Raw genomic sequence first — 56,016 nt, forward strand, 5'->3', positions numbered from 1 at the left:
CAGGATGGGGTTGCCCTCGTACGGCGTGAACGGGCCGAGCGGGAACCTGACTGGTCCGGTGTTCATCGTGTCCTCTCTGGTTCGCGGAGGGAGCGCGCGCCGGCCGGGCGGCGCTCGTCGGTCGGTCAGCCCTTCACCGCACCGCCGACCGCACTGGCGACGAGGTACCGCTGGAGGAAGACGTAGACCAGCAGCAGGGGAGCGGCCACGATCAGGGTCGCCGCGGACAGCAGGCTCCACTGGCTCACGTAGGTGCCCTTGAAGGCGAACAGTCCCAGCGTCACCGGCGACTTGGCCTGGTCGGGCAGCAGGATGGTCGCCAGGATGATGTCGTTCCAGACGCCGATCGCCTGCAGGATGAAGACCGTCGCCAGCACCGGCTGGATCAGCGGTGGCAGGAACCGGAAGAGGTATCGCAGGTACCCCACCCCATCGAGCGCGGCGGCCTCGTCGAGCTCCCGGGGGATCGACTTGAGGTAACCGGAGATCAGCAGGGGACCCACGCCGATGCCCGAGGCCATGATCAGGACGTAGCCGAGCCGCGTGTCGTACAGGTGCATGCGCAGCGCCAGCTGGAACACCGTGACCAAGGTGTTGGGCAGGAAGAGCATGGAGACGAACAGGACGTTCCAGAGCCTCGTGTGCTTCAGGTACCCGCGGGACACCGGAAAGGCCACCATCAGCGACATCACCGTGCCCAGCGCGGCCGCGGCGAAGGTGTAGAGCACGCTGTTGAGGACGTAGGAGGCGAAGTTTCCCTGACGCCACGCGGTGCTGAAGTTCGACAGGTGCGGCGACTTCGCGATCCCGGTGGGGTTGCTGAAGAACTCGTTGTTGCTCTTGAGCGCGGTGTTGATCAGGAAGACCAGCGGGTAGAGGTAGATCAGCACGACCAGGGCGAGCAGGGCGTAGTTCACGACCTTGCCGGAGACGGACCGACGCCCGCCTCCCGACGGCGGTCTCGGTGGCGGGGCCGGGGCGGCGGGAGTCGGGAGGGTGGTGGCCAGCTCGCTCACAGCGAGGTCTCCTTCCGACGGAGGTAGACGAGGGTCGCGACGGAGACGATCATCACGATGACGAACTGGACGACCGAGATGGCCGCCGCGTAGCCCTGCGACTGCACCGCGCCGCCCTGGGCACCCCCGAATCCCTGGGTGAAGATCGCCAGGGACAGCACCTGGGTGGCCGGGTTGATCGGGCCGGTCAGCACGTAGATCAGCTGGTAGCTCTGCAGTGCACCGATGATGGACAGCAGGGTGTTCGCCGTCACCGCCGGAGCCAGCAACGGGAAGGTGACGTACCGCAGCTTCTGCCACGACGTCGCGCCGTCGATGGACGACACCTCGTACAGCTCGACGGGGATCGCCTGCAGCCCGGCGAGGTAGATCACCACCGCGACCCCCATGCCGGCCCACACCGAGACGGCGATGACCAGCGCCATGGCCAGGTGCGGGTCCCCGAAGAACGCCGAGGACGCGCCGAACGACTTCCAGATGCTCGCCGCGGGTCCGCCGCTGGGGTTGAACATCAGCGAGAAGATCAGGCCGATGACGGTCACACCCAGGATCGTGGGCATGAAGACCACCGCTCGGGCGAAGTTGCGCCCCCGCAGGCGTTGGTTCAGCAGGACGGCGATGAGCAGTGCGAGGGAGTTCTGCAGGAGCGTCACGGAGATGGCGAAGACGAACGTGTTCTTCAGCGCGTGCAGGTTGTAGCCGAGCTGCGCCGAGGAGAAGAACGTGGAGTAGTTCTCGAACCCGACGAAGTGGATCGGGATGAACGGCAGCGAACGGATGTCGGTCAGCGAGATCGCGAAGATGCCCGCCGCGGGGATGAGCGAGAACAGGACGACCAGGCTGATCCCGACGGCGAAGGTCAGCTGGGCCGACCACCGCCGCCCGAAGATGAACGAGCGCGACTGGTTCATGGCCTACTTCAGACCCGCCTGCCAGTCCTTCTCGGAGGCATCAGCGGCGCCTTGGGGGTCGGACTTGCCCATCGGAGCGATGCCGGCCCAGTTGAACGGGTTCTGCGCCGCGGCTCCAGCCTTGGTGTTGGGGATCCAGACGGTGTCCCACGCGGGCTCGAACGTGCTCGTGTACTTGGCGATGTCGGTGTAGAACGGGTTGCTCTTGGCGCCGGTCACGGACGGCGCGAAGCCGGCCTCGTCGTCGAAGAGCTGGTAGTTGTCGGTGAAGAAGCTGAGGTACTCGATCGCGGCCGACTTGTTCTTCGCGTTGCTCGGGATGGCGAGCGTCAGCTCGACCTTCCCACCCAGGTACTTGTTGTCCGCCGCGTTGTCGCTGGCGGGCAGCGGGAAGTAGCCGAAGTCGAGCTTGCTCCCGCCGGCCTGCTGGATGGTGGTGGTGTTCCAGGTGCCGTCGCTCATCATGGCGAGCTTGCCGTTGACGAAGTCCGCGGTCATGGTCGCGTAGTTCACGCCGGCGAAGTTCGGCTCGGCATACGAGTAGAGCTTCTGCACGTTCTGCAGCACCTGGAGCTGCTTGCCGTCGTTGAGCTTCACCGTGCCGCCGTACAGACCCTTGGCGAGGTCGTCCTTCGCCTGCGCCGTCGGGTACAGACTCTGCACCACGCCCAGCATGTTCAGCCCCGCCGAGTCCTTGCCGCCGATGCCGAGCGGGACGATGCCCTTGGCCTTCAGCGTCTCGCAGGCCGCCATCAACTCGGTCCACGTCGTCGGGATCTTGATCCCGTTGTCCGCGAAGATCTTCTTGTTGTAGAACATGCCGGAGTAGTAGCTCAGACCCGTGGGCACGGTGTAGTTCTTGCCCTTGTACTTGATCTGGTCCAGCACGGTCGGGTTGTACTTCTTCATGAACGCCTGGTTCGTGAGGTCCACGTACCCGCCCTGGTCCGCGAGCCGGGCGTCGTCGCCCTCGTTACCGGCGGGAACGTAGCTCGGCAGCTCCTTCGGCCCGGCGAGCCCGACGTCGATGCTGCCGGCGGTGAGCCGGGAGGCGTGCGCCTGGGCGTAGTTCTCGTTGGGCACCGCGGTGAAGTTGATCTTCACGCCCGGGTACTTGGCGATGAACGCCTGGTTGACCGCCTTGAAGCCGGCGTCCGACCCGGTCGCGCTCGAGACCACGACGTTGAGCGTGCCGCTGGCGCTCCCCTTCGGCGTGGGAGCAGCGGACTCCCCGGAACTCCCCGAGCACGCCGTCATGGTGACCAGGGCGGTGAGCCCAGCTCCCATGAGGGCGAGTCGGCCCGCTGAGCGCAACGTCATTGTCGCCATGGTTCCTCCGCGAATCTCCGAAACGTTTTGGATGCCCGGACACTACCAAAACGTTTCGGTTGTGCAACCGGAGAGTGACGCGAGGGAACCGGGGCGGTCAGTGCGGGGTGGTGGTCAGGTCGGCGGCCCGGTCGACGCGCGGACGACGAGGCTGGCCGGCTCGGTGTCCACGTGCGATGCGGGGGCGCCGTCCAGCATCGCCAGGAGGGTGCGTGCCGCCTGCTCGCCCAGGACGTGGGGGGCCGTGGTGACGGTCGTCAGCGAGGGGCGCGCGTACGCGCCGAAGTCGATGCCGTCGTACCCCGCGACGGAGACGTCGCCCGGCACGGAGAACCCCAGCTCCGTGGCCTTGGCGATGAACCCGATGGCCATCAGGTCGTTCGCGCAGAACACGGCGGTGGGTCGAGGTCGCCGCCGGAGCAGCGCGGCTGCGGCGCGGCTGCCGGAGGCGAGCGAGAAGTCGCCCTCGACGCAGGCGCCCGGTCGGATCCGGGCGCCCGACAGGTACTCGCGCCACGCCGTCTCGCGGTCGTGGGCGTGGATGTAGTCCTTGGGTCCGGAGACGTGGGCGATGCGCCGGTGCCCGAGGTCGACGAGGTGGTGCAGCAGCGCGTCGATGGCGGGTTCGTGCGCCTGCCGGACGGAGGAGATCCCGTCGCCGCCCGGCCGCGCGTTGATGGCGACCGCGGGGATGCCGAGCCTGCGCACGAGGTCGAACCGGGTGTCCGGGATGGACACGTCGGTGAGGAAGACCCCGTCGACGCGATGGTCCGCGGCGAGCTGCCGGTACCGGGCGATGGTGCGCTGCCGGGTCGGTGCCACCTGCAGGACCAGGGCGTACCCGCCGTCCTCGAGGACGGACTCGACCCCGCTGATGAACCCGGCGAAGAACGGGTCCGAGGCGATGACCGAGGGGTTGCGCTGGATGACGAGCCCCACGCTGAAGGCGCGCTTCTGCGACAGGCTGCGACCGCGCAGCGAAGGGGACCAGCCGAGTCGCTTGGCCGTGGCCACGATCCGCTTGCGCGTCGGTTCGGACACCCCCGGGCGGTCGTTGAGGGCGGCGGAAACCGTGGCGATGGACACCCCGGCGTCCCGGGCGACGTCCACGATCGTGACGCGTTGCTTCATGGCTCCCATTCCGCTCTGGCCCACTGTCCAGATGTCAGTCCTGTCGCTATCGTCTGACAGCCTAAACGTTTCGGGCGAAGGGAGACGGGATGGTTCGCCCCCGAGTCGGCATCGTCGGAGCCGGGAGCATCACCTCGCTGCACGTCCCCTTCTGGCAGCGCCTCGGCTGGCAGGTGTCGGTCTACGCCCTGGAAGGGGCGCCGGCCCTGGCCGACCGGTACGGGATCCAGGTGGAGCCGACGTTGGACGGCCTGCTCGCCAGTGCCGACGTCGTCGATGTCTGCAGCTCCTCGGCCAGCCACGCATCGCTCGCGACGCTTGCCGTCCGACGCGGTCTCCCGGTGGTCTGCGAGAAGCCCATGGCGTTGTCGTTCAAGGAGTCCCTGGACCTCGCGGCTGAGGCACGGCGACGTGGGGTGAGGGTCCTGCCGGCCCACGTCGTCAGGTTCTTCGGCCAGTACGAGGCCGTCCATCGGGCGGTGCGGGGTGGGGCCCTGGGCGACCTGGCCGTGCTGCGCTTCGTCCGCGGTGGGGCCAGACCGGACGGCGCGTGGTTCCTCGACGAGGCCCAGTCCGGAGGGATCGTGTTCGACCTGATGGTGCACGACCTGGACCAGGCGAGGTGGCTCGCCGGAGAGGTGCGGAGCGTGCACGCCGTGCAGAACCCGCCGAGCGCGGACGGGCAGGTTCCCCCGGAGGTGGTGGCCCACGCGACGTTGGTCCACGACGGCGGTGCGATCTCCCAGGTCCAGTCCTTCTGGGGGAGCCCGGGGTTCACCTTCGGGCCGTCGTTCGACGTCGCGGGCAGCGCAGGCCGGCTCGTCAGCAGCCCGGACCACGAGGTCACCGTTTTCGAGGATCTCCCCGGGATCGAGGCGGAGCAGTCGTACCTGCCGCCTGAGACGGCGGAGGAGAGCCCCTACTTCAGCCAGCTCGAGGAGTTCTCCCGCGCGCTCCTGCAGGACGATCCGTGTCGGGTCGCGGCCCTGGACGGCGTGATGGCGGTAGGGCTCGCCGAGGCGGCCAGGACGTCGATCCAGACCGGCGAACCGGTGGACTTCCTGCCCTGGCGCGAGCAGATCGCAGATGCGCTGTGACGGACTCGATGCTGCAGGTCGGCGTGCTCTCCGCAGCACACGGACACGCCGCCGGCTACCTCAGACACCTTGCCGCACAGCCGAATGTCGCCGTCTCGTTCAGCGACCCGGGCGCGCCCGACGACGTCGCCGACCGGGGTCAGCAGCTCGCGGCCGCAGCCGGCGCCCGCTGGATCGAGGACCCGGCCGAGCTGCTGGCCGGCGCGGACGCCGTCGTCGTCTGCTCGGAGAACTCCAGGCACCACGACGACGTGCTCGCGGCCCTCGGGCAGGGCTGTCACGTGCTCTGTGAGAAGCCGATGGCGACCACGGCGGCCGATGCCGTCCACCTGTGGCAGGCCGCCAACGGCGCGGGGTTGGTGCTCGGGGTCGCGCACCCGGTCCGGCAGTCCCCGGCCTACCGCCACCTCCAGGCCAGGCTCGAGGGCGGCGCCCTGGGCACGGTGCTGTCTCTGCTCGGCACCAACAACGGCATGCTGCCGCGGGACCGGGCGTGGTTCACCCAGCCGCAGTGGTCCGGGGGCGGAGCCCTCGCCGACCACCTGGTGCACTGCACCGACCTGGTGGACGGGCTGCTGGGCGCTGCGGCGGTGCGGGTGCGGGCGGCGAGCAACCGCATCCTGGAGCAGTACCCGCCGACCGAGGTCGAGACGGGTGGCATCGTCACCATCGAGTACGAGGGCGGCGTCATCGCCACCGTCGACTGCTCCTGGAGCCAGCCCCGCACGGCTCCGACCTGGGGCGGCCTGAGCCTCGACGTCATCGGGACGAGGGGGAGGGTGCGCATCGACCCGTTCAACCTGCGGGTGGCGGGATTCGCGGCCGGCGGTCCGCAGTGGCTGGCCTACGGGTCCGACATGGACGCCGACATGATCGGCAACTTCCTCAGCGCGGTCCGGGGGCGCACCTCCATCCACGCCGGTGCCTTGGCCGGCGTCCGGTCCGTCGAGATCATGGCCGCCGCACTCGAGTCGGCCCGGGAGGGCGGCCGGACCGTCGCGGTCCGTTCGCTGACGAGCACGCTGTCATGACCGCCGACCCCGGCCTGCAGCACCGGGCGTTCCCTGCCCGGTGCACCGACGACGGCCCGGACCACCAGACGATCGCCTGGATGACGGCTCGCTTCAACGGGTTCCTCCAGGACCTGCCATCCGCCGGCCAGGTCGCCAGCACCGCCGCAGCCTGGCAGCAGGAGGGCCGTGTCCTGCACGCGATCTACGACGTCGGTTCGCGACCGGAGGCCGCGCTGGGCCCCGACGTTCCCGTCGCCACCGCAGCCGTCATCGAGGCCAGTCTCGACGCCGGGGGCGACACTGACATCGCCTGCACCCTCGTCGCCGACGTGACGGTCCGCCCGACGCACCGCGGTCAGGGCCTCATGCGACACATCATGCAGGCGATCACGACGCGGGCGCGCGAGACCGGCGTCCCGCTCGTGGCCCTGCACGCCGCGCACCCGGCCCTGTACGCGCGTTTCGGGTTCTCGCCGGCGGTCCGGTCCCTGTCGGTCGAGGCCGACTGCGCCCGGTTCGCGCTGCGAAGCCAACCCTCCGGGACGGTGCACGCGGCCGACCCGCGACGGGCCCACGACCTGGCCCGGACGGTTGCCGCCGCATCGGGTGACCTGCGCTTCGGTGCGCTGACCGCCAGCTCACTGGTCGAGCACCCACCGCAGGGCAGTGACCACGCGACCCGGTGCCTCGTGCACGTCGACGATCACGGTCACGTCGACGGCGTGCTGACGTACGCGTTCCAGGGATGGACACCGCAGGCCCAGGTGCTCGAGCTCCGGTCGGAGACGTACGCCGCGGTCGAGGCGCACGCGGCGCTCTGGCAGACCCTGGCCTCCACCGGGCTCGCGAGCACGGTGCGTGCCACCGATGTTCGGACGGACGACCCGCTGCCGTGGCTGCTCGTCGACCGGGCCGCCTGGCGGGTCACGGGGATGTCCGACGGCTACTCGCTGCGCATCCTGGACGCGGCCACCGCGATGCGGCTGCGCGGGTACTCAGGGCCGGACGCGGAGATCGCGATCGACGTCGAGGACCCGGGCGGACCCACCGCCGGTCGCTGGCTCCTCCAGGTGTCGGGCGGCCGGGCAGCAGTCGAGACCACGGCTCGCCCGGCCGATCTCACCATGGACGTCCAGGCACTCGCGGCCGCGTTCCTCGGCACCACCGCTGCCACGGTGCTGCACGGCGCGGGCTTGGTCACCGGGTCCCAGGCCGCTGCCCGCGCCCTGGACGACTTGCTCCGAGGGCCGGTCGCGGCGTCGTCGTCCCTGCACTTCTGAGCGCTGCGCATGACCCGACCCGGCCGGGGTGCCCGGGGGACCTACAGCGCCCGCTCGACCCCGAGGACGGCCTGGGCCAGCTCGATGTTGGTCAGCCCCTGGAGGTCCTGACCCAGCCCGGTCTGCGCATCGAGCTCGACGATGAGCGTGTTGCGCTGGTCGTCGGCGCTCATGGTGCGCAGTGCGGCGTCGTCCCGGATCCCCAGCCGTCGCAACAGGACCATCACGGCGCCGACGCCCTCGAGCTCGGCGTCGTCGTACGCCTGGTAGTTCGTCTGGTTGCTGTGCGCGGTCATCTCGACGATCAACGTGTTCCGCTGCGACTCATGGTCTATCAGGTTCAGCTCGCGCTGGGTGCGGAAGCCTCCGCCCAGCAGGGCGCCGCGGATCCACGAGGTGACCAGCCCGGGCGCGCGACCGCCGATGCCCTTCAGGCTGCCCAGCGCGATGAGCACCAGATCGAGGCTGCCCAGGCCCTGCAGCTCCTGACCGAGCCCGGTCTGCACCCCGATCTCGACGATGGCGGTGTTCCGCTGGTCGTCCGCCGACATGGTGCGCAGTGCGGCGTCGTCCCGGATCCCCGTCTCTCGCAGGAACACCAGGACGGCGCCCATGCCAGCCAGCGTGTCGTTGTCGTAGGCCTGGTAGTCGCTCTGGCTGCTGTGCCCGGTGAGCTCGACGATGAGCGTGTTGCGCATGTCGTCGTGGGTCATCGAGTTGAGCTGGTGCTGGGTGCGGAACCGTCCGGCCAGCAGGACCCCGCGGATCGGGAACGAGCGCCGAGCGCCCCCGCGCACCTGGACGTCGACGAACTCGTGGTGCGCGTCGACGCCCAGCAGGCGCAGCGAGAAGTCGCCGGCTGTGCACGGCCAGTCGACCATGGTGCTGGCGAGCTCCAGCGGGGCGACGCCGTCGTATCGGATGCTCTGGTCGGCGTTGGTCGAGTGCACGACGAGCCCCTCCGGCGGAGCACCGGGCTCGCCGAGCGCCTGGTCGTAGTCCCAACCACCACGACGGAGCTCGACGGCGTAGCGCCGACCGTCGCGCCGGTTGGACGGCAGCGTCAGCACGACCGGCAGCCCGGAGTCCGGCAGGCGATGGTTGAGGGCGTACAGGCGCAGCGTGACCGGGTCGTCCGCATAGCCACCGTCGAGATGGATCACGGACGGGCTGTCTCGGAAGGCTGGTTTCGACAGCAGCTGGGCACCGGTCAGGCGCGGGCCCGTGATCCAGTTGGCCGGCAGCGTCAGGTGCGGCGCCTCGGCGTTCGGCCCGCCGTCCGGCAGCCCCGCGTCAGCCGGGCGCAGGAACTCCGGGTCCACCGCCTCGTACCCGTAGCGGCGGCTGCTCATGGTCGAGTACGGGGAGGCGTAAGGGTGCCCGCCCGTCGCGTTCGCCGCTGCCGCGCTGTCCTCGAGCACCTCGTGCTGGAGCTCGAAGGAGTGACCCAACTCCTGGCAGGCGGCGTCGAACGGCGTACTGCGGTCGACCACGGTCACGAAGACCTTCTTGGTGCCGCCGCTACCGGGGACGTCGACCTGGCCGCCGCCCCACCACCCCGTCGGCTGGGCGAACCACAGCAGCAGCACGTCCGTGGCGTCCCAGTCCGGATGCACCTGGCTGGTGACCTCGGCGGCGACGGCGGACTCGAAGGCCGGGCGTCCGGCCGGAGCGGACGGCGGGGTCTGGGTGGACAGGACGGGCGGGTACAGCGTGTGGTCGAGTGCGTAGAGCCCTCGGGACGACAGGAACCAGAAGTTGCCGAGGCTGTACATCCGCAGCGGCTGCATCCAGTTCGTCATCAGCTCGTCCGACCACACGGTGCTGGCGTCCGTGTTCGACGCTGCCCTGACGCGAACGACCGCGATCATGCCCCTCAGTGTCGCGCTGACCCGCGGGCAGCACAACGGCCGTTGACGTCGTTCGCCGACGGGGAGGATGGTGAAGCGCGCGGTTCGGTGTCGAGCCGCGCAGCAAGCACCAGGGGGCAGTCATGTCAGGTTCACTCAGCCCGTTCCCGCTCGTCAGCGAAGGTGCCCACGACCATCCCGTCCGGACCCTGCAGGACCTGCTCAACGAGCACGGCTACGGCCTGGTCGTCGACGGGCTCTTCGGCCCGCTGACGGACGGCGCGGTCCGCGCGTTCCAGCAGGCCAAGGGCCTGGCCGTCGACGGGATCGTCGGCCCGATCACCTGGTCCGAGGTGGTCGTGACGGTCCGGCAGGGCAGCGAGGGTGACGCCGTGCGCGGCGTGCAGGAGGAGTTCCAGTTCCGCAACGAGTCCGGCGACCCCTCCAAGGGGCTCGCGGTGGACGGGATCTTCGGACCCAGGACGGACGCCGCTGTGCGCGGGTTCCAGGAGGCGCTGCACGCCGACACCCCGTCCGTCGTGGTGGACGGGATCGTCGGTCCGGTGACCTGGCAGGCCCTGATCAGCGGGATGCTCTCCTTCTGAGTGCTCGCTCCGCGGCGCTGTCGGTGGTCACTGCCACGATCGACGGGTGGCGACCATCGACGACGTCCGGGCCGTGCTGGCCGACCTGCCGCGCAGCGATGAGGTGGTGGTGCGCGACCGGGTGAAGTTCCGGGTCGGGCAGATCGTCTACGTCGCGTTCTCCCAGGACGAGACCGAGATCGGGTTCGGCTTCCCGAAGGAGGAGCGCGCCGCCCTGGTGGCGGAGCGTCCGGAGGTGTTCTTCCTCCCCCGCCCGTCGGAGCTGCGCTTCAACTGGGTCGAGGCCCACCTCGACGCGTTGGACCCGGACGAGCTGGCCGAGCTGGGGCTCGACGCGTGGCGGATGTGCGTCCCGAAGAAGGTCTCCCGCGAGCACGACCTCACGGTCGAGGCGGCCACCGGTACGCTCCCGCCATGACCGACGACGTGACCCTCGTGGACCTGGCGGGCGAGGAGCTCGCGACGTACCTCGTGCACCTGGAGAAGTCCTACGCCGACGACATGCACCGGCTCGGTGGGGTGCCGATCGACGAGGCCCGGGAGAAGTCCCGGCGCAGCATGGCCGAGCTGTTCCCGGACGGCCAGCCCGCCGAGGGCAACCAGCTCTGGCGGGCGCAGGACCCCGAGGGCGCCACCGTCGGCATCCTGTGGCTGGCTCGGCGCGACGACGGGGCCGGCGACCCGTACGCCTGGATCTACGACATCGAGGTGGAGGAGTCCCGACGCGGGCAGGGCTGGGGTCGTCAGCTGATGCGGGCCGCCGAGCGGATCAGCCGCGAGTGGGGCCTGCGCTCGTTGCGGCTCAACGTCTTCGGTGACAACGCCACCGCCCGCAACCTGTACCGCAGCCAGGGCTTCCGCGAGCAGGCCGTGCAGATGGCGAAGGATCTCTGAGCGAGTCGGTGTCCGGCGCGACGGTTGTCGAGCAGGCGGTCGAGCAGGCGGCCCGGGAGCCCGTCGCCTGGTTCGCGGACCGGGTCGCCCACGACCTCGTGGACCTGGTCCGTTGCGGTTCGTCGGACGGCGCCCCCGCCGTGCTGGACCACGTCGAGCGCAGCGGCGGCTGGTGGGCCCTCGTCGCGGACTACGAGGGTGCGGTCGTGGCCGCGCGCTTCGCGGACGCGTCCCGGACGGAGCCCGCGGCCGGCGGGCCCTGGCCGGGACTGGACGCCAGTGGCTGGTCGTCGTCCCTGTCCGAGGCCCAGTACGTCGAGGCCTGCCGCGAGGTGCGGTCGCGGATCGCCCGCGGCGAGGTCTACCAGGTCAACGTCTGCCGGGTGCTGGAGCAGGACCTGCCCGAGGACGCTGACGTGGTCGCGCTGGCCCGGTTGCTGCGGGGCCGCCATCCCGCGCCGTACGCCGGCGCCGTCGTCCTGCCGGGGGTCGTCGAGGTCGTGTGCGCCTCACCCGAGCTCTTCCTGAGCCGGCGCGGCGACCTCGTGACTACCGGCCCGATCAAGGGCACGGCGGTGACGTCGGAGCGGCTGCTCCCCAAGGACGTCGACGAGAACGTGATGATCGTCGACCTGGCGCGCAACGACCTGTCGATCGCCTGCTCACCCGGCACCGTCGAGGTCAGTGACCTGCTCGCCGTCGAGCAGCATCCCGGGCTGGTCCACCTGGTCTCACGGGTCCGTGGTCGGCTGCGACCCGACGTCGGTTGGGGCGGGCTGTGGTCGGCCATGACACCGCCGGCCTCGGTCACCGGCGCGCCGAAGTCCAGCGCGCTGCGGGCGATCACCGACCTGGAGCCGGTGGCGCGTGGGCCGTACTGCGGTGCCGTCGGCTGGATCGACGTCGACGCGGGCACGGCGGAGCTGGCCGTGGGCATCCGCACCTTCTGGACGGCCCGCCGAGACGGACGTCGGGTGCTGCGGTTCGGCGCCGGCGCCGGCATCACCTGGGGCTCGGACCCGCACGCCGAGTGGGCGGAGACCGAGCTCAAGGCCTCCCGCCTCCTGGCGGTGGCCGCCGGCTGAGGGGCCGCCTGCCGCAGGCTCTGCGAGGATGTGGCCATGACGGACGACGGCCTGCGGGCCTGGGTCAACGGGGCCCTGGTCGAGCCTGGAGCGCCCGCTGTGGCCGCTCTCGACCACGGCGTGACCGTGGGGGACGGGGTCTTCGAGACCCTCAAGGTGGTCGACGGGGTGCCGTTCGCGCTGACCCGGCACCTGCGCCGGCTCGCCTCCTCCGCGGCGGGGCTGGGGCTCCTGCCGCCGGACCCGCAGGTGATCCGTGACGGCATCGACCAGGTCCTGCTGGACCCGCTCGAGCGCGGTCGGCTGCGCATCACGATGACGGCCGGCCCCGGACCCCTCGGCTCGGGTCGCGGGGATGCGGCCGCCACCTACGTGGTCGTCGCCGCCCCGGCGCCCCGGCACGAGCTGACCGCGCGGGTGAGCGTCGTCCCGTGGACGCGCAACGAGCGCAGCGCGGTGGCCGGGCTCAAGACGACGTCCTACGCGGAGAACGTGGTCGCCCTCGCGTACGCGACGGCGCGCGGCGGCAGCGAGGCGTTGCTCGCCAACACCCGTGGTCAGCTCTGCGAGGGCACTGGATCCAACGTCTTCCTGGTCTCGGGCGAGCGGCTGCTCACGCCACCGCTGTCCTCAGGTTGCCTCGCCGGCATCACTCGCGAGCTGCTCATCGAGTGGGCGATCGCCGATGGTGTCGACGTCGACGAGGCAGACCTCGGCCTCGACGACCTGCGCGGCGCGGACGAGGTCATGATCACCTCGTCGACCCGAGACGTCCAGGCGGTCGCCGCCGTCGACGACCGTCAGCTGGACGCGCCAGGGCCGGTGACCCGGCGGCTCACCGAGCTGTTCGCCCGGTGCGCCGCGCGGGACCTCGACCCGTAGACCCAGGTGCGTGACGCCCCGGGCCAGATGCGGGGCTAGGACGCCAGCAGCTCGGCGATCGCCGTGTCCACGTCCAGGTGGTCACCCTCGTAGCCGAGCGGCACCGCGTCGTACGTGCGGGCCAGGAAGCACTCGAGGCCCTCGGCGTCGGCCGCGAGCAGCGCGGAGCCGTCAGGCGAGCTCAGCTGGAGCATGACCACCGCGCGGTCATCCTCCACCGTCGGCCAGACCCGGACGTCGCCGTCGCCGCAGGGGGCGTGCAGGCCGTCGCTGAGCAGGTCTCTGCCCAGCACCCAAGAGATCGCCTCCTCGCCGGCACGGAAGGTGGCCTCGACGGCATAGGGGTCGCATGCCTCGAACCGCAAGGTGGCGGTGAGGAGCAGTCCCTCGTCACCGGGGACGACGAGACGCAGGTCGACGTCGTCCACGACTGACACGGGGGGCTGGAGCATGGTGGTCCTCCTGGGGTTGGGCGGGGTGTGCCCTCGTCGTGGCTAATGTGCCCCAACTGGAGGCGGGTCAAACCTGGGTGTCCGATATCCGTCATAAGTCGTCCGCTTTGTCCGATCTGCTTCTCTCGCAAGGTCAAGCGCTGGTCAAGTCCGGTCCAACGTCGGCCAAAACGTGCGATGGAGAGGTTCGGCGCGGCCGAGCGGCGCTCGCCACGTACCCTGTTCTGGTGACGACCACGGGGCCGACGGCGGGGGCCGAGCAGGACGAGCAGGAGCCCGTCGAGCGGGACGACGACTGGGCCTGGCGCGCTCGGATCAGGGCGAACCGCACCAGCTACCGGATCTACCGCGCGGTGGTCGGCGTCGTGGGTCTGGCCATCGTGGTGGCTGGCATCATCGCGATCCCCGCACCCGGCCCGGGCTGGGCCATCGTCTTCGTCGGCCTGGCGATCCTGGCCAGCGAGTTCGAGAAGGCCGACCGGCTGCTGCAGTTCGCCCGGCGGCACGTGCAGCGCTGGACGCAGTGGGTGGGGGACCAGGCGTGGTGGGTCCGAGTGCTGCTCGGTCTGGCGACGCTGGTGCTGGTGCTGGCCCTGTTCTGGACGTACTTCACCCTGGTCGGCGTGCCCACCTGGTTCCCGGACCCGGCCGAGGACGTCCTGCACGACGTGCCCGGCCTGTAGCGACCAGCCGATTTCTGACGGCCGTCGCTGATCGGGTAAGGTGATTCTCCGCGCTGCCGGTGGTGGCGCGGCCGTACGAGTACGGGCGATTGGCTCAGTGGTAGAGCGCCTCGTTCACACCGAGGAGGTCACTGGTTCGAACCCAGTATCGCCCACCAGATCGACCACAGCGCTGCCCTCAGTGCGTCTCGTAGATGCCGAGCTGGATGCCGTTGGTGTAGGTGCGGGTCTCGCGCAGGGTGAGCTTCTGCTTGTCCTCGGCGTCGGTCGGGAAGAGCCGCTTGCCGCTGCCGAGGATGACCGGGAACACCATGAGGTTCCACTGGTCGACCAGGCCCGCGCCGTGCAGGGCTCGAGCGAGCGTCGCGCTGCCGTGCACCGCGATGGGACCTCCGTCGCCCTCCTTGAGGTCGCGGACGGCGGCGAGGTCCCGCACCACGGTCGTGTTGTGCCAGGTGGGGTGGTTCAACGTCGTGGACACGACGACCTTCTCCATCGTGTTGAACTTGTCGGCGAAGTCGCCGTCCCGCTCCGGCCAGGCCGCGGCGAACCCCTCGTACGTCGTCCGGCCGAGCAGCAGGGTCTGCGTGCCGAAGGTCTCCTCGACCTTGAACTCGTAGCGGGCGGGGTCCTCCTCGATGTCGAAGGTCCAGCCGGAGTGCCGGTAGCCCTCCTCGCCGCCGGGCGCCTCCACGACGCCGTCCAGGGAGATGAACTCGGTGACGAACAGGGTGCGCATGGGGTCCTCGTCTCGGGTCGTGGGGTGCTGCTTCCGACCTCACCACGAAAGGGGAGCGGCCGATACGACACCCGGGCCCGGGCCGGAGTCGCAGGCTCGCGGCGCTGGGCGCCTACTTCCGGGCGCCGAGCAGGAGGTCGGCGACGACTCCGCCGAGGCTTGGCTGTCCGCGGCGATCGGGCGGCCCGTGACGCTGCAGCCCACGCACGGGAGACCAGCCTCTGCGGCACTCACGGACTCGTGCCGCCGCGAGAATCGAGGCCCGCCTCCCGGGCGACCACGACAGCCCGCGCGCGGTCGCTCAGCCCAAGCTTGGCGAACACGTGCCGCACGTGGGTCTTGACGGTCGCCATGCTGATGAACAGCTCGCCGGCGATCTCGGCATTGGACCATCCGGCACCGATCAGTGCGAGGATCTCCCGCTCGCGCTCGCTGAGGTCCGCGAACCCCGGTGGCTGCCGGGTCGGCACGGGCGGACGGTTCGAGAAGTGGCTCATCAGCCGAGCCGTGACCGTCGGCGAGAGCACGGGTTCGCCCGCCGCAGCGTGCCGCACCGCGTCGAGCAGTCCCTCGGCCGTGACGTCCTTGAGCAGGAAGCCGACGGCACCGGCGCGCAAGGCGTCCACGACGTGCTGGTCCAGGTCGAACGTGGTCAGCACGATGACTCGGGTGGACGCCGCCGCGGACACGATGCGGCGGGTGGCCTCGACTCCGTCCATGACGGGCATGCGGACGTCCATCAGCACCACATCGGGCCCCAGCAGCGCCACCGCTTCCACCGCGGCGGCGCCGTCCGCCGCCTCGCCGACCACCTCGACGCCACCGAGCTCCAGGATCATCCGCAGGCCGTGCCGGACCAGGTCCTGGTCGTCGACGACGAGCACCGACGTCATGGCGTGGCCCGCGCGATGAGCGGGATGCGGACGCGGACCTCGAAGCGGCCGTTGACGCAGGTCGCGTCGTAGCTGCCGCCGAGCAGCTCCGCGCGATGCCGGATCCCGGTCAGGCCGCGACCGGGTACCGGGGGGACACTGGCAGCGACGTCGTTCGTCGAGCGGACCTCGACCATGTCCGGCGTCCAGTCCACGTTCAGGCAGACAATCGCGCCGAGGGCGTGTCTGCCGGCGTTCGTGAGGCACTCTCGGACGATGCGGTGCACCGCGAGCGCGACGGGGGTCTGCTCGGGCGGGGTATCTCCGGTGACGGCCAACGAGTTCGCGATCCCGACGGATCGGGCCCGAGCCGCCAGCGTGAGGAGATCCTCCTCGCCCGCCCGCTGGGCGTCCTGCTGGGGTGACAGGACATCCAGCACGCCGCGGATCTCGCCGAGCGTCCGATGGGCCGTGCTGCGGATGGCCTCGACCGGCTCCACAGCACGCTCGGGCGTCACCCTCAAGGCAGCGGCCGCAGCCTCGGCCTGGATGGCGATCAGCGTGACCTCGTGGCCGACCACGTCGTGCAGCTCCTGGGCGATGCGCGCTCGTTCGGAGCCCACCGCGGCCTCTTCCGCACGCAGTCGCTCCGCCCGCAGCTGCTCTGCGAGGCTGGCCAGCGCCAGGTTCTGAGCCCGCTGGTGCCTGACCAGGCGACCGGCAAGCACCGGCGCGACCACGACGAGAACAGCACCTACCGATGCCACCGCCTGCTCGGGACCCAGCAGGGTCCCGGCCACCGAGGCGAGCGCGGCCCAGACCGTGACGAGCACGACGGCGAGCCGGGGGGCCCCCAGCGATCCCAGCGAGAAGAACTGCAGCAGGACGACCACGAAACCGAGCACCGGGTACCCGTCGAGGGGGATCAGCCAGAACGCGGACGACGCGAGCGCCGACTCGACGGGATACGTGTGTCGCCAGGCGAGCGGGAGCGTCGACCCGACCACGTAGAGCACGGCCGGTACGGGGCCAGCGATCGGGAAGAACGCCTGCTGGACGATGCCGGCCAGCATGAGGATCCCGGTCAGCAGGACGTCCAGGCGGGTGCTGCGAAGTCGGGCGACGAGGCTCACGGCCGCGAGCGTAGGGGCGCGCCCGGCACTCCCGCATCACCCCAGGGGATGAGCGCAGGCCTGCCAGCGGGCTGACCGGGAGCCCGCCCAGCGATCGATGCGCGGACCAGCGGGCCGGCCCTAGCGTCGTGGCACGGCTCGATCGAGCCGAAATCGTTGCTACGAAAGGAACTCCGATGACCAGCACCAGCGTCGACGTCCCGCTGGAGCGCCGGGGCCGTACCGATCCCGGCCCGGCCGGCGACGCCCTGGCCCGAGTTAGCGCCCGCTTCGGGATCGCGTTCACCGTCTGCCAGCTCGGCGTCATGGTGGCCATGTCGGTCTTCGTGCTACCCAAGGGCGGGCAGCCTGGCGAGCCACCTCTGCTCTGGGGCCAGCACGTCCTTGCCGCAGCTGACCTGTACCGGTGGGGCAACTACGTCTTCATGGTCGCGGGCACGCTCATGCTGGGCTTCCTCGGCGTCGTCCAGCTGCGACTGCGGCGGGTGGATGGCACCGGGGTGCTCGCGACCGTGGCCACCGCGGCCGGCGCCTTGCTCGCGCTGGTCTGGCCGTTCGCCGCCGTGCTGCACGACGTCGCGCTGGAGACCGCCGACGCTGGCACCGACCTGCGCATGCTCGCTGGCTGGGACGCCATCGCGCCGTTCTCGCTGGCGTTCTCGGTGCTGCCCCGACTGTTCTTCATCGGTGCGATTGTGCTCGGCCTGCGGCTTGGCGAAACGGCACCTTGGCTGCAGCGGACCGGCCTGGTCCTGCTGCCGCTGAGCCTGCTGGGCAGCGCGACCCTCCTCGCTGGCTCGATGTTCCCGGCGCTGGCGCTCAGCACCCTCGGTTACGAGCTGTGGGTGGGTGCAGTTGCCTGGCACTGGCTGCGCACGAGCCGGGGTTGACGAGGCATAGGCTCGTGGAGTGAGTGAGAACAGTGCAGTCGGCCGGGTGGTGAGCTTGCACTCCTACCCGGTCAAGTCGATGGGCGCCCCGGACCTCGACCAGGTCCAGGTGCTCGCCACGGGGCTCGAGCACGACCGCGGCTGGGCGGTGGTCGGCGAGGACGGCGCGGTCGTCACCGCCCGCCAGGTCGCGGGCCTGCGCGAGATGCGGGCGAGCGCGCCGTCCGCACCGAGCGGGTCGCCTTCGCTGCTGCTCGCCGGAGCCGGACCGCTGGTCGGCGATGGCGCCGCGGCCGCCCTGTCGGCGGCGATCGGCCAGGCGGTCGAGCTGCGGCCGGCACCGACCGCCGGCCCAGGTTTCAACGAGGTGGCCCCGGTGCACCTGGTCAGCCGTCAGGCCGTCGAGCGCGCGGCGGCCGATGAGGGGACCCACCTCGGCGACCCGGCGTGCAGCGTCGAGCAGCCGCGCGCGAACGTCGTGGTCGAGCTCGACGGCGACGACCTGGAGACTGCGTGGGTCGGGCGTGAGGTCAGCATGGGGGACGTCGTCCTGAGGATCAGCAGGCAGCCCAAGCACTGCCTCGGGGTGTACGCGGACGTCGTCCGGCCAGGCCTGCTGCGGGTCGGGGACGACGTCCGCCTCGGCTGAGCCCGTCCGGCCTGCGAACCCGCCGCGAAACCCGCTCGGCCACGCCGGTGCGACGTCGATACGATCAGGCGGACCGGCTCCAGTCCGGCGTACCACCCACCGAGCAAGCCCAGGAGGCCTCCGTGTCCGCCCAGATCACCGTGTCCGTCGCCGGGAGCGAGCGATCGGTCGCGGCGGGGACGACGGCCGGCGAGCTCTTCGCGGACGACACCCGAGGGCCCCAGGCCGTCGTCGTCGCCCGGGTCGGTGGCGAGCTGCGCGACCTGGACCACGAGCTGGCCGACGGGGACGTCGTCGAGCCGGTCACCGTCGACAGCGAGGACGGCCTGGCCGTGCTGCGGCACTCGACCGCGCACGTGCTCGCCCAGGCGGTCCAGCAGATCAACCCGAAGGCGCGGTTGGGCATCGGACCGCCCGTGCGCGACGGCTTCTATTACGACTTCGACGTCGAGGTCCCGTTCACCCCGGACGACGTCAAGGCCCTCGAGAAGGCCATGCAGCGCATCATCAACGAGGGCCAGACCTTCAGCCGGCGCGCCGTCTCGGACGACGAGGCCCGCGCCGAGCTGGCCGACGAGCCCTACAAGCTCGAGCTGATCGGGCTCAAGGGTGGCGCGGCCGAGGACGCGGCCGAGGGTGCGAGCGCTGAGGTCGGCGGCAGCGAGCTGACCATCTACGACAACCTGCGCAAGGACGGGTCGCTGGCCTGGAAGGATCTGTGCCGCGGCCCCCACCTGCCCTCGACCAAGCTGATCGGCAACTCCTTCAAGCTGATGCGCACCGCTGCGGCGTACTGGCGCGGGAGTGAGAAGAACCCGCAGCTGCAGCGGGTCTACGGCACCGCGTGGCCCAGCAAGGACGACCTGAAGGCGTACCTGGACCGCCTCGCCGAGGCCGAGCGCCGCGACCACCGCAAGCTGGGCAGCGAGCTCGACCTGTTCTCGTTCCCGGACGCGATCGGTTCGGGGCTGGTCGTCTTCCACCCCAAGGGTGGCGTGATCAAGCGCGAGATGGAGGACTACGTCCGCGCCCGGCACATCGAGGAGGGCTTCTCGTACGTCGGCACCCCGCACATCACCAAGCAGGGCCTGTTCGAGACCTCCGGGCACCTGCCGTACTTCGCGGACACCATGTTCCCGCCCATGGAGATGGAGGGGAGCAACTACTACCTCAAGGCCATGAACTGCCCGATGCACAACCTGATCTTCGCCTCGCGCGGCCGGTCCTACCGCGAGCTCCCGTTGCGGTTGTTCGAGTTCGGCTCGGTGTACCGCTTCGAGAAGTCCGGGGTCGTGCACGGCCTGACCCGGGTGCGTGGCCTGACCCAGGACGACTCGCACTCCTACGTCACGGCCGAGCAGGCGCCGGCCGAGGTCAAGCACCTGCTCGACTTCGTCCTGTCGTTGCTGCGGGACTTCGGGCTGGACGACTACTACCTCGAGCTGTCCACCCGGGACGAGAGCAAGGACAAGTTCATCGGCTCGGACGAGCAGTGGGCGGTGGCCACCAAGGTGCTCGAGGACGTCGCGGTCGCGTCGGGCCTCGAGCTGGTGCCCGACCCGGGTGGTGCGGCGTACTACGGGCCGAAGATCTCCGTCCAGGCGCGGGACGCGATCGGCCGCACCTGGCAGATGTCGACCATCCAGTACGACTTCAACCAGCCGGCCCGTTTCGAGCTGGAGTACCAGGCGGCGGATGGCTCGCGTCAGCAGCCGGTGATGATCCACTCGGCGAAGTTCGGATCGATCGAGCGCTTCTTCGGGGTCCTGGTGGAGCACTACGCCGGTGCCTTCCCGGCCTGGCTCGCGCCCGTGCAGGTCGTCGGGATCCCGGTGGCCGAGGTGCACGAGCAGTACCTGCACGACGTCGCGGCCACCCTGCGCGCGCAGGGCGTGCGGGTCGAGGTGGACGTCGCGGACGACCGCTTCCCCAAGAAGATCCGCAACGCGCAGAAGGCCAAGGTGCCGTTCATGCTGATCGCGGGCGACGACGACGTCAGCAAGGGCGCGGTCTCGTTCCGCTACCGCGACGGCAGCCAGAACAACGGCGTCGCGGTGGACGACGCGGTGGCCGAGATCCTGGAGGCGATCCGCACCCGGGCCACCACCCCGTGAGCGAGGACGCCGGCGAGGTTGCTGCGGAGTCGGCGAACGCCTTCGTGGGGGAGCCGGACGGTTTCGAGCGCCTCTGGACGCCGCACCGGATGGTCTACCTCGGGGGCGAGAACAAGCCCACCGACGCCACGCCGGCGCAGTGCCCGTTCTGCCGGGCGCCGACGCTGGACGACGAGGCCGGTCTGGTCGTGCACCGCGGCGAGTCCACGTACGTCGTGCTGAACCTGTACCCGTACAGCCCCGGCCACCTCATGGTGTGCCCGTACCGGCACGTCAGCGACTACATCGAGCTGACCGATGACGAGACGGTCGAGATCGCCGAGCTGACGAAGCAGGCGATCCGCACGCTCGCAACGGTTTCGGGGCCACACGGCTTCAACGTGGGGATGAACCAGGGCGCGGTCGCCGGGGCCGGCATCGCCGCGCACCTGCACCAGCACGTCGTCCCGCGGTGGGGCGGCGACTCGAACTTCCTCCCGATCATCGCCCGCACCAAGGCCCTCCCGGTCCTGCTGGGGGACACGAGGCAGCAGCTCGCCGAGGCGTGGGGCGCCACGGCATAACGATCCCGAATGGCTGGTTGTCCACAGATCCGTTGCGGGACAGGCATTCTGTCGGTGGTCGCGCGTAGGTTCGAGGCATGTCATCCAGCCCGGTCGCACCCGCCAGCGAGGCGTCCGCCGCGCTGGTGCAGGTGCTGGCCGGGCTGGGCCGGCTGGCCGCGGTGGAGTCCTGGCAGGTCTCGGACGACGACCTCGCGGGTGCGGTGGCGGCGCTCGACCGGGTGACCCGCCTGGCCCAGGCCCACGGCACGCGACTGCTGGCCGAGGCCGGCTCACGAGGGCTGCCCGGCCAGGCCGGGCACGCCCGGCTGGAGCACTGGCTGTCGGCGCAGCTGCCGACGACGAACCCGCGAGCCGCAGCCGCTCAGGCGCGGCGGGCCGAGCGGCTGTTCACCTCCGCCGTGGCGGCCGAGCTCGGGCCGACACGCGAGGCCCTCTTGGCCGGGGCGCTCTCGGTGGAGCAGGCGGACGTGGTTGCCGGCACGGTCGAGGCGCTCGTCCCGCCCGCCCTGCCGGCGGGCGTGGTCCCGGACGTCGCGGTCTGCGAGGGCCAGGCGTTCCTCATCGAGCAGGCGGCGCACTTCGACCCGTTGCGGCTCCGCCGGTTGGCCACCTACCTGCGGCACCGCCTCGACCCCGACGCCGACGAGCGGCTAGCCCACGACGAGGACGCCCAGACCAGAGCCCGGGCGCTGACCCTCGCCAGCACCTCGTCGGGGATGGTGCACGTCGAGGGACTGCTCACCCAGGTGTGCGGCGCCGCCCTGCGGACGGCCCTCGACGCGTGGACGGCACCGCAACCCGCCGCCGTCGGCGCCCCTGACCCCAGGTCGGCCGCGCAACGACGGCACGACGGCCTCCAGCACCTTGCCGAGCGGGCCATCGCCGCTCCCGAGCTGCTCCCGACGACGCACGGCAGTCCCTATCGAGTCGTTGTGACGGTCCCGCACGAGACGCTGGCCGCGGCTGTCGTCGGCGCCAAGGTCACGGGCTTGGCGCCCGCGACGATGCCCGACGGCACCGCGCTCAGCTCCACCACCCTGGCCACCCTCACCTGCACCGCCGACCTCCTCCCCGTCGTGATCGACGGCGTGGGCAACCCGCTGGACGTCGGCCGCACGCAGCGCTCGTTCACCGCGAGGCAGCGGCACGCCCTCTCAGTGCGCGACCGCGGCTGCACCTGGCCGGGCTGCGGCGCGCCACCCGAGTGGACAGATGCGCACCACCTGCAGCCCTGGTCGGACGGCGGCTCCACCGACCTCGACAACGCCGCCCTGCTCTGCGGCCACCATCACCGCTACGTGCATCGCACCAGCCAGACCGGTCGCCTCGTCGACGGCGAAGGGCACTGGGACACCGGCCCACCGCGCGACCGCCCGCCGCATCCCACCATCACCCGAGCCACCCGACTTCTCGACGCCCTCGCACGCCGATGGCGCACGCCCTGAGGGCAGAACAGGGACCCCTTGGCGGCGCTGCTGCGCCGCGCCGACGATCGTCGATCGAGGACCCAGCGTGGGCGGCGGAACCCGGCGGGCGGCGTCAAACGAGCTTGCGAGAGCCGCCCAGAGGGTTCCGCCGACCACGCGTCACCGAGCCCACCCAACCCGGCACCAACACGACCTTCTCCAGCGGCAGGAACGCCAACAGGCAGATGACGAGCGGCAGGAAGTGGATCTTCAGCAGCAGGTAGGTCGTGAGGTGGAAGCCACTGAAGATCGCGATCGCCAGGTAGAGCGCCCTGTCGCGCAGGAACAGCAGGATCGGCGAGAGCGTCTCGAGGATGATCAGCGCCCACTGCGAGGCGACGACCGCCCACGGCCAGCGCAGCAGCTGGTCGGCGAGGGAGGTTCCGCGGCGGACGAACGCCCAGGTGAAGATGGCGCTGTTCGGCCAGCCCCACCCGCCGAAGCGAATCTTCGCGACGGCCGAGAGGAAGTACGTCGCCACGACGCCGACCTGGATGCACCGCAACGCCCAGCCGGCGGCCTCGCTGACCCCGGTGTCCCGCCAGCGAGCCCGCCCGACCGTCGGCAGCACCAGCAGCGCGATCATCAGCGCGGTGTGGTCGTGGTCGATCTTCCCGTAGGAGAAGTTGTTGGAGACCCAGTCGAGCATCCCGGCGGCGCACACCCACCCGGCCAGTCTCGGCAGCCGCCCGGCCGCGGCGACCAGCGCGCTCACCACGATCACGAGGGCCAGCACCCGCACGTAGTCGTGGCTGGGCGCGGGCAGGTGGAACAGCGTGCGGATGCCCAGCGGCTTGTACAGCTGCTCGGGCGCGTCGCCGTGCGACCAGGCGCCGTTGGAGATCTTCCACATGTCGAACAGCACGAACAGGTAGATGGCGGTGCGCAGCACGGCCACCCGGGCCAGCGGCACCTCCGGCGCGGCCCAGCGTCGCAGCGCGTTCACGGCGTCCCGGCCAGGGGCTGCGGGTCGAGGGGGTCCACGACAGTCCAGGTCGCCAGCACCTCGTGCGTCGTCCCCGCGACCCGGCCGTCGTGCAGGTGCGTGACGTCGTCCACCAGCCGGACCTCGCGGTACCGCGGCCACTCCGGGTGCCGGCGGGCCGCGGCGACCGCGATGTCCTGCAGTCGTGCCGGGTCCGCCTGGATGAGTTTCGCCTGGTCCTCGATCTCGGCTCTCCGCAGCCCGACGCCGCCGGGGGTGAGCGGAACCCGCACCGTGTCGCCGTCCACCGTGACCGCCTCGACACCGGGGGAGTTGACCTGCCCGTCGTCCGGTACCGAGAACGCGTACTGGCCCATCGACCCGAACGGCCACTCGCGGTCGCTGCCGACTAGCGTGCCCAGCAGCAGGGCGACCGAACCGACGAGCAGCAGGGTGAGCCGCCAGGCGTAGGAGGCCCTGCTCACGGGGCCGGGACGTCGTCCGGGGCCGCCGTCGCGCGTCGCGCACGCCACCAGGCGAACAGCCGGTCGCGATACTCCTCCAGCGGCAGGAAGGCCAGCAGCATCACCAGGTGCGGCCAGAAGGCGATGGTGATGGCGGAGTAGGTGGCCGCGTGGAACAGGTACCAGCCCAGCACCATGAGCCGACGCCAGCGCTCGGGCACGAAGAAGATCGTCCAGGACAGCAGCTCGGCGGCCATGATCAGCCACTGGCTCAGGTGCAGCAGCCACGGCACGTGCAGCAGCTGCTCGCCGAGCGGGGTGCCCCGGCGGACGACGGCGCGCGCCAGCGTCGCCGAGTTCACCCACTCGGGGCCGCCGAACCGCAGCTTGGCCACACCGGACAGGACGTACGTCGCGATGGCCCCGAGCTGGACGGCCCGGATCGCGAAGCCGGCCGCCTCGCTGAGCCGCTTGTCGTGCAGGTGCGCCGTGCCCACGGTCGGCAGCAGCAGCAGGGCGAGGATGAAGTCGCCGCGGTCGTGGTCGACCTTGCCGTAGGCGAACGCGACGTACTGGTACCAGGCCCAGGTCAGGGCCACGAACCACCCGGCCGCCCGCGGGTAGCGCCCGGTCATGGCGACGAGTGCGCCGACGACCGAACCCCACTTGAGCAGCTCGACGAGTAGCACCGTCGCGGCCGGCAGGTGGAAGATCGTCCCGATGTGCAGCGGCTCGTACCAGACCGGGTCGGCGTAGCCGTGGTACCAGCCGGACGTGTGCAGGAACACGACGTCGACGATCACGAACGCGTAGACCGCGAGCCGCAGCAGGGCCACCCGCTCCAGCGGCATGGGGGCGAACAGCCACCCGCGCAGCCGGTTCACGAGCCGGCCTGCCAGACGGCGATCTCGGTCTCGCGGACCTCACCGGTGGGGACGCGGTCCGCCAGCACGGTCTCGCGGCGCAGCAGCCGGACGGCGGACCACGGCTCGTCGTGCGGGCGCAGCCGGGCGTGGCTCGCGGCGAGGGTGCCGAGCATCGCGGGGTGGGCCTCGATCTGCCCGCTGCGACCCTCGACCTCGGCCCGGTTCAGCCCGATGGACGACGGGCTCAGGCCGACGTCGTGCCAGGCCGGGTCGGACTCGGTGCGGACCTGCACGGCGAACGCGATCACGGAGCCGGACGGCGCCGACGACGTCGCGAACATCCGCCAGGGCCCGAACGGCCACCAGTCGTCCTGACCGACCACGGAGCCGGCGAGGAACAGCAGGGAGAGGCCGCCGAGCACGCCGACCCGCCACGCACGACGACCAGGGCTCAGCCGAAGCGTCTCGTCGGCAGCCAGGCGGGTTCGCACCCGCCGATGCTAACCGTGCGCCGGGGTGTGGACCGGCGCATCCGCGCTGTCGGCGAGTATCCGTTCGGCCACGTTCGCGGGCACCGGATCGTGGCGCACGTAACCCCGAGTAAACACGCCGGTACCGTGCGCGACCGACCGCAGCTCGATGGCGTACCGGGCCAGCGACGTCGCCGGGACGTCGGCGCGCACGGTGCTGCGCCCGTTCCCCAGCGGCTCGGTGCCGGTCACCCGCCCCCGCCGCGACGACAGGTCCGTCATCACGGCGCCCACGTACTCGTCGTCCACCGTGATCTCCACCTCGTCCACCGGCTCGAGCAGCCGCAGCCCCGAGGCTGCGGCGTCCTCCAGCGCCAACCCGCCGGCCTGCGCGAACGCCGCGTCGCTGGAGTCGACCGAGTGCGACTTCCCGCCGGTCAGGGTGACGCGGACGTCCGTCAGCGGGTAGCCGGCCATCAGGCCGCGCTCGGCCCGGGCCCGCACACCCTTCTCCACGCTCGAGATGTACTGCCGCGGCACGGATCCGCCGACGACCTTGTCGACGAACTCCAGCCCGCTGCCCGGGGGCAGCGGCTCGACGTCGATCTCGCACACCGCGAACTGCCCGTGCCCGCCGCTCTGCTTGACCAGCCGGCCCCGCCCGGTGCCGGCCGACTGGAACGTCTCGCGCAGCGATACCCGGTGCGCGATGGCCTCGACCTGGACGCCGTAGCGGTCCTTGAGCCGGTCCAGCACGAGCGCGACGTGCGCCTCACCCATCGCCCACAGCACCAGCTGCTGGGTCTTGGGGTCGTGCTCGATCCGGACGGTCGCGTCCTCCACGGTGAGCCGGCCGAGAGACTCCGCCATCTTCTCCTCGTCCGACGGCGAGGCGGCCCGGATCGCCACGGGCAGCAAGGGTTCGGGCAGTACCCACGGCTCGATCAGCAACGGGTTGTCGATGTCGGACAACGTGTCGCTGGTCTCCGCCCGGGTCAGCCGAGCCACCGTGCAGATGTCGCCGGCGATGCAGCGGCCGGTCGGGCGCAGCGTCGCGCCGAGCGGGCTGGTGAGCACGCCCACCTTCTCGTCGACGTCGTGGTCCTCGTGGTTCTCCAGCGTCGCTCCCGCGAACCGTGCGCTGTGACCGGAGACGTGCACCGCGGTGTCCGGGTGCAGGGTGCCGGAGAAGACCCGCACCAGGCTGACCCGCCCGACGTACGCGTCGGTCGTGGTCTTGATGACCTCGGCGACCAGCGGCCCGCCCGGGTCGCAGCTGATCGGGCTACGCGGGTCGCCGTCCGGGCTGGTGACGGCGGGCAGCGGATGCGCCAGCGGTGACGGGAAGCCCTGGGCGAGGATCTCCAGCAGCTCGTGCACGCCCACGCCGTTCAGGCCGACCACCGGCAGCACCGGGAAGAAGGACCCCCGCGACACCGCCCGCTCCAGGTCGGGGACCAGGATCTCCAGCCCCACCTCCTCGCCGCCCAGGTAGCGGTCCATCAGGGCGTCGTCCTCGGACTCCTGGATGATCGCCTCGATGAGGTCCGAGCGCTTGCCCTCGACGAGCTCGCGGTGCTGCGGGTCGGCGTCGCGCACCTCGGGCGCCATCCGGCCGCTGTAGTCGTACAGCTGCAACGAGAGCAGGCCGATCAGCCCGGCCACGGGGTCGCTGTCCGACCCGGCCGCCCCCTCGTCGTGCAACGGCAGGTACAACGGCACCACGCCCTCGCCGAACACCCGCTGACACACCGCGACGGACTCGTCGAAGTCGGCTCGCGGCTGGTCGAGCTTGGTCACCACGACGGCCCGCGGCATGCCGACCGAGGCGCACTCGTCCCACAGCAGGGCGGTGGCGCCGTCCAGGCCGTCCACCGCCGAGATCACGAACAGGGCGGCGTCCGCACCGCGCAGCCCTGCGCGCAGCTCACCGACGTAGTCCGGGTGGCCGGGGGTGTCGATCAGGTTCAGCTTGATGCCGGCGTGCTCGGTGCTGGCGACCGCGACCGACACGGAACGGCGCTGCTTGCGGGCCTGCTCGTCGAAGTCCGTGACCGTCGTGCCGTCCTGCACCGTCCCCGGCCGGGAGACGGCACCGGTCGCGGCGAGCAACGCCTCGACCAGTGTCGTCTTGCCGCTGCCGGCATGACCGACGAGGACGACGTTGCGCACCCGCTCCGGTGCGGTGGCCTCGTGCGCCATGCATCCTCCCAAGCCTGGTCCGGCCGCCGAATGGTCCCGATCACGGCTCGTCCCACCCTGGCCCGAGCGACCCGCGGACACAAGCGCTCGACGCCGGTCGCTCAGGCCTGGATACGATCGGCCGGTGCTGAACCGCTTCGCGCGAGCCCTGTTCACCCGGCTGCTGACCCCCGTGGCCGGGTTCCTGCTGCGCCTGGGCATCAGTCCGGACGTCGTCACGCTGGTCGGCACCCTCGGCGTCAGCGCCGGGGCGCTGGCCCTGTACCCGACCGGTCACCTGCTCGCCGGGACGCTGGTGATCACCGCGTTCGTCTTCAGCGACACCGTGGACGGGATCATGGCGCGCGCCTCGGGACGGTCCAGCTCGTGGGGCGCCTACCTGGACTCCACGCTCGACCGGGTCGGGGACGCCGCCATCTTCGGGGGCCTCGTGCTGTGGTTCACCGGCGACGGCGACGACCGGCTCACCGGGGTGCTCGCGCTGGCCTGCCTGGCCTTGGGCGCGGTCGTGTCGTACTCCAAGGCGCGGGCCGAGGGGCTCGGGATGACCGCCAACGTCGGCATCGCCGAGCGGGCGGACCGGCTGGTCGCCGTTCTGGTCACCACCGGCCTCGTCGGCCTCGGCCTGCCCGTCGTGGTGCTGACCGTCGTGCTGGGCGTGCTCGCCCTGGCCAGCCTGATCACGGTGGTGCAGCGCATGCTCGAGGTCCGCCGGCAGGCGCTGCGGTCCGCTCCGCCGGCCAGCCCGTGACCCCTGCGCCCGGCCCCGTCGGCCCCAGCCGCCTCGAGCGCGCGCGGGAGCGGCTCGGCTACCTGGCGTACTCCGCCGGGTGGCGCATCGTGCGGCTGCTGCCCGAGGCCGTGGCGTACCGGACCTTCGACGGCATCGCCGACCTCGCCTGGCGGCGGCGGGGCAGCGGCGTCCAGCGCCTCGAGGCGAACCTGGCCCGGGCCCGGCCCGACCTGGATGCCGACGACCTGCACGAGCTCGCCCGCAGTGGCCTGCGCTCGTACCTGCGCTACTGGTGCGACAGCTTCCGGCTGCCGGACTGGGACGAGCAGCGCATCGTCTCCACCGTCCGCACCGAGGGCGACGAGCCCGTCCGGGCGGCGCTCGCGTCCGGGCAGGGCGTCGTCATGTTCCTGGGGCACCTGGGCAACTGGGACCACGCCGGCGCCTGGGCGACCCTGCAGCTGCAGCCCGTCACCACGGTTGCCGAGCGGCTCAAGCCCGAGCAGCTGTTCGACCGGTTCGTGACCTTCCGCGAGCGGCTCGGCATGACGATCATCCCGCTGACCGGCGGCTCGGACGTCTTCCGCTCCCTGCTCCGGGTGCTGCGGGGCGGCGGTTTCGTGCCGCTGCTCGCCGACCGCGACCTGACCGACGGCGGGGTCGAGGTGGACTTCCTCGGTGAGCCCGCACGGATGGCGGTCGGGCCAGCCGCACTGGCCCTGGCGACCGGCGCCGCGTTGTTCGCCGTGACGATCCGGTACGAGCCCACGTCCCGGGGCCGGCACGGGATCGTCATCACGTGGCACCCGCAGATCGCCACGGACGACGTCGGTACGGGGCGCGCGGCGGTCACCGCCCTGACCCAGCGCTGCGCGGACCACCTCGCCGCCGCGATCCGGTCCCACCCGCAGGACTGGCACATGCTGCAGCGGGTGTTCACCGCCGACCTCGACCCGGCCCGCGTCACCAGCACGAGGCCGGCATGAGGATCGGCATCGTCTGCCCCTACTCGTTCGACGTCCCCGGCGGGGTGCAGTTCCACGTCCGGGACCTGGCGGAGCACCTGATCGGGCAGGGGCACGTGGTCAGCGTGCTCGCCCCGGCGGACGACGATACCCCGGTCCCGTCGTACGTGAGCCCGTCGGGCCGTGCGGTTCCGGTGCCCTACAACGGATCCGTGGCAAGGGTGAACTTCGGCCCGGTGAGCGCCCGCCGGGTGCGCCGGTGGCTGGAGGCCGGGCAGTTCGACGTCCTGCACATCCACGAGCCGGTGACGCCGAGCCTGTCGCTGCTCGCGCTGTGGGCGTACGACGGCCCGATCGTGGCGACCTTCCACACCTCGAACCTGCGCTCGCGCGCCATGCAGGCGGCCTACCCGCTGATGCGGCCCAGCCTGGAGAAGATCAGCGCCCGCATCGCGGTCAGCGAGGACGCCCGGCACACCGTCACCACCCACATCGGGGGCGACGCGGTGGTCATCCCGAACGGCGTGTTCGTCGACCGGTTCGCGGATGCCCCGGTGCGGCCGGAGTGGCAGGGCACGGCGGACGCCCCGACCGTCGCCTTCGTCGGCCGGCTCGACGAACCGCGCAAGGGACTGCCGGTGCTGTTCGAGGCTATGCCGAGCGTGCTCGCCGACCGGCCCGGCCTGCGCCTGCTGGTCGCCGGCCGCGGCGACGCCGAGGAGGCCGCGGAGCTGCTCGCGCCGAACCTGCGCCCCGCGGTCGAGTTCCTGGGCATGGTCGACGACCAGGCCAAGGCGTCCCTGCTGCGCTCGGTCGACCTCTACGTCGCGCCGCACACCGGCGGTGAGAGCTTCGGCATCGTGCTGGTCGAGGCGATGAGCGCCGGAGCGCCGGTGCTGGCCAGCGAGCTGGACGCCTTCCGTCGGGTGCTGGACGACGGCGCCCTCGGCGCGCTCTTCGGCACCGGTGACCCGGTCGACCTCGCCTCGTCCCTGAGTGCCCTGCTGGCCGACGAGCCGCGGCGTGCCCAGCTGAGCGCGGCAGCGTCCGTCGCCGTCCGGCGCTACGACTGGTCCGTCGTCGCGCGCGACGTCCTGGCCGTGTACGAGACGGTCCTCGGCGGCGGCCACGTCGAGGCCGACCTGCTCGGAGGGACCCCATGAACCTGCCCACGGTGCTCGCCATCCTGCTGGTGCTGGCGCTGCTGGCCTGGTACCTGTCCTTCCAGGCCAGCCGGCTCGACCGCCTGCACCACCGGGTCGAGGGGGCGAAGAACGCCCTGGACGCGCAGCTGGTCCGGCGGGCCGAGGCCGCGATCGAGCTGGCCACCTCGGGCGCGCTGGACCCGGCGTCCGGGCTGCTGGTCACCGATGCGGCGTCCCGGGCGCTCGAGGCCGGTGAGCTGGACGCCCTCGTGCACCACGACAAGGACGCCGGACCGGTCCTGCTCGTGCTCGGTGAGCGGGAGTCGGCGGAGTCCGACCTGTCCCGGGCGCTGCGCGCCACCCTGCCGGGCACGCTGCCGGCCACGCTCAGCGCCGACCCGAGGGTGGGGCCGCTGGTCGACCGGCTCGGCGCCGCGTGCCACCGGGTCCGGCTCGCCCGCCGGTTCCTGAACGGCGCCGTCACCGACGCCACCCGGGTGCGCGGCAAGTGGGTCGTGCGCTGGGCCCGGCTCGCCGGACGGGCCGACCTGCCCGGAACCTTCGAGATGGACGACGACCCGCCCGAGGCGCTCGCCCACTGAACGTCGCCCACTGAGCGTCGCCCACTGAGCGTCGTCCACTGAGCTGCTGACGAGGTGGCAGGGCCCGCGCGTCTCGGGCTACAGGATGGGTACGGACGGCGGCGCGCTGGCCCGTACGATGGGGGGACCTGAGTCCTTTCGAGCTTGTGAGGTCAACACCGTGTCCAGCGAGACCACTGCGCCCGTCACCGGCACCGCCCGCGTCAAGCGCGGCATGGCCGAGATGCTCAAGGGCGGCGTCATCATGGACGTCGTCAACGCCGAGCAGGCGAAGATCGCCGAGGACGCCGGCGCGGTCGCCGTCATGGCGCTCGAGCGCGTCCCGGCCGACATCCGCGCCCAGGGCGGCGTGTCCCGGATGAGCGACCCGGACATGATCGACGGCATCATCGAGGCCGTCTCGATCCCGGTCATGGCCAAGGCCCGGATCGGCCACTTCGTCGAGGCCCAGGTGCTGCAGTCGCTGGGCGTCGACTACGTGGACGAGTCCGAGGTGCTCACCCCCGCCGACTACGCCAACCACATCGACAAGTGGCAGTTCACCGTGCCGTTCGTGTGCGGTGCCACCAACCTGGGCGAGGCGCTGCGCCGGATCACCGAGGGCGCGGCGATGATCCGGTCCAAGGGCGAGGCCGGCACGGGTGACGTGTCCAACGCGACCACGCACATGCGCAAGATCGGCGGCGAGATCCGTCGGCTGAGCACGCTGGCCGAGGACGAGCTGTACGTCGCCGCCAAGGAGCTCCAGGCGCCGCTCGAGCTGGTCCGCGAGGTCGCCGAGAAGGGCAAGCTGCCCGTCGTGCTGTTCACCGCCGGCGGCATCGCCACCCCGGCCGACGCGGCCATGATGATGCAGCTCGGCGCCGAGGGCGTGTTCGTCGGCTCCGGCATCTTCAAGTCCGGCAACCCCGCCCAGCGCGCCGAGGCGATCGTGAAGGCCACCACCTTCTTCGACGACCCCGACGTGCTCGCGAAGGTCTCCCGCGGCCTCGGCGAGGCGATGGTGGGTATCAACGTCGACGAGATCCCCGAGCCGCACCGGCTCGCCGAGCGCGGCTGGTAGTAGGGGTCCGCGCACCCGACGAAGCCCCGGCCGCCGACTCTCGCAAGCTCGTTTGACGTCGGCGGCCGGGGCTTCGTCGTGTGCGCTCGGTTCTCAGGCGGGCCGGGTGGGGCGGGTGGTCAGGTGACCGTGGAGCGGGTGGTGAAGCGCGCCTCGAGGTGCTCGTCGTTGGCCAGGACCTCGGCGAGGTGCTGCGCCGCCGCCAGCGCGTCCGCGTGCGAGAGGTACAGCGGCGCGAAGCCGAGCCGGATGATGTCGGGCTCGCGGAAGTCGCCGATCACTCCGCGGGCGATCAGGGCCTGCACCACGGCGTACGCCTGGGGGTGCCGCAGCGCGACCTGCGAGCCGCGTCGGACGTCGTCCAGCGGGGTCGCGAGCACCGCGTCCGGCACGAGGTCGCGCAGGCACTCGACGAAGAACCCGGTGAGCGACAACGACTTCGCGCGCACCTGGGTCATGTCCAGCCCGTCGTAGGCGCGCAGCGCCTCCTCCAGCGCCAGCATCGACAGCAGCGGGGGAGTGCCGACCCGCGCGCGGGCGATCCCCTCCGCCGGCGCGAAGCTCCCTTCCATCGCGAACGGCCGCGCGTGCCCGTGCCACCCCGTCAGCGGCTGGTCGAAGTCGCCCTGGTGCCGGGTGGCGACGTACACGAAGGCGGGTGCACCCGGTCCACCGTTGAGGTACTTGTAGCCGCAGCCGACGGCGAGGTCGACGCTGTGCTCGTCCAGGCCCACCGGCACGACACCGGCCGAGTGGCACAGGTCCCACAGGGAGAGCGCTCCGGCGGCCTGGGTGGCGGCGGTGATGCCCGGCAGGTCCCACAGCTCGCCGGTGCGGTAGTCGACGTGCGACAGCGAGACCAGCGCGACCTCGTCGCCGCGCTCGCGCAGGACGTCGGGCACGCCGTCCGGGCGCGAGTGCACGATCTCCAGCCCGGCCAGCGCCGCCGCTCCCTCCAGCACGTACTGGTCGGTGGGGAACACGCCCGGGTCGCTCACCACCACGCGCCGACCCGGGCGCATCCGGGACGCCGCCACGTAGCACTTGAAGAGGTTCACCGACGTCGTGTCGCCCACGCTGATCTGGCCGGCGGCGGACCCGACCAGGGCGCCGACGGCGTCCCCGATGCGAGTGGGGGCGCCCCACCAGTCGTGGGTGTTCCAGGACGCGATCAGGTCGGTGCCCCACTGCTGCCGGACGACGTCCGCGACCGCGGCCGGGACGCTGGCCGGCAGGGCGCCGAGGGAGTTCCCGTCGAGGTAGATGACGCCCTCGGGCAGCGCGAACCGCTCTCGGGCGTGGGCGACCGGGTCGGCCGCGTCGAGGGCGGTGGCACGAGCGGTCAGCCCGGCGAGGTCGGCAGCGGCGTCGGTGCTCATGGACGAACGGTAGCGGCCGGGCTCAGCGGGCCTGCCGTCGCCAGGTCCCGGCGTCGATGGCGTAGAGGACGTGCCGCTGGCCCTCCCAGCCCGGCGTCCGCGGGTGGTCGAAGTCGCGCTCCGGGCGATGCGTGAGGCCGAGCTTGGTCATCACCCGGCGGGAGCTCGCGTTGCGGGTCGTGGTGAACGAGACCACCTCGTCCAGGCCCAGCCCGTCGAACGCGACCTCCAGCGCGGCGCGGGCCGCCTCGGGCGCGAAACCCTGACCCCAGTGCGGGTGGGCGAGCCGCCAGCCGACCTCGACGCACGGCGACGGCAGCAGGTCGGGCGTCGGGTTGAGCCCGGTGAACCCGATGAAGTCGCCGGTGTCCAGCCGCTCCACCGCCCACAGTCCCCAGCCGTGCGCGACCAGCTGCGCCTCGAGCCGGTCCAGCATGGCGTCGCTCGCCGCCAGGTCCAACGCGTTCGGGAAGTGGCGCATGACCTCGGGGTCGGCGTTGAGCGCGGCGTACGGCTCGCGGTCGGCGTCCCTCCAGTGCCGCAGGAGCAGCCGGTCCGTGCGGATCTCGTCGAATCGCGGGCCCATGCAGGCACCGTACGGCGGCGCCCCTAGGCTTGACGACCGTGAGCAGCGACCCCGTCATCGGCGTCCTCGCCCTGCAGGGCGACGTGCGCGAGCACCTGTCCGTCCTCGCGGCGACCGGTGCGCTGGCCCGACCGGTACGCCGGCCCGCCGAGCTGGAGGGCCTGCAGGGCATCGTGCTGCCCGGCGGGGAGTCGACCACCATCGACAAGCTGTCCCGGATCTTCGAGCTGCGCGACCCGCTGGTGGCAGCCCTGCGGGCCGGGCTGCCGGCCTACGGCTCGTGCGCGGGCATGATCATGCTGGCCGACCGCATCCTGGACGGCCGGTCCGACCAGCAGACGTTCGGTGGCCTGGACATCACGGTCCGGCGCAACGCCTTCGGCCGGCAGGTGGCCTCGTTCGAGGAGGACCTGCACCTGGAGGGGGTGCCCGGCGGCCCGGTCCGTGCCGTGTTCATCCGCGCGCCGTGGGTGGAGGAGGCGGGCGAGTCCGTCGAGGTCATCGGGCGCGTCGAGGACGGTCCGGCCGAAGGTAGGATCGTCGCCGTCCGCCAGGGCGGGCTGCTGGCGACGTCGTTCCACCCCGAGGTGACGGGCGACGCCCGCGTGCACGAGCTGTTCGTCGAGATGGTGAGGGAGCGTTCATGAGCGGCCACTCCAAGTGGGCGACCACCAAGCACCAGAAGGCGGCCAAGGACGCCAAGCGCAGCAAGGTGTTCGCGAAGCTGATCAAGAACATCGAGGTCGCGGCGCGCACCGGTGGCGGCGACCCGGCGGGCAACCCCACCCTGTACGACGCCATCCAGAAGGCGAAGAAGACCTCGGTCCCGAACGAGAACATCGACCGCGCGGTCAAGCGCGGCTCCGGGGCCGAGGCGGGCGGCTCCGACTGGCAGACGATCATGTACGAGGGCTACGGCCCCGGCGGGGTGGCGTTCCTGGTCGAGTGCCTCACCGACAACAAGAACCGTGCCGCGATGGAGGTCCGCACCGCGCTGACCCGCAGCGGCGGCAGCCTGGCCGACCCCGGCAGCGTGGCGTACCTGTTCTCCCGCAAGGGCGTCGTCCTGCTCGACAAGACCCAGGACGGTCGCGCGCTCAGCGAGGACGCCATCCTGGACGCGGTGCTGGACGCCGGCGCCGAGGAGGTCAACGACAACGGCGAGACCTGGGAGGTCGTGAGCGAGCCGACCGACCTGGTCGCCGTCCGCACCGCCTTGCAGGACGCCGGGATCGACTACGAGTCGGCCGAGGCGCAGTTCGTGCCGAGCACCCAGATCGAGCTCGACGTCGACGGCGCCAAGAAGGTCTTCAAGCTGATCGACGCGCTGGAGGACAGCGACGACGTGCAGAACGTCTACGCCAACTTCGACGTCAGCGACGAAACGATGGAGCTGGTCGACGCCTGAGCCGGCAGCGCCGGTGCTGGTCGCGCCGGGGCCGTTCGCGGACGGACCAGATCAGCTGCCCAGCCCGTACATGACCTCGGGCGGCAGGTAGGGCGGCGGCGGGTCCTCGTGCGGCGCACTCGCGGGCACGGACGTCGTCCACGTCGAGGGCGCCGGCGCGGCGGGCAGTCGGGAGTAGTCCCGGACCAGCTCCTGCGCCTGCGAAATCGGGGCCATGAGCGTCAGTGTGCGGGCCGTCGGCCAATCTGTCGAGACCCTGCGCGTGCTCCGGCGCGCCGACCCGCCCGCGGGCCCGCGCGTGTGTAGCGTTGGCGCCCGAACAGGTGTTCGGACGACTGGAGGACTGCGTGCGCGTGCTGGGCGTCGACCCCGGGCTGACCCGCTGTGGTGTGGGCGTGGTCTCCGGAGCGCCGGGCCGGCCACTGGACCTGGTGGCCGTCGGGGTCGTCCGCACCCCCGCAGACCTACCGGTGGCGCTGCGGCTGGTCCAGCTCGAGCGGGCGCTCGAGGAGTGGCTGGACGCGACGGACCCCGACGCGGTAGCCGTCGAGCGCGTCTTCAGCCAGCACAACGTCCGCACGGTGATGGGCACGGCGCAGGCCTCCGCGGTCGCGATGGTGGTCGCGGCCCGTCGTGGTCTGCCGGTCGCGCTGCACACCCCCAGCGAGGTGAAGGCCGCAGTGAGTGGCAACGGCCGCGCGGACAAGGCCCAGGTGGCCGCGATGGTGACCCGGCTGCTGCGGCTCGACGCCGCCCCCAAGCCGGCCGATGCCAGCGATGCGCTGGCCCTCGCGATCTGTCACGTGTGGCGCGGGGGCGCGAGCGCGCGGATCGAGGCCGCCCTGGCCAAGGCGCACGGCGGTGCCCGGTGATCGCCTCGGTCAGCGGCGTCGTCCAGCAGGTCAGCCTGGACGCTGCGGTGGTCTCCGTCGGCGGCGTCGGCCTGCTGGTGCAGGCCAGCCCGCGCACCCTGGCCGGCCTGCGCGAGGGCCAGCCGACGCTGCTGGCCACGTCGCTGGTGGTCCGCGAGGACTCGCTGACCCTCTTCGGCTTCGCGGACGACGACGAGCGGGCCACGTTCGAGGCGCTGCAGTCGGTGACCGGCATCGGCCCGCGCCTGGCGCTGTCCCTGCTCGCGGTGCACGACCCCGAGGCGCTGCGGCGGGCGGTGGCCACTGACGACCTGGCGGCGCTGCGCAAGGTCCCTGGGGTGGGCCTGAAGAGCGCCCAGCGGATGGTGCTCGAGCTCAAGGGCAAGCTCGGCCTGCCCGGCGGCCCCGGAGCCGCACCGCTGAATGAGCCCGAGCCGGACGACGAGGCCTGGCGTGGTCAGGTCCGCGACGCGCTCGTCGGGCTGGGCTGGGCGGCCAAGGCCGCCGACGACGCCATCGCGAAGGTGGCGCCGGCAGCCGGTGAGCCCGTCGACGTCCCGGCGGTGCTGCGGGCCGCCCTGCAGCGGCTGGGCCGCGCATGAGCCCGGCGCGCGACGTCCCCGACGACTTCGACCTGCCGCCCCGCGTCGTGACGCAGGACGCGGACGCCGAGGAGCGGGCGGCCGAGTCCGCGCTGCGCCCGACGAGCCTGGCCGAGCTGGTCGGCCAGACGCGGGTGCGCGACCAGCTCGACCTGGTGCTGCAGGCTGCCCGCCGGCGCGGGACCGCGCCGGACCACGTGCTGCTGTCCGGGCCGCCCGGGCTCGGCAAGACGACGCTCGCGCTGATCATCGGCGCCGAGATGTCGGCGCCTGTCCGGGTGACCAGCGGTCCGGCGATCCAGCACGCGGGGGACCTGGCCGCGATCCTGTCGTCGCTGGCCGAGGGCGAGGTGCTCTTCCTGGACGAGATCCACCGGATGTCGCGCCCCGCGGAGGAGATGCTCTACCTCGCCATGGAGGACTTCCGGGTCGACGTGGTGGTCGGCAAGGGGCCGGGGGCGACCGCGATCCCGCTGGAGCTGCCGCGCTTCACCCTGGTGGGCGCCACCACGCGCTCCGGCCTGCTGCCGGCGCCGCTGCGTGACCGGTTCGGCTTCACGGCCCACCTCGACTTCTACAGCCCGGTCGAGCTGGACGAGCTGCTGCACCGGTCCGCCCGACTGCTCGGCATCGAGCTGGACCAGGACGCCTCGACCGAGATCGCCGGGCGCTCGCGCGGCACGCCGCGCATCGCGAACCGGCTGCTGCGCCGGGTGCGGGACTGGGCCCAGGTGCATGGCGGTGGCCGCATCGACCTGGCCGCGGCCCGCGCCGCGCTGGAGCTCTACGACGTCGACGAGGCCGGGCTGGACCGCCTCGACCGCGCGGTCCTGCAGGCGCTGTGCACCCGGTTCGGCGGGGGACCGGTCGGCCTCGCGACCCTGGCCGTGTCGGTCGGCGAGGAGACCGAGACGGTCGAGACCGTGGTCGAGCCGTTCCTGGTCCGTGAGGGTCTGCTGCTGCGCACGCCGCGCGGGCGGGCCGCCACCCCCCAGGCCTGGGCGCACCTCGGCCTGACGCCGCCGAGGCCCACGCCGGGCGCGGCCGCGCAGCTCAACCTGCTCGAGGACGCACCCGATGGAACCTTCGGCACCGACGCCGACGTTGGTCCCTCAGGCGGCGAGCGCTTCCGCTGACCCAGCCGGCGGACCAGGACCATCGTTGCGATTCCGTGTCCGCGTTGGTTTGGTCGCCCGGCGACGCTCACATAGACTCGCCTGTTGGCCCAGCCGTCCACACGGGACGAACTGGACGTACCCGACATTGACCGACGCAGAGCGTCGCGGAAGGACCATGGGCGCGTGAAAGCTTCGGACCTGCTGATCTTCGCCTTGCCGGTGATCCTGCTGCTGTTCCTGTTCCAGTCCCAGCGCCGTCGGCAGCGGACGTTCACGTCGCTGCAGGACCAGCTCGCGGCCGGCCAGGAGGTCGTCACGACGTCCGGGCTGTACGGCCGCATCGTCAGCCTCGACGAGCGCGTCGTCGTGCTCGAGACCGGTCCGGGCCAGACCGTGCGGTGGGACCGCCGCGCGATCGCCAGCGTCGTTCCCGAAGACAGCGTGGTGCCGGGCGACGCGCCCACCCCCCCCGCAGACCCGGCGCCCGACGCCCAGAACGACGAGAAGTGAGCGCCTGACGTGGCTGGACCCAACAAGCGGCACGGTCGACCGAGCCGTCCCCTCCTCGCCCTCCTCGGGCTCATCCTGGTCCTGGGCGGCGTCATCGCCGCGCAGGTGAAGTGGGCCGACGGCCAGTGGACCCCGCAGCTCGGCCTCGACCTCGAGGGCGGCACCCAGATCGTGCTGCAGCCGGTCATCAAGGGCGGCGGCAAGGTGGACGACGCGACGCTGCGGCAGTCGGTGGACATCATCCGGGCCCGCATCGACGGCTCGGGTGTCGGCGAGGCCGAGATCACCACCGAGGGCGGCCGCAACATCGTGGTCGCGGTGCCCGGCAAGGTGACCGACGCCCAGCGCCGCCTGATCACCCAGTCCTCGCAGCTGCAGTTCCGGCCGGTGCTCGCCGAGGCGGCCGCGCAGCCCACGCCGACCGCCACGTCCACCGCGACGTCCACCCCGAGTGGCACCGCGACGGGTACGGCGACGCCCAAGGCGACCGCGACGGCCACGGCCAGCCCCACCACGAGCAGCGAGAAGGCGGCACTGCCGCAGTCCCTGCTGAAGAGCGGGACGACCGCGACCCCGTCCGCGACGCCCACGGCATCCGCGTCGCCGACCGCCTCCGGTGCAGTCACCCCGGCGCCGAAGCCGACCAGCCCGAGCGACCTGAACCAGATCACTCCGCAGATCCAGGCCCAGTTCGAGGCCGAGACGTGCTCGGACGCGACGAAGCTGCCGGACAGCCAAGCCGATCCGAACGCACCGCTGGTGACCTGCTCCGCGGATCTGTCGACCAAGTACATCCTCGGCCCCGTCGAGGTGGACGGCAGCGACATCAAGAGTGCGACTGCGGGTCTGCAGCAGCTGCAGAACGGTGGCACCTCCACCACCTGGGAGATCCAGCTCGCCTTCAACGGCGAGGGCACGGACAAGTTCTCCGAGACGACGACGCGGCTCTACACCCTGACGCCGCCGCAGAACCAGTTCGCCATCGTGCTCGACGGGCGAGTCATCTCGGCTCCGCAGACCAACGAGCCGATCACCGGTGGCACCGCCTCGATCACGGGCAACTTCACCCAGAAGAGCTCGCTGGAGCTGGCGAACCAGCTGAAGTACGGCGCTCTCCCGCTCTCGTTCACCAAGCAGACGGAAGAGGAGATCAGCCCGCTGCTCGGCAAGGAGCAGCTCCAGCGCGGTCTGATCGCCGGTCTGATCGGCCTGCTGCTCGTGGTGCTCTACTCGCTGCTGCAGTACCGCGCCCTCGGCTTCGTGACGGTGGCGTCGCTGCTGGTCGCGGGGGTGATCACCTACGAGGTCGTCGTCGTGCTCGGCAACTCGTCGGGCCTGCGGCTGACCCTGGCCGGGATCACCGGTCTGATCGTGTCGATCGGTGTCACCGCCGACTCGTTCATCGTCTACTTCGAACGGGTCCGGGACGAGGTGCGTGACGGACGTAGCCTGCGCTCGGCCGTGGACACCGGGTGGAAGCGGGCCCGACGCACGATCCTGGCGGCGGACTCGATCAACTTCCTCGCTGCGGTCGTGCTGTACATCCTGGCCGCCGGTGGCGTGCGCGGGTTCGCGTACACGCTCGGCCTGGCCACGATCATCGACGTCGTCGTCGTCGTGCTCTTCACCCACCCGCTGCTGACCATCCTGGCCCGGACGAAGTTCTTCGGTCAGGGTCATCGCTGGTCCGGTCTCGACCCCGAGCGCCTCGGTGCCGGGACGGCGATCGGTGTGAAGGCCAACCTCGGCACCATCGCCTCGCGTCGCGCCGCCGCCGCCACGACCCCCCAGGACGCCTGATGTTCAGCTTCGCCGCATTCGGCAACCAGCTCTACACGGGCGAGCGCTCGATCGAGGTCGTGCGCCGCCAGAAGATCTGGTACGCGATCTCGGCCGTGATCCTGCTGCTGTCCCTGGTCGCGCTGCTGACCCGCGGTCTCGTTCTGGGGCTGGAGTTCACCGGCGGCACGGAGTTCCGCGTCGTGTCGGTGCAGACGACGAACACCATCCCCGGTGCGGACGCCGTCACCGAGGGAGCCCCGGGCGCCGAGGCCAACGTGACCACCGTCGGCAGCTCCTCGATCCGCGTGCAGACCGACGAGCTCACCGACGCCCAGATCGACAAGGTCACCGCCGCGCTCGCCAAGGCGTACGGCGTGCCGGAGGACAACGTCACGGTCTCCACCGTGGGTCCGTCGTGGGGTCAGACCGTGTCCAAGAAGGCGATCCAGGGTCTGGTCGTCTTCCTGATCCTGGTGGCGCTGTTCATCTCGGTCTACTTCCGCACCTGGAAGATGGCGCTGTCCGCGATCATCGCTCTCGTGCACGACCTGTTCATCACGGTCGGCATCTACGCCTTGGTCGGGTTCGAGGTGACCCCTGCGTCCGTCATCGGGTTCCTGACGATCCTCGGGTACTCCCTGTACGACACCGTCGTGGTGTTCGACAAGGTGCGCGAGAACACCGACCACATCACGACGCAGACGAAGCGCACCTACTCCGAGGCCGCGAACCTCGCCGTCAACCAGACGCTGGTGCGGTCCATCAACACCTCCGTGGTGGCGCTGCTGCCGGTCGGGTCGATCCTGTTCATCGGGGCCTTCTGGCTCGGTGCGGGCACGCTGAAGGACCTGTCGCTGGCGCTGTTCGTCGGTATCGCCACCGGTACGTACTCGTCCATCTTCATCGCGACCCCGTTGCTCGCGGACCTGCGTGAGCGCGAGCCCGAGATGAAGGCGCTGAAGAAGCGCGTGCTGTCCCGGCGCACCGGTGCCGTGGCCCCGACGGCCGGCGGCCGCGCCAGCCGCGCCGCCGCAGCGGGCACCGCCACCGCGGTGCTCGAGCGCGACGTGCAGGACGAGGCGGACTCGGACGACGCGGCACCGCCGGCGCCGCAGGACGGGCCCGGGTCCCGGCCGCGTCAGACGGGTCCGCGCAACCAGCCCAAGCGCAAGCCCCGCCGCAAGTGAGCCCTGCCTCCGACGCCGCGCCCACAGCGGCTGACCTGCTCGCCCGCTTCGTCCGGGACGTCCCGGACTTCCCGTCGGCCGGGGTGATGTTCAAGGACATCGCCCCGCTCCTGGCCGACGGGCCGGCCTTCGGTGCGGTCGTGGGCGATCTGGCCGACCGCTACCGCGGCACGGTCGACGCCGTCGTCGGGATCGAGGCCCGCGGGTTCATGCTGGCCGCGCCGGTCGCCGTGACGCTCGGAGTCGGCTTCGTGCCGGTCCGCAAGGCCGGGAAGCTGCCTGGCCCCGTGTGGGCCGCCGAGTACGCGCTCGAGTACGGCACGGCGGAGATCGAGGTCCAGCAGGACGCCTTCGGGGCGGGACGCCGGGTGCTGGTGCTGGACGACGTCCTGGCTACCGGGGGAACGGCCGAGGCCACCTGCGAGCTGGTCGAGCGAGCCGGCGCCGAGGTGGTCGAGCTCGCCGTCCTGCTCGAGCTGGCCTTCCTGAGCGGCCGCGACAAGCTGCCCGGTCGGCCGGTGCACGCCCTGCTGACCGTCTGACCCGTTCGCGCGGGAATCGCCCGCACACGTTGGGCCGTTTGCCTGGTTGTCCACAGGGCTGGGACGGTCTCGTGGGCTGATGCCCCCGGGTCCGTAGACTGGTTCGACGGTGGTAGGACGGCGGACGGAGCACACGTGTCAGATCCCACGCGCACGGCCACGAGCGCAGGCAGCGGCGAGGACGACGTCCCCGCCGCGGTGCCTGACGTCGTCGAGGCCGGCGCCGGGTCTGACCAGTCCGCGGACGACGCGTCGGTGCACACGGGTTCGATCCCGACGTCCAGCCGGGTGCGGGCCCGCCTGCACCGGCTGGGCGGGCAGCGCTCGGCCAGCAGCCCGGTGCTGGAGCCGCTCCTGCGCGCCGTGCGGGCCACCCACCCGAAGGCCGACGTCAGCGTCATCGAGCGCGCGTACGAGGTGGCCGAGCTGGCCCACCGCGGCCAGCAGCGCAACAGCGGCGACCCGTACATCACCCACCCGCTGGCGGTCGCCACGATCCTCGCCGAGCTGGGCATGACCGAGGCCACCCTCGCGGCGGCGCTGCTGCACGACACGGTGGAGGACACCGACTACACCCTGGACACGCTGCGCAAGGACTTCGGCGACGAGGTCGCGATGCTGGTCGACGGGGTGACCAAGCTCGACAAGGTCACCTACGGCGAGGCCGCGCAGGCCGAGACCGTCCGCAAGATGGTCGTGGCGATGGCCCGGGACATCCGGGTGCTGGTGATCAAGCTGGCGGACCGGCTGCACAACGCCCGGACGTGGCGCTACGTGTCGGTGGAGTCCGCCCAGCGCAAGGCGCGCGAGACCCTCGAGATCTACGCGCCACTGGCCCACCGGCTCGGCATGAACACCATCAAGTGGGAGCTCGAGGACCTCTCGTTCGCGACGCTCTACCCCAAGGTCTACGACGAGATCGTGCGGCTGGTCAGCGAGCGAGCACCGGCCCGCGAGGAGTACCTGGCGAAGGTCCGCGAGCAGGTCACGGCAGACCTGCGGGGCGCCAAGCTGAAGGCCACGGTGACGGGTCGGCCGAAGCACTACTACTCGATCTACCAGAAGATGATCGTCCGCGGCCGCGACTTCGAGGACATCTACGACCTGGTCGGCGTGCGGGTGCTGGTGGAGTCCGTGCGCGACTGCTACGCGGCGCTGGGTGCGCTGCACGCGCGGTGGAACCCGGTGCCAGGGCGGTTCAAGGACTACATCGCCATGCCCAAGTTCAACATGTACCAGTCGTTGCACACGACGGTCATCGGGCCGAGCGGCAAGCCGGTCGAGATCCAGATCCGCACCTTCACCATGCACCGCCGGGCCGAGTTCGGCGTTGCCGCGCACTGGAAGTACAAGGAGCAGCCGTCGGCGAGCGCACCGGCCGAGGTGGAGGCGGGCGCGACGGACATGGCCTGGCTGCGCCAGCTGCTCGACTGGCAGCGGGAGACCTCCGACCCCGGCGAGTTCCTCGACTCGCTGCGGTTCGAGATCAACGCCCGCGAGGTCTACGTGTTCACGCCCAAGGGTGACGTGGTGGCGCTGCCGGCCGGCGCGACGCCGGTGGACTTCGCGTACGCGGTGCACACCGAGGTCGGGCACCGCACCATCGGTGGTCGGGTGAACGGTCGCCTGGTGCCGTTGGAGTCGACGCTGGAGAACGGCGACGTCGTCGAGGTGCTGACGTCCAAGGCCGCCACCGCTGGCCCCAGCCGGGACTGGCTGGCCTTCGTGAAGAGTCCGCGGGCGCGCAACAAGATCCGCCAGTGGTTCAGCAAGGAGCGCCGCGAGGAGGCCATCGACCGCGGGAAGGACGAGATCGCCAAGGTGATGCGCAAGCAGCACCTGCCCCTGCAGCGGCTGATGTCGCACGAGTCCCTGCTGGCGATCGCGACCGAGCTCCGGTACGCCGACATCGACGCCCTGTACGCGGCGATCGGCGAGAGCCACGTGTCTGCGCAGAGCGTGGTGGCCAAGCTCGTCCAGTCCCTCGGCGGCGAGGAGGGGGCGAGCGAGGACCTGGCGGAGGCCACGCTGCCGAGCCGGGTCTCGCGCCGTCCTCGCACGGGCGACCCGGGCGTGGTGGTCAAGGGCGTGGACGACCTGTGGGTCAAGCTGGCTCGATGCTGTACGCCGGTGCCGGGCGACCCGATCATGGGCTTCGTCACCCGGGGCAGCGGGGTGTCCGTCCACCGCGATGACTGCACGAACGTCGCGGGGTTGCTCGCCGAGCCGGACCGCATCGTCGAGGTGGAGTGGGCGCCGTCGTCCGCGACCGTGTTCCTCGTCCAGATCCAGGTCGAGGCGCTGGACCGGTCCCGGCTGCTGTCGGACGTCACGCGGGTGCTGTCGGACGCGCACGTGAACATCCTGTCCGCCACCGTTCAGACGTCCCGGGACCGGGTCGCCGTCTCACGGTTCTCGTTCGAGATGGGCGACCCCGGTCACCTGGGGCACGTGCTCAACGCGGTCCGTCGCGTCGATGGCGTCTTCGACGCCTACCGGCTCACCGGAGGACGTCCCACGCCTACACAAAGTGACGCCTAATTACCCTGTGTGCAGCAAGCGCTACCGGAAAACGTCAAGTAGGCACGGCACCTGCCGACTCTGCAGAGTGAGGAACGTCCTCGACGAACAGGGAGCAGCGCGTGCCACGGTCGGACGAGCCTGCGTGGATCCGCGAGCTGGAGACACGCCTCGGCAAGGCGGAAGCGCCGGCTGCCGTCGACGCGGCTGCCTGGCTCGCCCAGGCCGGGCCCGACGCCGACCCGGTGCTGGTCCGCCGGATGCGCCTGATCACTGCGCTGGCCGACAGCCGGACGGGTCGGGTGGGCGATGGCGCCGCTGCCATCCGCGACATCCGCGAGTGGGCGGTCGAGCACCGGGAGCCCTACCTGCAGGCTCGGACCGAGCGCATCCTCGGGACGCTGCTGCGGGTCGCGGGGGAGACCTCCGTCAGCCTGGAGCACGCCGTGGCCTCGGTCGAGCTGCTCAGCGACGACGTCTGGCCGGAGATCCGGGCCGACCACCTGGTCGGCCTCGCCGACGCGCTGTCGGTGAACGGGTCCGTGGACGGCGCGGTGCAGCGCTACCAGGAGGCACTGGTGCTGCTGCAGGGCGGCACCACCCTGGGTCAGCGGCTCATGGCGCTCAACAACCTCGCGTACACGCTGTACGAGGCAGGCCGGTTCGACGAGGCGGCCGCCATCGCCCAGGAGATCCGCGACGTCAACGCCGCCAACGGGCTCGAGCTCACCCTGCACGCGGTCGACAGCATCGCCAGCATCTACCTCGCGCTCGGCCGAGACGCTGACGCCGCCGTGCTCTTCGAGAGCGTGGACCTCACGGCGTCGGCACCCCCCGAGGACATCGCGACCGTCCAGCTCACCCGGTCCATCGTGCTGCGCAAGCGCGGCGACCTGGACGGCGCCCGCGCCGACCTGGACGCCTGCCGGCAGTACTGCCTCGACCACGGCGTCGGCTCGGTACACGTGCAGGCGTTGCGCGAGCGCGCCGAGCTGTCCGCTGCGATGGGCCAGTTCGAGGCCGCCTTCACGCAGTACAAGGACTTCCACGAGCAGTCGCTGACCCAGCAGCAGGTCGAGCGCGAGGCCCGCGCCCGGATGATGCAGGCGATCTTCGAGACCGAGGAGGCCCGGCGCGAGAGCGCTCGCTTCCGCGAGATGTCCTACCGGGACGCGCTCACCCAGCTCTACAACCGCCGCTACGTGGACGAGCACCTCACGCCGCTGCTGGACCTCGGCGTGGTGTCCGACCAGCCCGTCGCGGTGGCCTTCGTCGACCTGGACCACTTCAAGTCCGTCAACGACACGTACTCGCACGAGGTCGGCGACGAGGTCCTGCGCCGCCTGGCCGGCATCCTGGAGCGGGGCGTCTACGGCGTGCACGACGGGTTCGCCGCCCGGATGGGTGGCGAGGAGTTCCTGCTCGTCCTGCCCGGCCAGGCCGCCGACGTCGCGGCGACCGTCCTGGAGCGCGCCCGGCTGAGCGTCGAGCAGGCCGACTGGGCGGCGGTCGCGCCCGGCCTGCACGTGACGGTCAGCATCGGGTGCGCCACGACCGTGGACGACGCGCACGACCGGCTCACCCTGCTGGCCCGCGCGGACGAGCGGCTCTACGAGGCCAAGCGATCCGGGCGCAACCGGGTCGTCGGCGTCCCGGCCACCGCGAAATCAGGCGCCGAAGTCGGCTAGCGCACCGCGCGCCTGCTCGAGCCACTGCTCACGGGCCTCCAGCGAGGCCTGCAGCTCGGCCACCTTGGCCGCCTTGCCCGCCGTCTGCGCCTTGGCGATCTGCTCGTGCAGGTCGCTGATCACGACCTCGAGCTGGTCGACGGCGCTCTGCGCGCGGGCCCGGGCCTCGGGGTTGGTGTTCTTCCACCGGTCGTCCTCGGCCGAGCGCACGGCCTGCTCGACCGCGCGCATCCGCCGCTCGATGCGGTCCATGTCGCCCCGCGGCACGTGACCCGCTGCCTCCCACCGGTCCTGGATGTCCCGCAGCCGCGAGCGCGCCTCGGTGAGGTTGCTGACCGGTACCAGCTTCTCGGCCTCGTCCAGCAGGGACTCCTTGGTCGCCAGGTTCGCGCCGAACTCCGCGTCCTGCTCGGCCTGCACCGCGTGCCGCGCCGCGAAGAACGCGTCCTGCGCGGCGCTGAACCGGGTCCACAGCTCGTCGTCGTCCTTGCGGGCCGCGCGACCCGCCGCCCGCCAGCGGTCCATCAACCGCTTGAACGCGGCGGCGGAGGGACCCCAGTCCGTCGAGGTCTGCAGCGCCTCGGCCTCCTTGACCAGTCGCTCCTTGGCCTCGCGTGCCTCCTCGTGCTGCTCGTCGAGGTGGGCGAAGTGCTGGCGACGCTTGCGGTCGAAGGCCGTGCGGGCGTGGCTGAACCGCTTCCACAGCTCGTCCTCGGAACGGCGGTCCAGTCGAGCGGGGGGAGGCTCGCCGCCCCCCTGACCCGCGCCCTGACCCGTGCTGTGGCCACCCCCGCGCCCGGCCGCCTTCTGCTCGGTGCGCCACTGCTCGAACAGCTGCTTCATCCGCAGGCCGTCCGCACGCCACTGGGTCCGCTCGGCGGGGACCGCGGCGATGGCCTCGGCCTCCTCGACCAGCGCGGTCCGCCGGGCCTTCGCCTCCTCGCGGGCGGCGCTGCGGGCGTGCTCGTCGTGCTCGCGGCGGGCCGCCAGCGCAGGGGCGAGGGCCTCGATCCGCGCGTGCAGGGCCGCCAGGTCGCCGACGGCGTGCGCGTCCGCCGCCGCCGCGCGTAGCTTGGCCACGCCCGACTCGATCTCGGACGCCGGCACGTCCGCCGTGCCGAGGCGCTGCTCGAACAGGTCGACCTGGGCCACGATCTCGTCGTACTTGCGGCCGAAGTACGCGAGCGCCTCGTCCGGGCTGGCGCCGGGGTACGACCCGACCTCCCGCTCGCCGTCCGAGGTCGTCACGAAGACCGTGCCGTCGTCCGCGACGCGGCCGAACTTCGACGGGTCGCTGGTCGGTGCGGCCGGTGTCGGTGCCGTGGGGCGCGGTGCGTGCGGGCGCGGTGCCTGCGGCCTCGGTGCGCTCGGCCGCGGCGGTGCTGCCTGCTCGGGGGTGGCCTGCTCGGGGGCGGCCTGCTCGGGCTCGGGCTGGGGTGCCGGCGCGGGCGCCGGTGTCTGGTCGTCGGTCACTTCTTCTCCACCGTGATGCTCTCGATGGTCACGGGCGTCTTCGGGGCGCCGTCCGCGCTGCCGTCGGCCGTGCCGGCCGCCGCGACGGTCTGCAGCACGTCCAGGCCGTTGGTCACCTTGCCGAAGATGCTGTAGCCGCCCGTCGTCGTGGGCAGGTCCGTGTCCTTGTAGACCATGAAGAACTGGCTGCCGTTGGTGTTGGGGTCGTCACCGCGGGCCATGGCCAGCGTCCCGGCCGGGTACTTGCCGTCCTTCGGTGCGTTCTCGATCCCGTACTGGTAGCCGGGACCGCCGCTGCCCGTGCCGGTGGGGTCGCCACACTGCAGCACGTAGATGCCGGACGTCGTGAGCCGGTGACAGCTCGTGTCGTCGTAGAAGCCGTCCTTGCTCAGGAAGATGAACGAGGCGACCGTCTGGGGGGCCTTGTCGCCGTACAGCTCCATGGTGATGTCACCGGCGCTGGTCTTGACGGTCGCGTTCCAGGTCGCGTTCTCGGCCAGCGACTTGGCCGGCGCGCTGGGGTACGACTTCGGCGTCTTGGTCGGTGCGGTCGAGCCGCTGGCGTTCGCGGTCGGCGAGGACGTCGCCCCCGCAGCCGAGCTGGAGCTGTCGTCGGGCAGCAGCTGGGTGAGTAGGACGACGCCGCCGGCGACCAGCACCACCGCGAGCACGGCTCCGATGACCTGCTGGTTGCGCCGCTTGCGGGCTGCGCGCTCGGCCAGGTTCTTCTGGCGCTTGGCGTAGCGTCGCTTGGCTCGTTCGCGGTCGCGCTCGATCGGCACGCCGGCCCTCCTGCTCTGTCCGTGCGGGGTCGTCCCCAGGCTCCCTGAGGCGGTCAGTCTAGGGATGCCGCGGGATGGACGGACTGGGTGGCGGTCACGAACCGGTCACGAGCAGTGCCCGGACCGCTCGGTTAGGCTCTGGGCGTGCTGCTCACCGGGTTCCCCAGTGCCGTGTTCGGCACCAACTGCTACGTCGTGGCCCCGGCGGCCGGCGAGGAGTGCCTGGTGGTCGACCCGGGCATCGAGGTGCTGGGCCAGCTGGGCGACGTGCTGCGCGAGCACCGGCTGCGGCCGGCGGCCGTCCTGCTCACCCACGGGCACGTCGACCACACGTACTCGGTCACCCCGGTCTGCGGCTCGAACAGCGTCGCCGCCTACATCCACACCGATGACCGCGACCGCCTCGTGGACCCGCTGACGGAGTTCGCCTCGTCCGGTCTGCTGGCGATGCTGGAGCAGCAGTTCGGGCGGGCCGCGACCTGGGCGCAGCCGCAGGACGTCGTCGAGATCGCCGACGAGACGGTGCTCGAGCTCGCGGGGCTGCGGGTGCGGGTCGTGCACGCGCCCGGGCACACCGAGGGTTCGGTGATGTTCGCCCTGGACGACGTCCCCGAGGGCGCGCCGGCCGACGTGAGCGCGTCACTGCTGACGGGCGACGTCCTGTTCGCCGGCAGCATCGGTCGCACCGACCTGCCGGGCGGCGACCACGCTGCGATGCTGGCGTCGCTGCGACATCGGGTCCTGCCGCAGCCGGACGACACGCTCGTCCTGCCTGGCCACGGACCTGTCACGACCATCGGCCGCGAGCGCGCCACGAACCCGTTCCTGCGCGAGCTGCTGGCGTCCTGAGCGGCCCGGTCCCACCGACCGACCACGACCGAGAAGGAACCGCATGTCCCGTCCCACCCCGCTGTCCGGGTACCCCGAGTGGCTGCCGGCCCAGCGCGCCGTCGAGCAGCAGGTCGTCGACGAGCTGCGCCGCACGTTCGAGCTGCACGGTTTCGCCGGCATCGAGACCCGCGCGGTCGAGCCGATGGCGCAGCTGCTGCGCAAGGGCGAGATCGACAAGGAGGTGTACGTCGTCTCCCGGCTGCACGCCGACGCCGACGCCCAGCCGGAGTCCGACGACCGCCGGCTCGGCCTGCACTTCGACCTCACCGTGCCGTTCGCCCGGTACGTGCTGGAGAACTCCGGCAAGCTGCAGTTCCCGTTCCGCCGCTACCAGATCCAGAAGGTGTGGCGGGGTGAGCGCCCGCAGGAGGGTCGGTACCGCGAGTTCTGCCAGGCCGACATCGACGTGGTCGGGGACGGCGTGCTGCCCTTCCACCACGACATCGAGGTCGTGGAGGTGATGGCCGAGGCGATGTCCCGGCTACCGCTGCCGCCGCTGCGGATGCAGGTCAACAACCGCAAGCTCGTGCAGGGCTTCTACCGCGGCCTGGGCGTCGAGGACGTCGCCGCCGTGCTGCGCGCCGTCGACAAGCTCGACAAGGTCGGCCCGGACGCCGTCCGCGCCGCCCTGGTCGCCGAGGGGCACTCGGACGCCGTCGCGGACGCCTGCCTGCGGCTGGCGGCCATCAGCGGCACGGACGCCGCCGTCGTCGAGGAGGTCCGGGCGCTCGGCGTGCACTCCGACGAGCTGGACGAGGGCCTGCACGAGCTCGCCACCCTGCTGGACGCCACCGGCGGACGTCGCGGCACCGTCCAGGTCGTCGCGGCGCTGAAGATCGCCCGCGGCCTCGACTACTACACCGGAACCGTCATGGAGACGGTCATGGAGGGCTACGAGCAGCTGGGCTCGATCAGCGCGGGCGGCCGCTACGACGCCCTGGCCAGCGACGGCAGCACCACCTACCCAGGTGTCGGCATCTCCTTCGGCGTGAGCCGCACGCTGGGGCCGCTGCTGGCCCGCGGGGTGCTGACCGGGTCGCGGTCGACCCCGAGCGCGGTCCTGGTGGCGCTCGCGTCCGAGGAGGCCCGCCCGCAGGCCCGGGCGGTGGCCGCCGCACTGCGCGCGCGGGGCATCGCCTGCGAGCTGGCGCCGGCCGCGCAGAAGTACGGCAAGCAGATCCGGCAGGCCGAACGACGCGGCATCCCGTACGTCTGGTTCCCGGCCGAGGCGACCGCGGACGGCGCGCCGGCGGTGCGCGACATCCGCACCGGCGAGCAGACCGGCGCGGACGACGCGAGCTGGCTGCCGCCGGACGCCGACCTGCGCCCGTCCGTGATCCAGCCCGACGACGAGCAGGGAGAGTGAGCGAGATGGAGCACCGCAGGCTCGGCAGGACCGGCCGCGACGTGTCGGTGGTGGGGCTGGGCTGCTGGCAGCTCGGCGCTGACTGGGGCGAGGTCAGCGAGCAGGACGCGCTCGCCACGCTGCACGCGGCGGCCGACGCCGGTGTCACGTTCTTCGACACCGCGGACGTCTACGGCGACGGACGCAGCGAGCGGCTGGTGGGCCAGCTCCTGCGCGCGCGGCCGGACGACGGCTTGTTCGCCGCGACCAAGATGGGTCGGCGCGCTGACCCGCACGTGGCGGCCGCGTTCACCGGCGAGAACCTGCGCGCCTGGAACGACCGCAGCCGGCGCAACCTCGGGGTCGACGTCCTGGACCTCGTGCAGCTGCACTGCCCGCCGACGTCCGTGCTGTCCGACGACAGGGTGTACGACGAGCTGGACGCGATGGTCGACGAGGGGCGCCTGCGCGCCTACGGGGTGTCCGTCGAGACCGTGGACGAGGCGCTGACCGCGATCGCCCGCCCGCACGTCGCGAGCATCCAGATCATCCTGAACGTGTTCCGGCGCAAGCCCCTGGAGCGGGTGCTGCCGGCTGCGGTGGAGGCTGGGGTCGGCATCGTCGTCCGGGTGCCGCTGGCCAGCGGGCTGCTCAGCGGGAAGTACGACGAGACCACGACGTTCGCCGCGGACGACCACCGCACCTACAACCGGTCGGGTGAGGCGTTCGACGTGGGCGAGACGTTCGCGGGCGTGCCCTTCGAGGTCGGCGTCGAGGCCGCCCGCGAGGTGGCCGCGCTCACGCCGTCGGGTGCGACGACCGCCCAGCTGGCGCTGCGCTGGGTGCTCGACCGCCCCGGCGTGAGCGTCGTCATCCCGGGGGCGCGGACCGCCGACCAGGCGCGGGCGAACGCCGCCTCGGCCGAGCTGGCCCCGCTGGACACGACCACCGACGAGCGGCTCGAGGAGATCTACGACCGCCTCGTCCGGGCCCACGTGCACGACCGCTGGTAGCGGGGCAGGGGCACCAGCCGCGGGTCACCAGCCGCGGGTGCGGCCCGGCGTCCGCGCACCCGAGGTCTTCACCTCGGCGCGCCGGCTGCGCATGGCCAGCTGGGCTCGCTCCTGCGCGAACACGAGCTTCGCGAACCGCTCGGCGTGCTGGTGCGGCAGGTCCACGAACGACCCGCGCAGCCCGAAGTTGCCGACCGCGATGACGGTGAGCCGGACCGGGACCCGACCGGCTCCCTCGGGCAGCTCGACGTCGATGCTGAGCACCGTGCCGGGCGTCACGGTCCCCGCGGTGCCGACGTCGAGGGTGGCCAGCATGCCGCCGGCGGAGATGTTGCGGGTCCGGCCGCGGACGACCACGGAGGCCAGGTCGGGGTTCTCGGGTGGGGCCGGCAGGGTCACGTGGATCGTCAGCTCGAGCTCGCCGCGCACCTCGTTGCGGCGCTGGGTCGGCGCGGCCGGGGGAGCGCCCAGGGCCAGCACCATGCCGCTCCCGTCGTCGACTACCCGGGCCGGCAGCGACAGCAGCCCCGTCGGGGTGGACAGCTGGGCCTCACCCGGCCCCAGGCCGAGCGCGTCGCTGGGCCCGATGACGGCGACCCGTGCGCCCGCGCCGGCTCCTCCGTCGGAGTCCAGGTGGGCCTCGGCGAGGGTCTTGAGGGTCATCCGCTGACCGCCGGCCCGCAGCGTGAGGGTCGAGCCAGCCGCGATGGTGACGTCCATTCCCGCTGAGCCCTCCTCAGTGCTCGTCCGAGAAAGCGCGCACAGTGCTGCTTCTCGACCTGCCTATCGGCCGCCGACGACCATAAAGGAGACAATGAGTCACGCGAAATCCGATGCGGGACGACACACCCGGGCACCGTAGGATTCACCCCGAAAGCCGAATCCGACCACCCCGAGGGGGTACCCCCGTGTTGCGCACGCACGAGGTGGGCACGCTGCGTGCCGACCACGCCGGACAGACCGTCACGCTCACCGGATGGGTCGGCGGTCGCCGCGATCACGGTGGGGTGGCCTTCCTGGACCTGCGCGACGCGAGCGGCATCGCCCAGGTCGTCGTCCGCGACGAGGTGCTCGAGTCGTCCGGTGCCCACGGGCTGCGCAACGAGTACTGCGTGCAGATCACCGGCACGGTCGGGCTGCGCCCGGCGGGGAACCAGAACCCCAACCTGCCCACGGGCGAGATCGAGGTCACCGCCGCCGAGCTCGAGGTGCTCAGCGAGTCCGCGCCGCTGCCCTTCCAGATCGACGAGCGCGTCGAGGTCGGCGAGGAGGCCCGCCTCAAGCACCGCTACCTGGACCTGCGCCGGCCCGGCCCGGCCGCTGCGATCCGGCTGCGCAGCGAGGTCAACAAGGCCGCCCGCGCCGTCCTGGACGCCCGCGACTTCGTCGAGATCGAGACCCCGACCCTCACCCGGTCCACCCCCGAGGGGGCCCGCGACTTCCTGGTCCCGGCCCGCCTGCAGCCCGGCAGCTGGTACGCCCTGCCGCAGAGCCCGCAGCTGTTCAAGCAGCTGCTCATGGTGGCCGGCATGGAGCGGTACTACCAGATCGCCCGCTGCTACCGGGACGAGGACTTTCGCGCCGACCGCCAGCCCGAGTTCACCCAGCTCGACATCGAGATGAGCTTCGTCGAGCAGGACGACGTCCTCGAGCTCGGCGAGGCCGTCGCCACGTCGCTGTGGTCCCTGATCGGCTACGACCTGCCCACCCCGCTGCCGCGGCTCACCTACGCGGACTCCATGCGCCGCTACGGCACCGACAAGCCCGACCTGCGGTTCGCCAACGAGCTCGTCGAGTGCACCGAGTACTTCGCCAGCACCCCGTTCCGGGTGTTCCAGGCTGAGTACGTCGGCGCCGTCGTGATGCCCGGCGGTGCCAGCCAGCCGCGCAAGCAGCTCGACGCCTGGCAGGACTGGGCCAAGCAGCGCGGCGCCCGCGGCCTCGCGTACGTGCTCGTCGGCGAGGACGGCGAGCTCGGCGGTCCGGTCGCCAAGAACCTCTCGGACGACGAGCGCGCCGGCCTGGCCGCGCACGTCGGCGCCCAGCCGGGGGACTGCGTGTTCTTCGCCGCCGGTGCCACCAAGTCCTCCCGGGCTCTGCTGGGCGCAGCCCGGCTCGAGATCGGCAAGCGCTGCGAGCTGATCGACGAGTCCGCCTGGGCGTTCGCCTGGGTGCTCGACGCCCCGCTCTTCGAGCCGGCCTCCGACGCCGTCGCCAGCGGTGACGTCGCGGTCGGCTCCGGCGCCTGGACAGCCGTGCACCACGCCTTCACCTCGCCGAAGGCGGAGTTCGCCGACACCTTCGACACCGACCCCGGCCCGGCGCTCGCCTACGCCTACGACATGGTCTGCAACGGCAACGAGATCGGCGGCGGGTCGATCCGTATCCACCGCCGCGACGTGCAGGAGCGGGTCTTCAAGGTCATGGGCCTGACGGAGGAGGAGGCGCAGGAGAAGTTCGGCTTCCTGCTGGACGCCTTCGCGTTCGGCGCGCCCCCGCACGGCGGCATCGCGTTCGGCTGGGACCGCATCTGCGCCCTGCTGTCCCGCACGGACTCCATCCGCGACGTGATCGCGTTCCCCAAGTCCGGCGCCGGCTTCGACCCGCTGACCAGCGCCCCCGCGCCGATCACCGCGCAGCAGCGCAAGGAGGCCGGAGTGGACGCCAAGCCCAAGGCGCCGGCGGTCGACAACGCGGACCTCGCGGAGGTCCCCACCGCGCACTGACGCCATCCCCTCCGTGATCATGCACGTTCGCCCAGCCTGCGGGGGCGAACGTGCATGATCACGAGGGGGGCGGGGGTGGGGCGGCGAGCCCCCGGCTGGACCAGCGGTGGTCCCCACCGAAACCCAGCCGGCGGTACAGGCGCCGCGCCACGGTGTTGTCCGAGTACATGCCCAGGGTGACCACCTCGTGGCCGCGCTCGAACGCCCAGCGGGTGGCCGCCGCCGTCACGGCCGCCCCGAGCCCGCGACCCCGGTACGCCGGGTCCGTCGCGATGGACGCCAGCCCGGGCACGCCGGGCGGGTCCTCCTCGACGGCCGCGCACGCGACCAGGCGCGCGCCGTCCCGCACGCCCAACCAGGCGACCACACCGGGGTCCGCCACCGTCGCGCTGTGCCGCGGGCTGGACCGGGCGAGCAGGTCCGTCACGTCGGGCAACCGCCCGGCGCCCACCGGCTCCACCAGGACGTCGGGCGCCGGCGGCGCGGTCGCCGTCAGCATCCACTCCCAGTCGTCCCCGATGCCCGGCACGATGCGGGCCGCGAGCGCGTCGTCCAGCCGGGGGAGCGTGCCGAACGGCACCGTGATGCGGCGGACGTCCCCGGCCAGCGCGAGCAGCTCGGGCAGCCGGGCGGCCGCCACGTCAGGCGTGGCGACCACGGTGAGGTTGTCCCGCCAGTGCGGGGTGCGCCGGACCCAGGCCACCCCGGGCCCGAGACCCCACGCGCGCACCGGACGTCGGCGGTCCACCATCCAGCGGACGAACGGGTCGCCGGCGCTCGCGGCCACCAGCTCGTCGTAGGACGTGAGCGCCTCGAGCGTCATCAGTGCGTACCGATCCCGATCCGGTCGTGCAGCCGGCGCAACGGGCCGGGTGCCCACCAGTTCCACTCGCCGAGCAGCGTCATGGTGGCGGGCACCAGCAGCATCCGGACCAGCGTGGCGTCGATCGCCACCGCGACCATCAGCGCCACCCCGGTCTGCTTCACCACGAGCACCTGGGCGGCCAGCAGGCCGGCGAACACGATGATGACGAGCAGCGCCGCCGACGTGATGATCCGCCCCGAGCGCTGCAGCCCGATCGCCACGGACTCGTCGTTGGACAGGCCCAGGTCGTGCTGCTCCTTGATCCGGGAGAGCAGGAACACCTCGTAGTCCATGGCGAGCCCGAAGCCGAACGCCAGCACCAGCGGCGGGATCGTCGTCTCGATCCCGCCGGTGGACGTGAACGAGAGCAGCCCCTCCAGGTGCCCGCGCTCGAACACCCAGGTCACCACGCCGAGCGAGGCGCCGAGCGAGATCACGTTCATCACCAGCGCCTTGACCGGCACCAGCACGGATCCGGTCATCAGGAAGAGCAGCACGAACGTCGCCAGCACCACCAGCGCGATCGACCACGGGGCGGTGCGCAGGATCGAGGCGCTGAAGTCGACCTGACCGGCGGCCTGGCCCGTCACCCAGATCGGGAAGTCCGGCCGGTCCGCGCGCAGCCGCTGCACCAC

The 56,016-nt window shown here is 71.9% G+C and carries 57 protein-coding genes and 1 tRNA gene (2 of these 58 only partly in view); 35 read left to right on the forward strand and 23 right to left on the reverse strand.

Annotated elements, in window-relative coordinates; translation table 11 throughout:
* The 5 genes from ABEB17_RS10460 to ABEB17_RS10480 form a co-directional block, all read right to left on the reverse strand.
* Positions 1 to 66, reverse strand: the 5' end (the start) of a protein-coding gene (locus ABEB17_RS10460) for a glycoside hydrolase family 130 protein (protein ID WP_345716636.1). The gene continues 900 nt to the left of window position 1, outside the view; 66 of the gene's 966 nt are visible here — the first part of the coding sequence; it begins with the start codon at positions 64 to 66; its stop codon lies beyond the left edge, outside the window.
* Positions 67 to 125: 59 nt separating this feature from the next.
* Entirely contained in the window at positions 126 to 1,016 is an 891-nt protein-coding gene (locus ABEB17_RS10465; protein ID WP_345716637.1) for a carbohydrate ABC transporter permease, read from the reverse strand.
* Positions 1,013 to 1,927, reverse strand: a complete 915-nt coding sequence (locus ABEB17_RS10470) for a carbohydrate ABC transporter permease (RefSeq protein WP_345716638.1) — start codon at positions 1,925 to 1,927, stop codon at positions 1,013 to 1,015. The genes ABEB17_RS10465 and ABEB17_RS10470 overlap by 4 nt, the downstream gene beginning before the upstream one ends.
* A 3-nt stretch (positions 1,928 to 1,930) precedes the next feature.
* Positions 1,931 to 3,214 (reverse strand): ABC transporter substrate-binding protein, encoded by a 1,284-nt coding sequence (locus ABEB17_RS10475; RefSeq protein ID WP_345716639.1) that lies wholly within the window; start codon positions 3,212 to 3,214, stop codon positions 1,931 to 1,933.
* A gap of 156 nt (positions 3,215 to 3,370) precedes the next feature.
* Positions 3,371 to 4,387, reverse strand: coding sequence for a LacI family DNA-binding transcriptional regulator (locus ABEB17_RS10480; RefSeq protein WP_345716640.1), 1,017 nt, complete (start codon positions 4,385 to 4,387; stop codon positions 3,371 to 3,373).
* Between the two features lie 89 nt (positions 4,388 to 4,476).
* On the opposite strand from ABEB17_RS10480, the gene ABEB17_RS10485 reads away from it, so the two are divergent.
* Genes ABEB17_RS10485 through ABEB17_RS10495 form a run of 3 tightly spaced genes read left to right on the forward strand, consistent with a single transcriptional unit; the run spans position 4,477 to position 7,777 of the window.
* Complete coding sequence (locus ABEB17_RS10485) at positions 4,477 to 5,484, forward strand: Gfo/Idh/MocA family protein (RefSeq protein ID WP_345716641.1); 1,008 nt, start codon at positions 4,477 to 4,479, stop codon at positions 5,482 to 5,484.
* Entirely contained in the window at positions 5,481 to 6,515 is a 1,035-nt protein-coding gene (locus ABEB17_RS10490) for a Gfo/Idh/MocA family protein (RefSeq protein ID WP_345716642.1), read from the forward strand. Before ABEB17_RS10485 ends, ABEB17_RS10490 begins: the two co-directional genes overlap by 4 nt.
* Complete coding sequence (locus tag ABEB17_RS10495; protein ID WP_345716643.1) at positions 6,512 to 7,777, forward strand: GNAT family N-acetyltransferase; 1,266 nt, start codon at positions 6,512 to 6,514, stop codon at positions 7,775 to 7,777. Before ABEB17_RS10490 ends, ABEB17_RS10495 begins: the two co-directional genes overlap by 4 nt.
* Positions 7,778 to 7,818: 41 nt before the next feature.
* Here ABEB17_RS10495 and ABEB17_RS10500 read toward each other — a convergent pair whose 3' ends face one another.
* On the reverse strand, positions 7,819 to 9,648 hold the full coding sequence (locus ABEB17_RS10500) for a hypothetical protein (protein ID WP_345716644.1): 1,830 nt from the start codon (positions 9,646 to 9,648) through the stop codon (positions 7,819 to 7,821).
* Positions 9,649 to 9,770: 122 nt separating this feature from the next.
* Between ABEB17_RS10500 and ABEB17_RS10505 the strand changes: the two genes are divergently transcribed.
* The 5 genes from ABEB17_RS10505 to ABEB17_RS10525 are packed head-to-tail and all read left to right on the forward strand — an operon-like array spanning position 9,771 to position 13,093.
* Entirely contained in the window at positions 9,771 to 10,232 is a 462-nt protein-coding gene (locus tag ABEB17_RS10505) for a peptidoglycan-binding domain-containing protein (RefSeq protein ID WP_345716645.1), read from the forward strand.
* A 46-nt stretch (positions 10,233 to 10,278) separates the two neighbouring features.
* Positions 10,279 to 10,650, forward strand: a complete 372-nt coding sequence (locus ABEB17_RS10510) for an MmcQ/YjbR family DNA-binding protein (protein WP_345716646.1) — start codon at positions 10,279 to 10,281, stop codon at positions 10,648 to 10,650.
* Complete coding sequence (locus ABEB17_RS10515; RefSeq protein ID WP_345716647.1) at positions 10,647 to 11,126, forward strand: GNAT family N-acetyltransferase; 480 nt, start codon at positions 10,647 to 10,649, stop codon at positions 11,124 to 11,126. Before ABEB17_RS10510 ends, ABEB17_RS10515 begins: the two co-directional genes overlap by 4 nt.
* A gap of 8 nt (positions 11,127 to 11,134) precedes the next feature.
* Positions 11,135 to 12,211 (forward strand): chorismate-binding protein, encoded by a 1,077-nt coding sequence (locus ABEB17_RS10520; protein WP_345716648.1) that lies wholly within the window; start codon positions 11,135 to 11,137, stop codon positions 12,209 to 12,211.
* A gap of 36 nt (positions 12,212 to 12,247) precedes the next feature.
* Positions 12,248 to 13,093 (forward strand): aminotransferase class IV, encoded by an 846-nt coding sequence (locus ABEB17_RS10525; protein WP_345716649.1) that lies wholly within the window; start codon positions 12,248 to 12,250, stop codon positions 13,091 to 13,093.
* A 35-nt stretch (positions 13,094 to 13,128) separates the two neighbouring features.
* On the opposite strand, the gene ABEB17_RS10530 is transcribed toward ABEB17_RS10525, so the two are convergent.
* Positions 13,129 to 13,545: an SsgA family sporulation/cell division regulator gene (locus tag ABEB17_RS10530; RefSeq protein WP_345716650.1), complete on the reverse strand. Its 417-nt coding sequence runs from the start codon at positions 13,543 to 13,545 to the stop codon at positions 13,129 to 13,131.
* A gap of 227 nt (positions 13,546 to 13,772) precedes the next feature.
* Here ABEB17_RS10530 and ABEB17_RS10535 point away from each other — a divergent pair, with 227 nt between their 5' ends.
* Entirely contained in the window at positions 13,773 to 14,228 is a 456-nt protein-coding gene (locus ABEB17_RS10535; protein WP_345716651.1) for a TIGR02611 family protein, read from the forward strand.
* A gap of 83 nt (positions 14,229 to 14,311) precedes the next feature.
* A tRNA-Val gene (locus ABEB17_RS10540) sits at positions 14,312 to 14,386 on the forward strand.
* A gap of 20 nt (positions 14,387 to 14,406) precedes the next feature.
* Here the strand turns inward: ABEB17_RS10540 and ABEB17_RS10545 are convergent.
* From ABEB17_RS10545 to ABEB17_RS10555, 3 genes are all read right to left on the reverse strand, one after another.
* The gene (locus ABEB17_RS10545; RefSeq protein ID WP_345716652.1) at positions 14,407 to 14,967 is read right to left on the reverse strand and encodes a dihydrofolate reductase family protein; all 561 of its coding nucleotides are present in this window, start codon (positions 14,965 to 14,967) and stop codon (positions 14,407 to 14,409) included.
* 230 nt (positions 14,968 to 15,197) lie between these two features.
* A complete protein-coding gene (locus ABEB17_RS10550; RefSeq protein ID WP_345716653.1) occupies positions 15,198 to 15,860 on the reverse strand; it encodes a response regulator in 663 nt (220 codons plus the stop codon).
* Positions 15,857 to 16,972: a sensor histidine kinase gene (locus ABEB17_RS10555; RefSeq protein WP_345716654.1), complete on the reverse strand. Its 1,116-nt coding sequence runs from the start codon at positions 16,970 to 16,972 to the stop codon at positions 15,857 to 15,859. The genes ABEB17_RS10550 and ABEB17_RS10555 overlap by 4 nt, the downstream gene beginning before the upstream one ends.
* A gap of 176 nt (positions 16,973 to 17,148) precedes the next feature.
* Here ABEB17_RS10555 and ABEB17_RS10560 point away from each other — a divergent pair, with 176 nt between their 5' ends.
* The 5 genes from ABEB17_RS10560 to ABEB17_RS10580 all read left to right on the forward strand — a co-directional run bounded on the left by ABEB17_RS10560 (position 17,149) and on the right by ABEB17_RS10580 (position 22,636).
* Entirely contained in the window at positions 17,149 to 17,862 is a 714-nt protein-coding gene (locus ABEB17_RS10560; protein WP_345716655.1) for a hypothetical protein, read from the forward strand.
* A gap of 19 nt (positions 17,863 to 17,881) precedes the next feature.
* On the forward strand, positions 17,882 to 18,511 hold the full coding sequence (locus ABEB17_RS10565; RefSeq protein ID WP_345716656.1) for an MOSC N-terminal beta barrel domain-containing protein: 630 nt from the start codon (positions 17,882 to 17,884) through the stop codon (positions 18,509 to 18,511).
* Between the two features lie 122 nt (positions 18,512 to 18,633).
* Positions 18,634 to 20,625: a threonine--tRNA ligase gene (gene thrS, locus ABEB17_RS10570; RefSeq protein WP_345716657.1), complete on the forward strand. Its 1,992-nt coding sequence runs from the start codon at positions 18,634 to 18,636 to the stop codon at positions 20,623 to 20,625.
* Positions 20,622 to 21,188, forward strand: a complete 567-nt coding sequence (locus ABEB17_RS10575; protein ID WP_345716658.1) for an HIT family protein — start codon at positions 20,622 to 20,624, stop codon at positions 21,186 to 21,188. Before thrS ends, ABEB17_RS10575 begins: the two co-directional genes overlap by 4 nt.
* 77 nt (positions 21,189 to 21,265) lie before the next feature.
* Positions 21,266 to 22,636, forward strand: a complete 1,371-nt coding sequence (locus ABEB17_RS10580) for an HNH endonuclease signature motif containing protein (protein WP_345716659.1) — start codon at positions 21,266 to 21,268, stop codon at positions 22,634 to 22,636.
* A gap of 94 nt (positions 22,637 to 22,730) precedes the next feature.
* Here the strand turns inward: ABEB17_RS10580 and ABEB17_RS10585 are convergent, their stop codons facing one another.
* The 5 genes from ABEB17_RS10585 to ABEB17_RS10605 are packed head-to-tail and all read right to left on the reverse strand — an operon-like array spanning position 22,731 to position 27,584.
* A complete protein-coding gene (locus tag ABEB17_RS10585; protein ID WP_345716660.1) occupies positions 22,731 to 23,603 on the reverse strand; it encodes an HTTM domain-containing protein in 873 nt (290 codons plus the stop codon).
* Positions 23,600 to 24,067, reverse strand: a complete 468-nt coding sequence (locus tag ABEB17_RS10590) for a hypothetical protein (RefSeq protein WP_345716661.1) — start codon at positions 24,065 to 24,067, stop codon at positions 23,600 to 23,602. The genes ABEB17_RS10585 and ABEB17_RS10590 overlap by 4 nt, the downstream gene beginning before the upstream one ends.
* A complete protein-coding gene (locus ABEB17_RS10595; protein WP_345716662.1) occupies positions 24,064 to 24,930 on the reverse strand; it encodes an MFS transporter permease in 867 nt (288 codons plus the stop codon). Before ABEB17_RS10595 ends, ABEB17_RS10590 begins: the two co-directional genes overlap by 4 nt.
* Complete coding sequence (locus ABEB17_RS10600; RefSeq protein WP_345716663.1) at positions 24,927 to 25,403, reverse strand: hypothetical protein; 477 nt, start codon at positions 25,401 to 25,403, stop codon at positions 24,927 to 24,929. Before ABEB17_RS10600 ends, ABEB17_RS10595 begins: the two co-directional genes overlap by 4 nt.
* A 9-nt stretch (positions 25,404 to 25,412) precedes the next feature.
* The gene (locus tag ABEB17_RS10605) at positions 25,413 to 27,584 is read right to left on the reverse strand and encodes an elongation factor G-like protein EF-G2 (RefSeq protein WP_345716664.1); all 2,172 of its coding nucleotides are present in this window, start codon (positions 27,582 to 27,584) and stop codon (positions 25,413 to 25,415) included.
* Between the two features lie 124 nt (positions 27,585 to 27,708).
* Here ABEB17_RS10605 and pgsA point away from each other — a divergent pair, with 124 nt between their 5' ends.
* From pgsA to pdxS, 5 genes are all read left to right on the forward strand, one after another.
* Entirely contained in the window at positions 27,709 to 28,335 is a 627-nt protein-coding gene (gene pgsA / locus ABEB17_RS10610; protein WP_345716665.1) for a phosphatidylinositol phosphate synthase, read from the forward strand.
* Positions 28,332 to 29,303, forward strand: coding sequence for a phosphatidylinositol mannoside acyltransferase (locus ABEB17_RS10615; protein WP_345716666.1), 972 nt, complete (start codon positions 28,332 to 28,334; stop codon positions 29,301 to 29,303). Before pgsA ends, ABEB17_RS10615 begins: the two co-directional genes overlap by 4 nt.
* Positions 29,300 to 30,445: a glycosyltransferase family 4 protein gene (locus ABEB17_RS10620; RefSeq protein ID WP_345716667.1), complete on the forward strand. Its 1,146-nt coding sequence runs from the start codon at positions 29,300 to 29,302 to the stop codon at positions 30,443 to 30,445. The genes ABEB17_RS10615 and ABEB17_RS10620 overlap by 4 nt, the downstream gene beginning before the upstream one ends.
* Positions 30,442 to 31,029, forward strand: a complete 588-nt coding sequence (locus tag ABEB17_RS10625) for a hypothetical protein (protein ID WP_345716668.1) — start codon at positions 30,442 to 30,444, stop codon at positions 31,027 to 31,029. Before ABEB17_RS10620 ends, ABEB17_RS10625 begins: the two co-directional genes overlap by 4 nt.
* Positions 31,030 to 31,147: 118 nt before the next feature.
* The gene (pdxS, locus tag ABEB17_RS10630) at positions 31,148 to 32,092 is read left to right on the forward strand and encodes a pyridoxal 5'-phosphate synthase lyase subunit PdxS (protein WP_378226966.1); all 945 of its coding nucleotides are present in this window, start codon (positions 31,148 to 31,150) and stop codon (positions 32,090 to 32,092) included.
* Positions 32,093 to 32,211: 119 nt separating this feature from the next.
* Here the strand turns inward: pdxS and kynU are convergent, their stop codons facing one another.
* Positions 32,212 to 33,471 (reverse strand): kynureninase, encoded by a 1,260-nt coding sequence (gene kynU / locus ABEB17_RS10635; RefSeq protein ID WP_345716670.1) that lies wholly within the window; start codon positions 33,469 to 33,471, stop codon positions 32,212 to 32,214.
* 22 nt (positions 33,472 to 33,493) lie between these two features.
* Entirely contained in the window at positions 33,494 to 34,057 is a 564-nt protein-coding gene (locus ABEB17_RS10640; protein WP_345716671.1) for a GNAT family N-acetyltransferase, read from the reverse strand.
* Positions 34,058 to 34,095: 38 nt separating this feature from the next.
* On the opposite strand from ABEB17_RS10640, the gene pdxT reads away from it, so the two are divergent.
* Both pdxT and ABEB17_RS10650 read left to right on the forward strand, forming a co-directional pair.
* A complete protein-coding gene (gene pdxT, locus ABEB17_RS10645; protein ID WP_345716672.1) occupies positions 34,096 to 34,704 on the forward strand; it encodes a pyridoxal 5'-phosphate synthase glutaminase subunit PdxT in 609 nt (202 codons plus the stop codon).
* A complete protein-coding gene (locus ABEB17_RS10650; RefSeq protein WP_345716673.1) occupies positions 34,701 to 35,465 on the forward strand; it encodes a YebC/PmpR family DNA-binding transcriptional regulator in 765 nt (254 codons plus the stop codon). The genes pdxT and ABEB17_RS10650 overlap by 4 nt, the downstream gene beginning before the upstream one ends.
* Before the next feature lie 51 nt (positions 35,466 to 35,516).
* Here the strand turns inward: ABEB17_RS10650 and ABEB17_RS10655 are convergent, their stop codons facing one another.
* Entirely contained in the window at positions 35,517 to 35,681 is a 165-nt protein-coding gene (locus tag ABEB17_RS10655) for a hypothetical protein (RefSeq protein WP_345716674.1), read from the reverse strand.
* A gap of 131 nt (positions 35,682 to 35,812) precedes the next feature.
* On the opposite strand from ABEB17_RS10655, the gene ruvC reads away from it, so the two are divergent.
* From ruvC to ABEB17_RS10700, 9 genes are all read left to right on the forward strand, one after another.
* A complete protein-coding gene (gene ruvC, locus ABEB17_RS10660; protein ID WP_345717327.1) occupies positions 35,813 to 36,337 on the forward strand; it encodes a crossover junction endodeoxyribonuclease RuvC in 525 nt (174 codons plus the stop codon).
* Positions 36,334 to 36,939 (forward strand): Holliday junction branch migration protein RuvA, encoded by a 606-nt coding sequence (ruvA, locus tag ABEB17_RS10665; protein WP_345716675.1) that lies wholly within the window; start codon positions 36,334 to 36,336, stop codon positions 36,937 to 36,939. Before ruvC ends, ruvA begins: the two co-directional genes overlap by 4 nt.
* The gene (gene ruvB, locus ABEB17_RS10670) at positions 36,936 to 38,075 is read left to right on the forward strand and encodes a Holliday junction branch migration DNA helicase RuvB (RefSeq protein ID WP_345716676.1); all 1,140 of its coding nucleotides are present in this window, start codon (positions 36,936 to 36,938) and stop codon (positions 38,073 to 38,075) included. Before ruvA ends, ruvB begins: the two co-directional genes overlap by 4 nt.
* A gap of 165 nt (positions 38,076 to 38,240) precedes the next feature.
* Positions 38,241 to 38,567, forward strand: a complete 327-nt coding sequence (gene yajC / locus ABEB17_RS10675) for a preprotein translocase subunit YajC (RefSeq protein WP_345716677.1) — start codon at positions 38,241 to 38,243, stop codon at positions 38,565 to 38,567.
* Between the two features lie 9 nt (positions 38,568 to 38,576).
* Positions 38,577 to 40,367, forward strand: a complete 1,791-nt coding sequence (gene secD / locus ABEB17_RS10680; protein WP_345716678.1) for a protein translocase subunit SecD — start codon at positions 38,577 to 38,579, stop codon at positions 40,365 to 40,367.
* Positions 40,367 to 41,536: a protein translocase subunit SecF gene (secF, locus tag ABEB17_RS10685; protein WP_345716679.1), complete on the forward strand. Its 1,170-nt coding sequence runs from the start codon at positions 40,367 to 40,369 to the stop codon at positions 41,534 to 41,536. The genes secD and secF overlap by 1 nt, the downstream gene beginning before the upstream one ends.
* Positions 41,533 to 42,078: an adenine phosphoribosyltransferase gene (locus ABEB17_RS10690; RefSeq protein WP_345716680.1), complete on the forward strand. Its 546-nt coding sequence runs from the start codon at positions 41,533 to 41,535 to the stop codon at positions 42,076 to 42,078. The genes secF and ABEB17_RS10690 overlap by 4 nt, the downstream gene beginning before the upstream one ends.
* A gap of 255 nt (positions 42,079 to 42,333) precedes the next feature.
* On the forward strand, positions 42,334 to 44,619 hold the full coding sequence (locus ABEB17_RS10695; protein WP_345717328.1) for a RelA/SpoT family protein: 2,286 nt from the start codon (positions 42,334 to 42,336) through the stop codon (positions 44,617 to 44,619).
* A 101-nt stretch (positions 44,620 to 44,720) separates the two neighbouring features.
* Positions 44,721 to 46,286, forward strand: coding sequence for a GGDEF domain-containing protein (locus tag ABEB17_RS10700; protein ID WP_345716681.1), 1,566 nt, complete (start codon positions 44,721 to 44,723; stop codon positions 46,284 to 46,286).
* Here ABEB17_RS10700 and ABEB17_RS10705 read toward each other — a convergent pair.
* Positions 46,266 to 47,759, reverse strand: a complete 1,494-nt coding sequence (locus ABEB17_RS10705; protein ID WP_345716682.1) for a DUF349 domain-containing protein — start codon at positions 47,757 to 47,759, stop codon at positions 46,266 to 46,268. The genes ABEB17_RS10700 and ABEB17_RS10705 overlap by 21 nt on opposite strands.
* On the reverse strand, positions 47,756 to 48,541 hold the full coding sequence (locus ABEB17_RS10710; RefSeq protein ID WP_345716683.1) for a peptidylprolyl isomerase: 786 nt from the start codon (positions 48,539 to 48,541) through the stop codon (positions 47,756 to 47,758). Before ABEB17_RS10710 ends, ABEB17_RS10705 begins: the two co-directional genes overlap by 4 nt.
* 144 nt (positions 48,542 to 48,685) lie before the next feature.
* On the opposite strand from ABEB17_RS10710, the gene ABEB17_RS10715 reads away from it, so the two are divergent.
* Genes ABEB17_RS10715 through ABEB17_RS10725 form a run of 3 tightly spaced genes read left to right on the forward strand, consistent with a single transcriptional unit; the run spans position 48,686 to position 51,790 of the window.
* On the forward strand, positions 48,686 to 49,390 hold the full coding sequence (locus ABEB17_RS10715; protein WP_345716684.1) for an MBL fold metallo-hydrolase: 705 nt from the start codon (positions 48,686 to 48,688) through the stop codon (positions 49,388 to 49,390).
* Positions 49,391 to 49,433: 43 nt separating this feature from the next.
* A complete protein-coding gene (gene hisS / locus ABEB17_RS10720) occupies positions 49,434 to 50,798 on the forward strand; it encodes a histidine--tRNA ligase (protein ID WP_345716685.1) in 1,365 nt (454 codons plus the stop codon).
* Between the two features lie 5 nt (positions 50,799 to 50,803).
* Complete coding sequence (locus ABEB17_RS10725; RefSeq protein ID WP_345717329.1) at positions 50,804 to 51,790, forward strand: aldo/keto reductase; 987 nt, start codon at positions 50,804 to 50,806, stop codon at positions 51,788 to 51,790.
* Positions 51,791 to 51,814: 24 nt separating this feature from the next.
* On the opposite strand, the gene ABEB17_RS10730 is transcribed toward ABEB17_RS10725, so the two are convergent.
* On the reverse strand, positions 51,815 to 52,510 hold the full coding sequence (locus tag ABEB17_RS10730; protein ID WP_345716686.1) for a PilZ domain-containing protein: 696 nt from the start codon (positions 52,508 to 52,510) through the stop codon (positions 51,815 to 51,817).
* A gap of 188 nt (positions 52,511 to 52,698) precedes the next feature.
* Between ABEB17_RS10730 and aspS the strand changes: the two genes are divergently transcribed.
* Entirely contained in the window at positions 52,699 to 54,516 is a 1,818-nt protein-coding gene (gene aspS, locus ABEB17_RS10735; RefSeq protein ID WP_345716687.1) for an aspartate--tRNA ligase, read from the forward strand.
* A gap of 58 nt (positions 54,517 to 54,574) precedes the next feature.
* Here the strand turns inward: aspS and ABEB17_RS10740 are convergent, their stop codons facing one another.
* Together ABEB17_RS10740 and ABEB17_RS10745 are read right to left on the reverse strand one after the other, a co-directional pair.
* On the reverse strand, positions 54,575 to 55,339 hold the full coding sequence (locus tag ABEB17_RS10740) for a GNAT family N-acetyltransferase (protein ID WP_345716688.1): 765 nt from the start codon (positions 55,337 to 55,339) through the stop codon (positions 54,575 to 54,577).
* Positions 55,339 to 56,016: the end of an MMPL family transporter gene (locus ABEB17_RS10745; protein ID WP_345716689.1), read on the reverse strand. 1,533 nt of this gene lie beyond the right edge of the window; only the last 678 of its 2,211 coding nucleotides appear in the window; its start codon lies off the right edge, out of view — the gene reads right to left on this strand; it ends in the stop codon at positions 55,339 to 55,341. The genes ABEB17_RS10740 and ABEB17_RS10745 overlap by 1 nt, the downstream gene beginning before the upstream one ends.

The sequence above is a fragment of the Angustibacter luteus genome, assembly GCF_039541115.1.
Taxonomy (GTDB): Bacteria; Actinomycetota; Actinomycetes; order Actinomycetales; family Angustibacteraceae; genus Angustibacter; species Angustibacter luteus.

Excerpts from the sequence above, each read along its gene's own strand:
- ABEB17_RS10650 (WP_345716673.1), top strand. The coding sequence starts at position 34,701 with ATGAGCGGCCACTCCAAGTGGGCGACCACCAAGCACCAGAAGGCGGCC.
- ABEB17_RS10560 (WP_345716655.1), top strand. The coding sequence starts at position 17,149 with ATGACCAGCACCAGCGTCGACGTCCCGCTGGAGCGCCGGGGCCGTACC.
- ABEB17_RS10725 (WP_345717329.1), top strand. The coding sequence starts at position 50,804 with ATGGAGCACCGCAGGCTCGGCAGGACCGGCCGCGACGTGTCGGTGGTG.
- ABEB17_RS10515 (WP_345716647.1), top strand. The coding sequence starts at position 10,647 with ATGACCGACGACGTGACCCTCGTGGACCTGGCGGGCGAGGAGCTCGCG.
- ABEB17_RS10625 (WP_345716668.1), top strand. The coding sequence starts at position 30,442 with ATGAACCTGCCCACGGTGCTCGCCATCCTGCTGGTGCTGGCGCTGCTG.
- secF (WP_345716679.1), top strand. The coding sequence starts at position 40,367 with ATGTTCAGCTTCGCCGCATTCGGCAACCAGCTCTACACGGGCGAGCGC.
- ABEB17_RS10655 (WP_345716674.1), bottom strand. The coding sequence starts at position 35,681 with ATGGCCCCGATTTCGCAGGCGCAGGAGCTGGTCCGGGACTACTCCCGA.
- ABEB17_RS10740 (WP_345716688.1), bottom strand. The coding sequence starts at position 55,339 with ATGACGCTCGAGGCGCTCACGTCCTACGACGAGCTGGTGGCCGCGAGC.
- ABEB17_RS10495 (WP_345716643.1), top strand. The coding sequence starts at position 6,512 with ATGACCGCCGACCCCGGCCTGCAGCACCGGGCGTTCCCTGCCCGGTGC.
- ABEB17_RS10470 (WP_345716638.1), bottom strand. The coding sequence starts at position 1,927 with ATGAACCAGTCGCGCTCGTTCATCTTCGGGCGGCGGTGGTCGGCCCAG.
- ABEB17_RS10480 (WP_345716640.1), bottom strand. The coding sequence starts at position 4,387 with ATGAAGCAACGCGTCACGATCGTGGACGTCGCCCGGGACGCCGGGGTG.
- pdxS (WP_378226966.1), top strand. The coding sequence starts at position 31,148 with ATGGGGGGACCTGAGTCCTTTCGAGCTTGTGAGGTCAACACCGTGTCC.
- ABEB17_RS10475 (WP_345716639.1), bottom strand. The coding sequence starts at position 3,214 with ATGGGAGCTGGGCTCACCGCCCTGGTCACCATGACGGCGTGCTCGGGG.
- ABEB17_RS10620 (WP_345716667.1), top strand. The coding sequence starts at position 29,300 with ATGAGGATCGGCATCGTCTGCCCCTACTCGTTCGACGTCCCCGGCGGG.
- ABEB17_RS10500 (WP_345716644.1), bottom strand. The coding sequence starts at position 9,648 with ATGATCGCGGTCGTTCGCGTCAGGGCAGCGTCGAACACGGACGCCAGC.
- ABEB17_RS10550 (WP_345716653.1), bottom strand. The coding sequence starts at position 15,860 with ATGACGTCGGTGCTCGTCGTCGACGACCAGGACCTGGTCCGGCACGGC.
- hisS (WP_345716685.1), top strand. The coding sequence starts at position 49,434 with ATGTCCCGTCCCACCCCGCTGTCCGGGTACCCCGAGTGGCTGCCGGCC.
- ABEB17_RS10505 (WP_345716645.1), top strand. The coding sequence starts at position 9,771 with ATGTCAGGTTCACTCAGCCCGTTCCCGCTCGTCAGCGAAGGTGCCCAC.
- ABEB17_RS10545 (WP_345716652.1), bottom strand. The coding sequence starts at position 14,967 with ATGCGCACCCTGTTCGTCACCGAGTTCATCTCCCTGGACGGCGTCGTG.
- ABEB17_RS10525 (WP_345716649.1), top strand. The coding sequence starts at position 12,248 with ATGACGGACGACGGCCTGCGGGCCTGGGTCAACGGGGCCCTGGTCGAG.
- ABEB17_RS10530 (WP_345716650.1), bottom strand. The coding sequence starts at position 13,545 with ATGCTCCAGCCCCCCGTGTCAGTCGTGGACGACGTCGACCTGCGTCTC.
- ABEB17_RS10640 (WP_345716671.1), bottom strand. The coding sequence starts at position 34,057 with ATGGGCCCGCGATTCGACGAGATCCGCACGGACCGGCTGCTCCTGCGG.
- ABEB17_RS10605 (WP_345716664.1), bottom strand. The coding sequence starts at position 27,584 with ATGGCGCACGAGGCCACCGCACCGGAGCGGGTGCGCAACGTCGTCCTC.
- ABEB17_RS10730 (WP_345716686.1), bottom strand. The coding sequence starts at position 52,510 with ATGGACGTCACCATCGCGGCTGGCTCGACCCTCACGCTGCGGGCCGGC.
- ABEB17_RS10580 (WP_345716659.1), top strand. The coding sequence starts at position 21,266 with ATGTCATCCAGCCCGGTCGCACCCGCCAGCGAGGCGTCCGCCGCGCTG.
- ruvB (WP_345716676.1), top strand. The coding sequence starts at position 36,936 with ATGAGCCCGGCGCGCGACGTCCCCGACGACTTCGACCTGCCGCCCCGC.
- ABEB17_RS10485 (WP_345716641.1), top strand. The coding sequence starts at position 4,477 with ATGGTTCGCCCCCGAGTCGGCATCGTCGGAGCCGGGAGCATCACCTCG.
- kynU (WP_345716670.1), bottom strand. The coding sequence starts at position 33,471 with ATGAGCACCGACGCCGCTGCCGACCTCGCCGGGCTGACCGCTCGTGCC.